Raw genomic sequence first — 47,116 nt, forward strand, 5'->3', positions numbered from 1 at the left:
GGAAGTGGTTTTCTTCACAAGCGCCCAAGCCGCATCGCGCGCCGGTGTCGTTAAACTGCGGGGTGATCCGAAGGAGACCCGCATGACCGAACGCCCGGTTCCCGCCGACATCGTTGCCCGCAGCGCCGCGCTGCGGGCGCAGATCGAGCAGGCCAACTACCGCTACCACGTGCTCGACGACGCGGACATCACCGACGCCGAGTACGACCGCCGGATGCGCGAGCTGGAAGCGCTGGAGGCGGAATGGCCCGAGCTGGCCACCACCGATTCACCGACCCGCAAGGTGGGCGCGCGGGCCAGCGGCGGCTTTGCCGAAGTGCGGCATGCCTTGCCGATGCTTTCGCTGGGCAATGCGTTCGAGCAGGAAGGCGAGAACGAGCGTGAGCGTTTCCGCGAGATTGCCGACTTCGAACGACGGATCGAGCACACGCTCGAGCGCAGGACACCGGTGTTCTCGGTGGAGCCCAAACTCGACGGCCTGGCGATCAGCCTGCGCTACGAGGACGGCGTGTTCGTGCAGGGCGCCACCCGCGGCGACGGCGAGACCGGCGAGGATGTCACCGCGAACCTGCGCACCGTGCGGGCGATCCCGCTGAAGCTGCGCGGTTCCGGCTGGCCTGCCGTGCTGGAAGTGCGCGGCGAAGTGGTCATGCTGCGCAAGGATTTCGAGGCGTTCAACGACTACGCCCGCAAGCACGACGAAAAGCCGCTGGCCAATCCGCGCAACGGCGCGGCCGGTTCGCTGCGCCAGCTCGATCCGGCGATCACCGCGAAGCGGCGCCTCAGTTTCTTCGCCTACGCGATCGGCGTGGTCGAGGGCGGCGAACTGCCGCCGACCCATTCGGCCACCCTGCAACAACTGCGCGAGTGGGGCTTTCCGGTCTCGCCGGAAGTGGATGTGGCGCGCGGCTTCGATGGCCTGATCGCCTATTTCCGCCGCATCGGCGCGAAGCGCGACAGCCTGCCTTACGACATCGACGGCGTGGTCTACAAGCTGGACGACTACGCCGGCCAGCGCGAGATGGGCTTCGTCTCGCGCGCGCCGCGGTGGGCCATCGCGCACAAGTTTCCGGCGCAGGAACAGACCACCCGCCTGCTCGACATCGAGATCCAGATCGGCCGCACCGGCGCCGCCACCCCGCGCGCGCGGATGGAGCCGGTGCAGGTCGGCGGCGTCACCGTGACCTACGCCACCTTGCACAACGCCGACCAGGTGGCGCGCCTGGATGCCCGCGTGGGCGACACCGTGATCGTGCGCCGCGCCGGCGACGTGATTCCCGAAGTGGTGCGCGTGGTGGAAGACCTGCGGCCGCAAGGCACGCAGCCGTGGACCATGCCCACGCGGTGCCCGATCTGCGATTCCGCGCTGATCCGCGAGGAGGGCGCGGCGGCCTGGCGCTGTTCCGGCGGACTGATCTGCGCCGCGCAACGCAAGGAGGCGCTGATCCATTTCGCCTCGCGTCGCGCGATGGACATCGAGGGCCTGGGCGAGCGCTTTGCCGAGGCGCTGGTGGAACTCGACCTGGTGCACACGCCGGCCGACCTGTACGGCATGGACGTGGACGCCTTCGTCGACATGAAGCGGCGCATCGACGAGCGCAAGCCTGCCCCAGCGGAAGCTGGGGGCACCACGCCGGAAACGGTGAAGGCCGGCAAGGTGGCGACGAAGTGGGCGGAGAACCTGGTCGCCGGCATCGCGGCCAGCAAGCACACCACGCTGGCCCGCTTCCTCTACGCGCTGGGCATCATGCACATCGGCGAAAGCACGGCGAAGACCCTGGCCGCGTGGCTGGGTCGACTCGAATTCGTGCGCAGCACGCCGGCACCGCTGCTGCGCGTGCTGCCGGACATCGGCGAAGAAGTGGCCGCATCGATCGCCGGTTTCTTCGCCCAGGACGGCAACCAGCAGGTGGTCGACCAGCTGCTGGCTGCCGGCATCAGCTTCAGCGACGAGGCCGCGCCATCGCCGCTGCTGCGCGAGCGGCTGAATCTTGGCGTGCTGCTCGACATGGCGAAGATCAGCAAGCTCGGCCCCAAGAGCAGCAAGCTGCTCGCCGAACACTTTCCCACCTTGCAGAAACTGCAGGCGGGCGGGGCGGCGCACTGGATCACCGCCGGCGTGCCGCAGATGGCGGCGAGCGGGCTGGAAGCCTTCCTGGCCGATCCGGCGGCCCATGCCGAACTGCAGGGCGCCGAGGCGGCGATGCAGCGCCTGCTGGAGGCGATGCCCGCCGCCGCCGAAGTGACCCAGGCGCCGCTGGCCGGGCAGACCTTCGTGCTCACCGGCAGCCTGGCGTCGCTCAGTCGCGATCAGGCCAGGGATCGGCTCGAAGCGCTCGGTGCCAAGGTGTCCGGTTCGGTGTCGAAGAAGACCAGCGTGGTCGTCGCCGGCGAGGAAGCGGGCTCCAAGCTCGACAAGGCGAAGGAGCTGGGCGTGCCGGTGTGGGACGAGGCGCAGTTGCTTGCCTTGCTCGACGAGCGCGAGCGCGCCCGATGACGATGTCCCCACGCGCCGCGCTGGAACTGCGCGCACGGCTCTACGCGCTGCTGCGCGCGTTCTTCGCCGAGCGCGGTGTGCTGGAAGTGGAAACCCCGATCCTTTCCGCGGCGGGCAATACCGACGCCAACATCGAGAGCTTCAGCAGCACTTTCAGCGGCCACGTCGATGCGGGCGCGCGCGAGCGCTGGTTGCGCACGTCGCCGGAATATCCCTTGAAGCGCTTGCTGGCCGCGGGCATCGGCGACTGCTACGAGCTGGGCCGGGTGTTCCGCAATGGCGAGGCGGGCGGTCGGCACAATCCCGAGTTCACCATGCTGGAGTGGTATCGGGTCGGCTGGGATCACCGGCGGCTGATGAGCGAGACGATCGCGCTGGTGGAAGCGGCGCTGGCGATGAGCGGTCGGCGTGCCGAGGTGGTGGTGACCAGTTACCGGCAGCTGTTCCTCGACGGCCTGGGCATCGATCCCGTCCACGCGTCGATCGACGAACTGCGCGCGCCGCTGGTGGAATTCGGCATCGGCCCGGAGGGGCTGGGGCATGACGACTGGCTCGACCTGCTGATCACCCACAAGCTGCAGCCGATGTTTCCCCGCGATCGCATCACGGTGATCCACGATTACCCGGCGAGCCAGTGCGCGCTGGCGAAGATCCGCCCGGGCGAGCCGCCGCTGGCCGAGCGCTTCGAGCTCTACCTGGGCCGTTACGAACTGGCCAACGGCTACCACGAGCTGAACGATGCGGCCGAACAGCGCGTGCGTTTCGAGCGCGACAACGTCGTGCGTCGCGGGCGCGGCCAGCGTGAGATCCCGCTGGATGAAAACCTGCTGGGCGTACTGGATGCGATGCCTGACTGCGCCGGCGTGGCGCTGGGCGTGGAGCGCCTGCTGATGTGCCTGGCCGACACGGACGCGATTGCCGACGTGCTGGCGTTTCCGTTTTCCGAGGCCTGAGTCGTCGCGAGCCGGCAACCCCGCCGCGTGGCGGGGTTGCCGGTGTTCGTCGCAGTTCTACGGCTGGCTGAAGCGCATCGCCACGGCGCGCCGTTCGAGCAAGCCGACCGCCGGCTGATCCTGCAGGCGCAGGTCGTGCAGTTCGTACGGTGCGCCGATGCCCTGCAGGCTGTGCGGGTCGTAGTGCAGGGTCAGCTGGCCCTTGCCGGCCGGCAGCCAGTTGGCCGACTGGGCGAACGCCGCCGGCACCATCCGGCCGTCGGCACCGCGTCCGTACAGCACGGCCGAGACGGCGTAGCGGCTGGCCGAGACGGCATCCACGCCGAGGCTGATGTCGAGGCCGCGATCGGTGGCGACCGCGGTGCTGGCTAGGCCGCTGAGCCGGGCATCGGGCTGGGCGGCGGCGAACACCGTGGTGGTGTCGCGACGGATCTCGTGCCCGGCGCTGTCGGTGCCTTGCGTGAAGCTGTGCACCTCCCACAGGCCCGGCGTGGTCGGGATGCTGCGCGGACGGACGTCGACGGTGAAGCTGCCGTCGGCCTGGCGACGGAAGCTGAGCGGCGTGGTGCTGCCGTCGGGTGCGCGCAGCAGGCCGCCCACCGAGCTCAGCGGCAAGGCGCGATCGGCGTCACGCAGGACCACCCGTACCTTGACCGCCTCGCCCAGCAGCAGGTCGTCGCGGTTGCCCTGGGCGGTGACGGCGAACGGGCTCTGCGGCTCGAACACATGCACCAGGTAGCGGCCGCGGGCGGAGGCGACCTGCAAGGTGGCCACGCCGCTGCCCAGCTCGGGCTTCAGCCGCATCACCATCGAGGCGGCCGGAACGTCCATGCCGGCGGCGTGCAGCTGGGCGGTGTCGGCGACCTGGCTGCTGGCCGCCGCAGCGCTCAGCGATTGCCGGCCCAGTTGCAGCCGCACGCTGGCCGGGTCCAGCTTGCCGATCGCCTGGTCGCCCGGACTCAATCGGATGATCGCGCCCGGTGCGGTCAGCGGCAGCTTCAGGCCTTGCTGGAGTTCGGTGGCCGACACGTCGCGCCAGTATTCGCGGCTGCTGCGCGAAAACGCTTGCGGCACCGCCTGCAGCGTCGCGTCCTGCGCCAGCGGCCAGCTCACGCTGACCGGCCGGCGCTCGACATGCATGCGCGTTGCGGCGGCGGATGTAGCGGTCAGACGGGTGCCGGCGCTGCGTGCCTGCAGGCTGGGCGGAACCATGTCATCAGCTTGCGCCGGCAACAGTGCGTGGGTGGCGGCCATGGCCGGCGCGGCGGCGAAGATCACCAGCAATGCGCTTGCGAGTATCCCTTTCTTCATGGTGATCATCCCCTGATGTCGTTGGCGAGTATGGACGGCAGGCCGAAGCAGGCACGCCGGCTCTGGTTGTGGTTCAGCACGGAGCCACCGGTGCGCTGCGTGTCGCGGAACCACACGGTGCCGGCCGCCGACGCGCTGGAACATTCGATGAAGCCGTCCGAGCAGCTGCTCAACCAGTTCTGGGTGATCTCCAGCCCCACGCTCTGGGTGTAGCCACCGCAGTAGGCCTGGCTGCTGAACAGTCCCGACACCACGTCCGTGCCCACCACGTCGCGGAACGGCACCGGCAGGCCCGGACGACCGGAGGTGCCCAGCAGGTATTGCTGGTTGTAGGTGGCCATCCAGCCGGTCTGCTGCTGGCGCACGGCGTCGGTCTTGTAGCCGAGCAGCCAGCCCAGCGCCGACTCGAACACGTTGCCGGCCATCACCGCATTGGCCAGCGGCGTGCCGGCGCTGGAGGGCGCGATCGCATCGACCTTGACGATGCGGCTGATGATCGCGGGGTAACGCGCATCCCAGGTCGGGTTCGACAGGATCCAGCGCATCACGTTGCCGCCGTTGGAGTGGGTGATCACCACCAGTCGATCGATGTGGCGGTTCTGGATGAAGCTGGTCAACTGGGTGGCCAGGCAACCCGCGGCGCGGTCGTCCCACATGTACTGGTTGAAGTCGCAATTGACGACCAGCAGGTTGTTGCGGTCGGTCAGGCCGTTGCGCACGCCTTCGACCATGTCCGATTGCCAGTAGTCGTTGTACGCATCGGTCTGGTTGCCGGTGCCGTGGACCAGGGCCACGCCGGTGGTGGCTGCCTGCGCCGCGGCGCAGTTCAGGGCCAGTGCCAACATCAAGGTTGTACGTCGCACGTTGATCTCTCCCCATCAAGGCGGCGGAATGCCGCGGGCGGAGCCAACCGGGGTGCAGCCACAGGTACGCCAAACCCCCTGTGTTGCAGGCAGGTCGACTACAGGTGATGTCCAGGACATCGTCAGGACGTGTCGCCAGATCCCCCTAGACCGTGCGGCACGGTATGGACTCTAGCAGCGCCATACGTGCGCGTCTTGACGCAAGTGCACAACCGCCGCAGCGCCGGTGTGCGCTAAGGTTGCGCGCTTTACGCTTGGGGATGCCTGCGTGGTCGAGATGCCTGCCGTTGCCGCCTTGCCCGATCGCGACCGCCTCGACCGGCGCGACGTGAAGACCCTGCTGCTGGCCGCCTTGGGCGGTGCGCTGGAGTTCTACGACTTCGTGGTGTTCGTGTTCTTCGCGATCCCGCTGAGCCAGTTGTTCTTCCCCCACGACACGGCGCCATGGCTGGCCCAGTTGCAGGTGTTCGGCATCTTTGCCGCAGGTTATCTGGCGCGGCCGCTGGGCGGCATCGTGATGGCGCATTACGGCGACAAGCTGGGGCGCAAGCGCATGTTCACGCTCAGCGTGTTCCTGATGGCGGTGCCCACGCTGGGCATCGGCCTGCTGCCGACCCATGCGCAGATCGGCATGCTGGCGCCGCTGCTGTTGCTGCTGCTGCGCGTGGTGCAGGGCATCGCGGTGGGCGGCGAAGTGCCGGGAGCCTGGGTGTTCGTGGCCGAGCACGTGCCTGCGCGACGGGTGGGCTTCGCCTGCGCCAGCCTCACCTCGGGCCTGACCGTCGGCATCCTGATCGGCTCGCTGGTGGCGGCGACGATCAACAGCCGACTGGCGCCCGCGGCGGTGCTGGACTGGGGCTGGCGCCTGCCGTTCCTGGTCGGCGGCGTATTCGGCTTCTGCGCGGTGTGGCTGCGCCGCTGGCTCAGCGAGACGCCGGTGTTCCAGGCGATGCATGCGCGCAGGGAACTGGCCAGCGGCCTGCCGCTGCGGCTCGTGTTCGAACGGCACCTGCCGGGCGTGGCGCTATCGATGCTGGTGACATGGATGCTTACCGCGGCGATCCTGGTGATCATCCTGATGACGCCGTCGATCGTGCAGTCGGCTTTTCATGTCGCGCCGGCGCGGGCGTTCCTGGGCAACAACCTGGCTTCGTTCGCGCTGGCGCTGGGCTGCCTCGGATACGGCTGGCTGGCCGATCGGTTCGGTTACGCGCGGACGCTGCTGTTCGGCGCGCTCGGCCTGCTGCTGTGCAGCTATGCGCTCTACTTAGACCTGCAGGCCGGTGCCGGGCATTTCCTCGCGCTCTACGCGTTGACCGGACTGGCGGTTGGCGTGGTGGGTGTCGTTCCCGCGCTGATGGTGGCGGCGTTCTCGCCGGCGGTGCGTTTTTCCGGCCTGTCGTTCTCGTACAACATCGCCTATGCGCTGTTCGGCGGCATCACCCCGCCGCTGATCGGCTGGCTGGTGAAGCAGTTCGGCGTGCTGGCGCCGGCGCATTACGTGGCGTTTGCCGCCGTGATCGGGATGATCGTGGCTGCAGGCAGCCGAGGTGACTCCCGCTAGAACTCGAGTTCCTGTGCCGCACACAGATAGTCGACCAGCGGCACGACGCGCTTGAACGCGGCCACCGTCCACGGCAGCAGTTCGTCGGAACAGGCCAGCTCTTCGCCGAGCGGCATGGTGGCGACGAAATCCTTGCGCTTGAGATCGTCGATCAACTCGTGCGTGGGGTCGTAACCGCGCGGCGGGCGGACCAGCGATTCGCCGCCCAGCTGCAGGTGTTCGCGGAACGCCTTGCTCTGCGTGGCACGTTTCCATGCCGCCGGGTTGTCGACCAGGAATTCGCGGATGTGCTTCAACGCGTCCGGTTCCGGATGCCACAGGCCGCCGCCGGCGAAACAGTCGCCCGGCTCGATGTGCAGGTAGAAGCCCGGCGCCTGGATCTCGTGGCGACGTTCATGGGTGAAGCGCGAGCCCTGCCATGATTTGTACGGCAGCTTGTTGTTCGAGTAGCGGGTGTCGCGATAGATGCGGTAGAGCGAGCCGCCGCTCTTGCGGGGATCGGCGCGGTAGTGGCTGCTGATCTTCGCCAGCGGCGCCTGCAGGTCGGTGATCAGTTGCAGGAACGGCTCGCGCACATGGCGCTCGTAGTCGTCCTTGTGCGCGTGGAACCATTCGCGGTTGTTGTTGTTTCCAAGCGAGCGCAGGAAACGGAATGTGGCGGGGGTGAAATAGCTTCTGGACATGGGGATTCGTCGGGAGGGAACAGGGCGGGCACTGCCCGCCATCGTGCTGCGGTCAAGGTGTGCGTCTCAGGTATCGCCGAGGCTGTCGGCCAGCTGTTCGCCCCAGGCCTGCAACTGGTCGAGCAGACCCAGCCTGTCCTGCGCCTGCGGATCGCCGCGCAGCTTGGCGATGCGGGCGAAGTAGTCGTCCAGGGTCAGTCCGGTCAGCGGCGTGTGCCGGGTCAGTCGGGCCTGGCGGAAGCGCTCCCAGCGGAGGCGCTCGTCGGCATCCAGCGTTTCCGGCCAGTTGCGTGCGCGGTAGCGAAACAGCAGTTCCGGGTAACGCGCGTCGCGAAAAGGAAACGGACGGCTGCCCAGTTCCGCCGGCGGCGTGGCGCGCACCTGGGCGAGCAGGCGCTTGTCCGCATCGGGCAGGAAGCCGCCGCCGTACAGCGCCAGTTCGGGGTCTTCGGGCGGCGGCAGTTCGGCGGCGCGCTGGAACACCCGGCGCAGCTTCTCGGGCAGGCCCGCGGCGGCGTGCAGCATGTCGCGGTGGGCCTGGCAGCGGGGAAGGTCGAGCTGCAGCCGCGCCAGGTCCACGCCCTGCAGCACCGACAATGGCGCCAGCGCCGGCGCGTGGTTCGCGCGCACGGTGCGCAGCGGAATCCGCTCGACGCCCTCGGGCAGGTCGGCGCGCGGGGTGAAGATGCGGTCGGCGATCTCGTCCTCGTCCAGCGCCAGCCATGCGGCCGGATCGGTCGCCAGGTCGTACACGATCACCTCGCCGGCACGGCTGGGATGGGCGGCCAGCGGCGCGACCACGGTGAGGCAGTGACGGCTGGCCGGATAGCGCGAGGACACGTGCACCAGCGGCGTCATGTTCACCACGTCGAGCAGTTCGAACACCTTCTGCTTGCGCCGCAGCGCGTAGTGCCAGTCCCACAGCCGCGGCTGGCGCACCCGGATCAGCCGGGCCAGGTCGATCAGCGCGTAGACGTCGGACAGCGCGTCATGGGCACGTTCCTGGTTCAGTCCGTTGGCGCGCGCCAGGTGCTCCAGTTTGAAGCTGGGCGAACCGTCCTCGCGCGTCGGCCAAACGATGCCCTCGGGGCGCAGCGCCTGGCACATGCGCACCAGGTCGATCAGGTCCCAGCGCGAATTGCCGTTCTCCCACTCGCGGCCGTACGGCTCGTGGAAGTTGCGGTAGAGCATCTGGCGGGTGAACTCGTCGTCGAAACGCAGCGAGTTGTAGCCCACGCCACAGGTGCCTGGCCGGGCCAGTTCCTCATGCACGCGAGCCGCGAAGTCGGCCTCGTTGACGCCGTCCAGTTCGGCCTGTTGCGGCGTGATGCCGGTGATCATGCAGGCGTCCGGGTGCGGCGGCATCTCCCGTGGCGGCTTGCCGTAGAACATCACCGGTTCGCCGATGATTTCCAGTGCCATGCTGGTGCGGATGCCGGCGAACTGCAGCGGCCGGTCCCGGCGCGGGTCGGCGCCGGAGGTTTCGTAGTCATGCCAGAAGAAGGTCTGCATCCGGCGATGATCGCATGGCGCCGGGTCTTGCCGGCATGGCGGGGTCGGCAAGGCTGATAAACTCCCCCGCACAAGGAGAACCCATGAGCCAAGCCCACGAAGAAAACCTGATCTGGATCGATCTGGAGATGACCGGCCTCGACACCGACAACGACTCGATTCTGGAGATCGCCACGGTGGTTACCGACAAGGAACTGAACGTGCTGGCCGACGGGCCGGTGTTCGCGATCCGCCACGAGATCGATCAGCTGGAATCGATGGACAGCTGGAATACCAACCAGCACCACAAGTCCGGCCTGTGGCGGCAGGTGCTGATCTCGGAAACCGACCATGCGATGGCCGAGCAGGCCACCGTGGAATTCCTGCGCGCCTGGGTGCCGCCGGGCAAGTCGCCGATGTGCGGCAACTCGATCTGCCAGGATCGCCGCTTCATGCACCGGCAGATGCCGCGGCTGGAGCGCTACTTCCACTACCGCAATCTGGACGTGTCCACGCTGAAGGAACTGGCGCGGCGCTGGGCGCCGGAAATTGCCAAAGGCGTGGGCAAGGAGTCGGCGCATACGGCGCTGTCCGACATCCGCGATTCCATCGCCGAACTGCGCCATTACCGCCGGTTCATGGGCGCGCTGGGCGGCAAGGTCGAGGCCTGACCGGTGCGCCGGTTGCTGCATCTGACGAGGCCATGAGCATGTCGAACGACTTGTTTGCCATGGTGCTGGATTGTGCCGGACGCCCGCTGCGGCTGGATCGTGCCAGGGTGGTCGGCATCCTCAACGTCACCCCTGATTCGTTCTCCGACGGCGGCCTGCATGACAGCGTGGAGGCTGCCGTGGCGCATGGCGTGCGCATGGCGGAGGAGGGCGCCGACATGCTGGACGTCGGCGGCCAGTCGACCCGGCCGGGCGCGGCCGAGGTTTCGCTGGCAGAGGAACTGCAGCGGGTGGTGCCGGTCGTCGAACAACTGAGGGCACACACCTCGCTGCCGATCGCCGTCGACACTTCGCGGGCCGAGGTGATGCGCGCCGCGGTCGCTGCCGGCGCCGGCATGATCAACGACGTCTATGCGCTGCGCCGCGATGGCGCGATGGACGCGGTCGCCGAACTGGGCGTGCCGGTGTGCCTGATGCACATGCAGGGCGAGCCGCGCAGCATGCAGGACGAGCCGCATTACGACGACGTGGTCGGCGAGGTGCATCGGTTCCTCACCGACCGGCTGTTCGCCTGCGAGCTGGCCGGCATCGATCGCCGCAAGGTGCTCGTCGATCCCGGTTTCGGCTTCGGCAAGACGCTGGAACACAACCTGGCCCTGCTGGCGGCGCTGGAACAGTTCGCCAACCTGGGCAGTGGCGTCTACGCCGGCTTGTCGCGCAAGTCGATGATCGGCACGCTGACCGGTCGCAGCGTGCCCGGCGAGCGCCAGGCGGGCTCCGTGGCGGCGGCACTGATCGCCGTTCAGCGCGGAGCGCGCATGGTTCGCGTACATGACGTGGCGGCGACGGTGGACGCGCTGGCGGTATGGCGGGGCGTGCACGCGGTGGACAACGTGCCCCGGCGCAGTGCGCCGCCGGCGGTGCCGCGCTGGCCCGACGACGATTGAATGACGCGCTGGCCAGCCGGCCGCGTTCCCGCAAGACACCCGAGATCCCCACAACGATGAATCAACGCAAATACTTCGGCACCGATGGCATTCGTGGCCTGGTCGGACAATGGCCGATCAGCGCCGATTTCATGCTGCAGCTGGGCCGTGCCGTCGGCAGCGTGCTGGCGCGTGAACGGAAGGATCGTCCCAGAGTGCTGATCGGCAAGGACACCCGCATCTCGGGCTACATGTTCGAATCGGCGCTGGAAGCCGGACTGGTGGCGGCAGGTGCCGACGTGGGCCTGCTGGGTCCGATGCCCACGCCGGCGGTGGCCTACCTGACCCGCTCGATGCGTGCCCAGGCCGGCATCGTGATCAGCGCCTCGCATAACCCGCACCACGACAACGGCATCAAGTTCTTTTCGGCCCATGGCGAGAAGCTGTCCGACGAAGTCGAGCTGGCGATCGAGCAGGAGGTCGACGCGGCGTTCGTCACGGTGGCCTCCGAACGACTCGGCAAGGCCCGCCGCATCGACGACGCGGTGTCCCGCTACGCCGAATACTGCAAGACCACGGTGGCGGAGGACTTCAGCCTGCACGGGCTGAAGCTGGTGCTCGACTGCGCCCATGGCGCGACCTACCAGGTGGCGCCCAAGGTGTTCGCCGAACTGGGCGCCGAGGTGATCGCCATCGGCGACAAGCCGGACGGCTTCAACATCAATCGTGATGTCGGCTCGACCCATCCGCAGGCCTTGCAGCAGGCGGTGCTGGCTCATGGTGCCGATCTCGGCATCGCCTTCGATGGCGACGGCGACCGGGTACAGCTGGTCGACCGCCACGGTGTACTCGCGGACGGCGACGACATCCTCTACGTGCTGGCGCGCAGCTGGCACGCGCATGGTGCGCTGAACGGCCCGGTGGTCGGCACCCTGATGAGCAACTACGGCCTGCAGCTGGCGCTGGCCAGACTCGACGTGCCGCTGATTCGGGCCAACGTCGGCGACCGCTACGTGATGCAGCAGTTGCGTCAGCACGAGGGTGTGCTCGGCGGCGAGACGTCCGGCCACATCCTGTGCCTGGATCGGGCCACCACCGGTGACGGCATCGTCGCCGCGCTGGCCGTGCTGGAGGCGTTGGCGCGTTCGGGCGAGGATTTCGCCACAGCGCGGCAGGGACTGCAGAAGATGCCCCAGGTGATGCTGAACGTGCGCGCCGTGGGCGCCCGTCGTTCGCTCGCCAGCGACGAGGTGAAACAGGCTCTGGCCGAAGTGGAGCAGGTGCTGCAGGGGCGCGGTCGCGTGGTGCTGCGCGCTTCGGGCACCGAGCCGCTGGTGCGGGTCACCGTGGAAGGCGCCGACGCGGCGGAAGTGCAGGAGCTGGCAGAGAAGCTCGCGGCAACGGTAAAATCCGCAGCCGAACGCTCGTGAACCTGTAGCAGCACCGGGTCGCCATGGATTGGCCCGACGTGCCCCGCCCCCTGCGGTGGCGGATCATCCGACCGCACGCCCAACCTGGTGACTGCAGCCATGAAGAATGTTCCAACCCTCGACATCCGCCGTTACGACACCGAGCGCGATGCCTTCGTCGCCGAGCTCGGCGCGGCCTATCGCGAATTCGGTTTCTGCTGCATCAGCGGCCACGGCATTCCCCGCGAACTGATCGATGGGTCGTATGACGTGTTCCAGCGCTTCTTCGCGCTGCCCACCGAAACCAAGATGAAGTACCACCTCGCCGGCAGCGGCGGTGCGCGCGGCTACACGCCGTTCAAGGTGGAGACGGCCAAGGACAGCCAGTACGCCGATCTCAAGGAGTTCTGGCACGTCGGCCGCGAGATTCCGCGCGACTCGAAATTCGCCGACGTGATGCCGCCCAACGTGTGGCCCAGCGAAGTGCCGGACTTCAGGCAGTACGGCTACGGCCTGTACGAGGCGCTGGACCAGCTGGGCACGCGCGTGTTGCGCGCGCTGGCCCTGCACATCGGCGAAGCGGAAAACTTCTTCGAGGACAAGACCGACGTCGGCAACTCGATCCTGCGGCCGATCCACTATCCGCCGATCACCCAGGACAACATTCCCAACGTGCGCGCCGGTGCGCACGAGGACATCAACTTCATCACCCTGCTGGTCGGCGCCAGCGCCGAGGGTCTGGAAGTGCTGAGTCACGGCGAGTGGCTGCCGATCACCACCGAGGGCGACGCGATCGTGGTGAACATCGGCGACATGCTGCAGCGCCTGAGCAACCACGTGTATCCGTCGACCTCGCACAGGGTGGTCAACCCGCAGAACGAGAATGCGCGCAAGCCGCGTTATTCGGTGCCGTTCTTCCTGCACCCCAATCCGGACGTGGTGCTGGACCCGCTGGACTCCTGCATCACGCCGGACAACCCGCGCCGCTACGACACCTCCATCACCTCGCACGAATACCTGCTGCAGCGACTGCGCGAAATCAAGCTGATCTGATCAGCCTGTTTTCCTGCCGCGCGGGAAAGTGTCACGGGCTCACAGCTTCCTTCCCCCGCCCGCGGGGAAGGTGGCCGCATGCCGGATGGGGCAGCGATCCTCACGCCATCCAGAAGAACACCGCCGTCATCCGCTTGGTCGCCAGCTCCTGTCCCCAGTACGCACTGGCGCTATGGATCAGGTTGGCCTTGTAGACCAGCAGCCGGTTGTAGCGATGATCCACCCGCACGTCCTCGACAAAGGCATTCGGTTGCACGAAGCGATTGCCCAGGGCTTCGGCAAGATTCCGATGCGGCGGCATCACGATGTTCCCGCCCAGCTGGCCACCGGGCATGCGCTGGCGAAAGAAGCTGGTGCCGCAATGTGCAGGCACGTCGGGATTCAGATAGAGCACCGCCGCGTAGCGGCACAGATTCGTCGAATCGGTGTGCGGCTTGACGGCACCCTCGACCGAACCGACCACCTGCACGCAGTTGTGGTTGAGCCGCAGGCCGGCCTCGGTCTGCTCGACCCAGAGTTTCTTCGCGCCGGTCAACTCGCATACCCGCGCGTCGAGCGCGGCCAGTTCGTCGTCCAGCAGGGCGGGAATCGCCCGCATCCCCGGCCATACCTCGCCGGTGTACGGATAGCCCATTTCCCAGTCGGTCTTGGCCAGGCAGCGCGCGCGCACTTCGGCGGCATTCGGCAACACGTCGTCGACCACCCAGTAATCGCGGCCTTCGACGGGCTTGCGGTAGGGCAGCGGTCGCATCTGGGTGGGGAACAGTGACATGGTGGGAAGCCGGTGGCGAGCGTGGGTTCAACAACAAGGTACGGCGCGGAGCGTGCCTGCGTAACGCGCTCTACACCTGGGTATTCCGGTAACGCTTCGACTCCCGCGCCGAGAGCCACATGGCCAGTCGATCCGGCATCAGCTGGACGACCCGCTTGATGGTGCGATTCACCCGACCGGGAATGTACACGGCATCACCGCGCTCGACGGCGGCAATGCCCTGGCGCACCACTTCTCCGGCGGTGAGCCACATGAAGCCGGGCAACTTGTCCATCTTGTCGCGAGTGCCGGTGACGTCATGGAATTCGGACCAGGTGAACCCGGGGCACAAGGCGCTGACGTGCACGCCGGCAGCCTGGTTTTCCAGGCATAGCGATTGCGAGAACTTGATGAGATAGGCCTTGCTGGCTGCGTACAAGGTGTGTCCCGCCGGGCCCGGCACATGTCCGGCCAGGGAGGCGACGTTGATGATGCGGCCGTGGCCGCGTTCGCGCATGCCGGGCAGCACCCGCCAGGCCAGTTCGGTGGGCGCGGTCATCAGCACCTGAAGAAAGTCGGCATGGGTATTCCAATCGTTGGCAACGAAGGTGCCCGGCACGCCGTAGCCGGCATTGTTGATCAGCCAGTCCACCTGCAGGCCGCGTTGCTCCAGCGCTTCGAACAGCCGCTGCGGCGCCGCTGGATCGGCAAGGTCGAATGGCAGCACGGTGATGTCGACGGCGTGGGCTGCGCGCAGCTCGACGGCGAGCGCTTCCATCCGTTCGGCCCGGCGCGCGGTGAGCACCAGGTCGTGCCCCAGGGCCGCGAGCTGGCGGGCGAACTCGGCACCAATGCCGGAAGAAGCGCCGGTGATCAGGCTGAGCGGGCGACGGGTCATCGTGCGTGATTCCTGCGGGTGGATCGTCATTCTTGACTGCGCGGGTCGGGCGGCGCCAGTGGCAGGCTCGTTTGCCGTTCCTCCGACCCCTCGGTAAGCTTGCGGTTTGATCGCAGCAGAAGCAGACCATGCGCAAGAAATTCGTCGCCGGCAACTGGAAGATGCACGGCAGTCGCTCGATGGCCAAGGCTCTCGTGGCAGACATCGCCGCCGACATGCCGGGCGATATCGATGTCGCGGTGTTTCCGCCGTTCCCCTACGTGGCCGAGCTGGCCGCGCAGCAGGCCGACTCCGGCTTGCGGGTGGGTGCGCAGGACGTCAGCGCACACGAGGGGCAGGGCGCGTATACCGGCGAAGTGTCGGCCGCGATGCTGGCCGACATCGGTGCGCGATGGGTACTGGTCGGCCACTCGGAACGCCGTCAGTACCACCATGAAAGCGACGAGCTGGTGGCGCACAAATTTGCCGCTGCCCGGGCCGGCGGCCTGACCCCGATCCTGTGCGTGGGTGAAACGCTGGAGCAGCGTGAAGCAGGCGAGACCGAGGCGGTCATCGAGCGCCAGCTGCAGGCCGTGCTCGCGCTCAATGGCGTGGCCAGTTTCGACACCGCGGTCATCGCCTATGAACCGGTCTGGGCGATCGGCACCGGCCGGACCGCGAGCCCGGAGCAGGCGCAGCAGGTGCACGCCTTCATCCGTAGCCAACTGGAAAAGGAAGATGTTATGATTGCCCGTCTGACCCGGCTGCTTTACGGCGGCAGTGTCAAGGCGGCCAATGCCGCTGAATTGTTCGCGCAGGCGGACGTGGATGGGGGGCTGATCGGCGGTGCCTCCCTGACTGCATCCGACTTCCTTGGAATCTGCGCCGCGGCGCATCAGGCGTCACAGGCCCAATAGAAACCTTATGTTCGTCATTTTCAGCGTGTTCTACATTCTGATCGCAGCGGCGATGATCGTGCTGATCCTGCTGCAGAACGGAGCGGGTGCGGACGCCGGTTCCGGTTTCGGCGGTGGTGCCTCGGCCACGGTTTTCGGTGCGCGCGGTTCGTCCACGTTCCTGACCCGTGCCACGAGCGTGCTCGCAGCCCTGTTTTTCCTGCTCAGCCTGGCGATGGGCGTGTATCTGAATGACAACGGCGCACCCAAGGCCAAGGCACAGGATCTTGGCGTGATGTCATCGTTGTCCGAGAAGCCGGCAGCCACCAACGCTGCCCCGGCCAAGCCCGCCGCGGGCTCGGAAATTCCGGCAGCCGTGCCTGCTTCAACCAACAACGCCGTACCGGCAGCTCAGCCGGCGGCAACCCCCGCTCCGACCCAAAGTCAGGGCGAGGTACCGGCAGCCACCGAGCCGCCGGTAAAGCACTAGGCAACACACCTGCCCAGGTGGCGGAACTGGTAGACGCACTACCTTGAGGTGGTAGCGACGCAAGTCGTAGGGGTTCGAGTCCCCTCTTGGGCACCATTACACTGTTTCAGGACGTCCGATAGAGTCCGAAACACACAACGAAACCCGCTATTTCGCGGGTTTTTTTGTGCCTGAGCGTCCGGTCATGTCGGTCCCCAAGACATCCGGCTCAATGCGATCATGACGCAACCACTTTGACCATGGCGATGGCCAGCCCTGCCAAGGCACCTGCGATCTGCGTCCAGCAAACGCAGCCGAGCCGGAACGTCCACATGCTCAGAGGAGGCTCTCCAGCGGCAACAGCTTGAGCATCTGCACTTCGACCCGGCGGCTGGTGGTGACACCCGGGTCGTGGTCGTAGGTCACCGGCTTGCCATGTTCGGTGGCCTGCCATTGCATGACGCCTTGCGCCGAGCCGTCGACTTTCAGCGACAGGTGGTAGGCGTATTCGGGCAACGTGGCGGTGTCGAAGAACTCGGTCACCGCGGCGGCCAGCGGCGGGCAGTCGACGATGATCCCCATTTCGGTATTGAGCAGTTTCGAGCGCGCGTCCATGTTCATCGAGCCGATGAACACCTTCTGTCGATCCACCACGATGGCCTTGGCGTGCAGGCTGACGCCGGACGAGGTGCCACCGGAGGTCGCCGGCTGCGGTGCGCCCGCGGCCGGTTGCAGTTCGAACAGTTGCACGCCGCTTTCCAGCAGCGGGCGGCGATAGCGCGAGTAGCCCGAATACACGATCGGCTCGTCGTTGGAGGCGAGCGAATTGGTCAGCACCTTGACCTTCACGCCGCGCCTGGCCAGCGCTTCCAGGTACGCCGTGCCGCGTTCGCCGGGAATGAAGTAGGGCGAGATCAGCAGCAGTTCGTGCTGCGCGGCATCGGTCATCGCCTCGATGTCCGGACCGATGCGCAATTGCGGCTGGTCGGGACCGGCCTCGATCTTGGACGGCTGGTCAGCCACCAGCGTGGCCGGGCCCCAGAACCAGTTGCCCGGGCGATCGGCGGATGCGCCGTGGGGCAGGTTGTCCAGCGTCGCCTGTGCATAATCCGATTGCGCGAACGCCCGTGCATCGTGGGCCAGCTCGATACGCAGTTTCGCCAGGTCGTAGTGGTCGGCGTGCTTGCCGTGGAACGCCTTGACCGGATAGGCCGCGTCGCAGTTCCAGTATTCGTCGAAGGCGTGCGAGGCCTGGTTCACCACCGGGCCGATCGCGACCAGGTCGAGGTCACGGAAGTTGGTATCTTCGCCAGCGTCGAAGTACGCGTCACCGATATTGCGCCCGCCCACGATCGCCACGTTGCCGTCGGCAATGAACGACTTGTTGTGCATGCGGCGGTTGAGCCGGTGCGTGTCGAGCAGGAACTGGGTGGCCTTGGACAGCAGCGACGGGCTCTTCGTCGCAAACGGATTGAACAGGCGCACTTCGATGTTCGGATGGGTGTCCAGTGCATCGAACAGGTCGATCGCCTGGCTGGCGTTGATGTCGTCCACCAGCAGGCGCACGCGCACGCCGCGATCGGCCGCGGCCAGCAGTCGCTGCGCCATCAGTCGTCCGGTCGCGTCGTTGTCGAAGATGTAGTACTGCAGGTCGAGCGAGCGCTGCGCATGGTCGGCCAGCGCCACCCGGCTCATCAGCGCATTGGTGCTGCGCATCAGCAGGCGGAAGCCGGACTGGTCCCGGTGCCGATCGGCTTCGCCGTGCACGTAGCGCGCAGCGGGCGTGCCCATGGCCGGCGGCAAGGCCGTCGACACCGGCTTGACCACCGGCGCCGGTGGCGAGCAGGCCGCCAGCGCCAGGCCGAGCATCGTCGATCCGACCACCTTGATGAGATGCCGCATGTCCACCTGCCTTTCCGCCGCGGGCCGATGCCGGCTTCCCGGCGATGGTTCGTAACCGGTCTACTGTGCGAAAGGGGCCGTGAATTCCGCGCGACTGGCGCGCTGCGCCGCTGCGGGCCGGCTGCGGGCCATCATGAACAGCGAGCGGAACGACGCGGTTGCCCGCGCCGTTCCGCTCGTTCCGCCGAAGCGCTTACAGGTCGAAGCCGAAGCCTGCACCGGCGCTGGACTCACCGCGACTGAAGCTGGCGCCCAGCGAGAACGAGCCGTGGTCGCCGACGCGCTTGCCATAGCCGATCGATACCGCGCCCTGGCCACCTTGCGCGCCCATGCCGATCGCGAGGCGTCCATTCGGGCCGCTGCCGTTGGATGCATTGACCGCCATCTGGGTCATCGCGGCACCCATCGCACCGACCTGGCTGATGCGCTTGTCGGTCTGCGCAAAGCGCCTGCCGACCTCCTGCTGGTACTGGGTGAAGCTGTCGTTCCAGGTCGCGAACCTGCTGTCGGTGTACGACTTCGAGGAGTTCAGCGTCTGCGCGGCGGTGGTATCGGCATAGGTTTCGGATGTGGCGAGGGTGGCGGCATCGCCGGCATCCATCTGCCGCTTGTTCACCGCGTCCATCGGATCGACACCGTCGGCCATGTTCTTCACCTGGGTGCCATCCGCCCCGGCCAGGGTTGCCGTCGCCTTGGCTGCGTCGTCGTACTCGACTGCCAGCGCACTGCCGCTGCCGGTGCCATCCACGCCCGGTTCCCCCTGCGGACCGGCGGGGCCTTGCGGACCCTGCGGCCCCTGCGGACCGGCCGGACCGGCCGGACCCTGGGAGCCGGAGCCGACTTCGATGTTGTCGATCTGGTCGTGCAGACCGGTGAGTTGCGTGTCCACCGCCGCGAACGCCGAGGCCACATCGCTGAAGCTGCTGCCCTGGACGACGAAGGTCGGCGCGGTGAATACACCGCCGGTGAACGTGGCGCCGCCGCCGAACCAGTCCACGACCGAACGCAACTGCCGCACGTTGACGGCGTCGAAGTCCTCGGCTCCATCGCCCATGTGGGTGATTTGCTGCTCGCTGCCGGCGCTGCCGACGGAGATGGTGTGTTCGCGGTCGGCCACCGCACCAAAGCCGATGGCCGTGCTCTGCGTGGCATTGGCCGTGGCATTGATGCCGAACGCGGCGCTGGCCTCGGCGTTCGCATTGCTGACCAGCCCGAAGGCGACGCTGTTGTCACCGACGGCGTTGTTGAAACGGCCGAAGGCGCTGGCGTAATTGCCGGCCGTGTTCATGTCGCCGAAGGCCATGCCGGACGTGCCGCTGACGGTGTTGTTGATGCCGAAGGCCTGGGCATACATGCCGGTGGCCGTGTTGTTGTTGCCGACGGCCGTACTGAAGTCTGCCGAAGCGGTATTCCTGGTGCCCAGGGCGCTGCTCTGCCTGCCACTTGCGAGATTGTTCACGCCTGCCGCGATGGCATCCGTGCCGGTGGCCCCGTCATTGTTGTAATTGCCGGCGCTGCCATCGGCGGAATTGACGCTGAAGAAGTGCACTGGCGTGCCGCCGCCGCTGACCCCGGCAATGGCCGTGTTCAACTGGCCCAGGTTGACCGCGTCGGTTGCCTCGGTGCCGGCGGCGACATGGATGATCTGGTGTTCCACGCCAATCTGGCCCACGCTGACCGCGTAGTCGCGATCGGCGACGGCCTGGTAGCCGATGGCGGTGCTGCCGATGTTCCGTGCTTCGGACCCGAAGCCGAACGCGCTGGCGTAATCGGCGCCGGCAATATTGCCATTGCCGAACGCGCTGCTGTAGGCGCCATCCGCACGTACGCCGGCACCCACCGCGACGGCACTTTCCCCGACGGCGATCGCGCCCCGGCTGTAGGCGTCGTTGGCGCCATCGCCATCGGTGTCGACGTCGGGCGTGGGCGTGCCTTCGGCGACGAAGAACGTGGACAGCGCCAGGCTACCCCGGCCGGTGGCCGTGCCGTGCGAGCCCAGCACCGTGCTGCTCGCGCCCATGGCGGTATTGGCCTGTCCCATCGCCACGCTCTTGTCGCCGCGCGCCCACACCGCGCCGCCCACGGCGACCGACCAGATTCCGCCGGCGACGGCACCCTCGGTACTGGCCACACAGTCGACGGTCGGACAACCCGGGTTGCCGGCGGCATCCAGATCCAGATCCATTTCGCCATTGCCATTGAAATCGAACCAGCTCGACACCGACAAGCTCCCCATGCCGAAAGCAGAACCGCCGGCACCGAATGCCGTACTGTCGGCTGTCCATGTCGTATTGCGATAGCCGAACACGCTGCTGCGCGGGGCATTGGCCGTGTTGCCGGTGCCGAATGAGCTGCTGGACGCGCCGCCGGCATAGTTGCCGTTGCCGAACGCGCTGCTGTCGGCGCCGTAGGCCTTGTTGTTGTAACCGTAGCCGTTGGCCCTGTCCCCCTGCACTTCGTTGACGATGCCGAAGGCGTTGGCATTCGTGCCCTCGACTTTGCTGTTGAGGCCGAAGACGTTGTTGCCGAGCCCTTCGACATGGTTGCCGCCGCCGAAGGCGTAGTTGCTGGAGCCCAGGACCGCATTGCCGAAGCCGAAGGCGCTGCTGTTCGGCTCAACGCTGTTGCCGACGCCAAAGGCGAGGGCGTCGGCGCCGGCGACGTTGTGGCTGCCGATGGCCATGCTGTTCTGTCCCTCGGCGCTGTTGTCCACGCCGATCGCGACGCTGTAGTTTCCCTTCGCCGCCACGCTGGCGCCCAGCGCGACCGCGCTGCTGCCAGCGGTGTAGGCCGTCTCGCTGGACGACTCATTGATGCCGTCCAGGTCCAGGTCCAGGTCGATGTCTTCGACGCCATTGCCGTTGGCGTCGTACCACCCCGCCAGTGCCGTGCTGCCAGTGCCCGCCGTGGTGGCGCGGAAGCCCAGCGCGCTGCTGGCATTGGCCGTGGCCAGGTTTCGATAGCCCAGGGCGCTGCCATGTTCGCCCTCGACCCGGTTGCTGAAGCCGAACGCGCTGCTCTCCAGCGCGGTGGCCTGGTTGAAGCCGCCGAACGCACTGCTCCATTGCCCCTGGGCGAAATTCCCCACGCCAAAGGCGCTGCCTTCGTATCCGGATGCGATGTTGTAACTGCCGAACGTGCTGCTATCGATCCCGCTGGCCATGTTCGAATGGCCGAAGGCACTCGTGGCGGAGGCGCAGGTTGCGTTGTCGGTGCCGCCCTCGTTTCCCTGGTCGGTCGAGGCTCCGGTCGGATTGCCGGCAGTGTCGACACAAGCCGGATCGGCGGCGAAGGCAGGAGTGGACAGCGCTGCCAACAAGGCCAGCGACAGGATGGAAGCCGCCGGCAGGCGATGGCGACGCGCAATGTGGCGATGCATGGTTTTCCCCTCTGGTGTCCCGGCGGACTGCCGGTCTGATTGATCTATGCGAAACTCCGCCTCGAAAGCGGACACGCTTGGGGAAAAACACCATGCAGGCGACATCACAGCAGCCCGAGGTCACTGTGTTGCTCACCCGTGCCCGCGCGGGAGACAGCGCGGCGCTGGGCCAGGCCTATTCGGCGGTCTACGATGAACTCAAGCGCGCTGCGCGGTCGCAACTTCGGCGCATGCGCGACGACTTCCAGACCACCGCGCTGGTGCACGAGGCCTACCTCAAGCTGGGTGGCGCGCAGATGGCGGCGGCGAACCGCAACCATCTGCTGGCGCTTTCCGCGCGGGCGATGCGGCAAGTGCTGGTGGACAACGCGCGCGCCCGCAAGGCGGACAAGCGCGGCGGCGGACAGGACGCGCTGACCCTGAGCGCCGCGCTGGGCAAGGGCGAACAGGCCGCGGTCGAGGTGCTGGCGCTGGACGAACTGCTGTCGTCCCTGTCCCAGCTCGACGAACGCGCCGCGCAGATCGTCGAATTGCGTTACTTCGGCGGCTATTCCGAGGTCGAGGTCGCCGCGATGCTGGACATCAGCGATCGCACCCTGCGTCGTGACTGGCGCCGGGCGCGCGCCTTCCTGCTGGCGGAAATGCAGGCGTGAGCGAGACGCAGCGGCGCCAGCGTGCGCTGGCCATCTTCGACGAAGTGGCTGACTTGGCCGGGGCAGGGCGCGAGGCCCGCCTGTCCGAATTGTGCGGCGACGACGTCGCCCTCCGCGCCCAGGTGCAGGCATTGCTCGATGCGGACGCCGCGGAAGGCGAACCCTTCGGCGGCGACGCGGCGGCGTGGGGCCATGCGCTTGCCCAGGACGCGGGCGACCCGCCACAGGACCCGGCCATCGGGCGCAGCATCGGCGTCTGGCGCATCGTCGAGGTGATCGGCCACGGCGGCATGGGCGCGGTGTATGCCGTGCAGCGCGACGACGGGGCCTATGCGCAGCAGGCTGCGCTCAAGCTGATCCGCGCCAGCGCCGATTCGACGGTGGCACGCGAACGCTTCCTGCGCGAGCGCCAGATCCTGGCCGGGCTGCGGCATTCAAACATCGCCACCTTGCTGGACGGTGGGATCAGCGCGGGGGGCGAACCCTACTTCGTGATGGAACGCATCGACGGCGCGCCGATCGACTGCTGGTGCGACGCGGGGAATCTCGGCTTGCGCGAACGCGTGGTGTTGTTCCTGCAAGTCCTCGACGCGGTGGGTTATGCGCACCGCAACCTTGTCGTGCATCGCGACCTGAAGCCATCCAACCTGCTGGTGGACGCGGACGGGCGGGTCAAGTTGCTGGACTTCGGCATCGCCAAGCAGCTCGAAGGCGCCGACGCGACCGCGACCCTCGACCGCGCGCTCACTTTCGAATACGCCTCGCCCGAACAACTGCATGACGCGCCGATCACCACGGCCACCGACCTGTGGCAACTGGGCGTGGTACTGCATCGCCTGCTGGCCGGCACGCACCCGTTCGGGCTGACCCGCGACACTCCGGTGGCCAGCCAGCTGCGCCAGCTGGCACGCGAGCCCGAACCGCTCACGCGCGCGGCAGCGAACGCATCCGCCGAACAGGCTGCATTGCGCGGCGGGCTCACTCCCGCCTTGCTGTCGCGTGCGCTGCGCGGCAGCCTGGCCGATATCGTGCAGGCCTGCCTGCGCCGTGATCCGGAAGCCCGTTACGCGTCCGCCGACGCCATGGGACGCGATCTTCGCGCCTGGCTGGACGACCGCCCGATCGCGGCCATGCGTCTGTCGCGCAGTGAACGTGCAAGATTGTGGCTGCGCCGCAATCGCCTGCTGGCCGTATCGATCGCGGCGATAGCCGTCGCCTTGTTTGCCGGAACCGGCGTGGCGCTGTGGCAGGCGCACGTGGCGCGAGTGCAGGCGAACATCGCGCAACGCGAAAGCGCGAACGCGAACGCGGCAATGCAGTTCCTCACCGAGATATTCGCGGCCGCCTCGCCCGAAAAATCGCTGAAGGCGGACGTGAGCGTGCGGCAACTGCTCGACCATGCGCGCACCGAACTGGACCGGCATGGCGGCGTCGATCCCAAGGTGCGGCAACCGGTGCAGCGCATGCTCGGACGCCTCTACTTCTCGCTTGATGACCCCAAGCGGGCGGCGGAAATGCTGCAAGCCGGAACGAAGGGCGCGCAACCGCGCGATCGCACCGATGCGCTGGTGCTGGCCGACGATCTGGTGATCGAATCCCGGGCGCTCGAATCGCTGGAACGATTCCCGGAAACCCTGGCCGCGGCTGACCAGGCGGTCGCGCTGCGCAGGCAGTTCGCCCCGGAAGACGCCGAGCAGCAATTGCGCTCTCTCGCCAACATCACCATCGCCCACGTGCAGAAATATGGCCTTCCTGCCTGCCGCAGGCAGGCCGACGAAGCGCTGGCCCTGGCCATGCGCATGCCAGACCCGCCGGCTGACGTGGTGCTGCACGTGTATGCGCTGATCGCCGCCGGCGCACGCTTCGCCGATGATCGCGCGCGCCTGCTGCAGGCCAGCGACGAGGGCATCGCGTTCGCCGACCGGCGCGGCATGCCGCCGGAGTCCCCGCTGCGCATCGAGCTCATCCGCAACCGGGCGGAGGCGCTGATCCTGCTGGGGCAATATCCACAGGCCGAGGCCGCCGCCCGTCAGGCCATCGCCATGGCGGAAACGACCGGCAGCAGCGGTGATACGCGTACCGGCATCCTGTATTCCGTGTTGTCCCATGCACTGTCCGGCCAGGGACGCTATCGCGAAGCGCTGGCGATGCAGGGACACGTCCAGCAGCACATGCCGCGCAGCGACACCGGACCGCGCAACAATGCCGCCATCGCGAGCAACCTGGCCTCGTTGCAATACGCAGTCGGCGATTACGTCAACGGCCTGGCTTCCGCGCGGCTGGCCATGGCCGAATTGGGCAGGGGGGCCGAGGAAGCCGGTGACCTGCGCCGCCCGCCTGTGGAAGTGAAGTACGCCCAGCAATTGCTGGCAAACGGCCGAACCGCGGACGCGAATGCGGAGCTGGCGGCACTGCTTCAACGCGTGCGTCGATCCGAGGGTGAGGACTCGGAGAACTATGCGCTGGTGCTGGAAGCCATGGTGGAGGCCGCACTGCGATCGGGCGACGCCGCGAACGGCCAGAAACTGCTGGACGAGACCCGCGCGCGCTACACGAAGCGTGGCCTGCCGCCGACCCACGCCAGGTTCGCGCAGTTCCTGCGTTACGACGCCGCGTTCGCGCGCATGCGCGGCGACCTGGTCTCGGCCGAGGCCAGGCAACGCGAAGCGCTGCAGCGGTTGCAGGTGAACGGCAATCCTTTCGACATCGCCGCCGCCCGCGCCGAGCTGGCGCAGATCCGCTTCGAACGTGGTGACAGGGCGGAACCACGCAACTTGCTGGCGCAGGCGCTGCCGGTGCTGCGTGAATCCGTCCTGCCGCAGGAAACCAGCCGCGCCGCGGCGGAAGCACTCGCCAGGAAACTGGCAATGTGACACTCCGCGACGGCAGCGACTTAGCGCGGCCGCTGGAATACCTGGAACGACAAGTCACGATTCCACGGCAACCACGCCGTGATCCACGGGCTGTTGATGATGAATGCCTGGCCTTCGGCGTAGCTGTCGCCGAGCGGGCCTGTCCAGAGCATGCAGCTGCCGCCGCTCGCCTCGACGGTAAAGGCATAGTCACCGGACAGCAGCAGCCGCGGCCGCTCGAATTCGATCATGCGCATGCCTTGCGTGCCGTTGATCGACGCCCACGAATCCAGCGCATAGCCGGGAACGTCCTGCGACATCAGCGCGTGCCCGGACGGCACGCCGTTGCTCAGGCTCTGGATCGTCACGTGGACCACGATGACCTCCGGCGCCGACGTGCAATTGAGCGGCAGCATCAGGTGGGTGACGACGCCGGTCTCGTGCAGGCTGAAGCCCTGGGCGAATTTCTGTTCCGCGACCCCCAGCCGTCCGACGGGGAAAGCACTGGCATTGAGGTCTTGCGCCACCTGCTCCGCCGCCAGTTCCGGCGGCGTCTGCGACAGAACCGGGCCAACGGCAGTGACAAGCAACAGGGTCGCGAGTGAACGGCAGCATTTGCGCATGGGTTTCTCCGTATCGGGAATGAAGAACAACAAGGTTTCCTGCAGGGCGTTCGCATGACTGATGCCTTGCCGCCGGCACCCACGGCCAAAGCGGTTGTCCATGGTGGATCGCGGCCGGCTTCTTCCTGTCTAGCGGGAAATCCTTTCGAAAGCGGACACGACGCTGCCATGTCGGCGCGATGCGCACGGACGTGATGCGGCCCATGCGCCGGGCCGATCGGCCGCAAACCTGCGCCAAGACGTGCCAGCTGCCAGGCGGATCGACCGCGATGACCCGCTGGTGATGGGGCCACCGTGCCTGAAGGCGCGGATCCGCGATCGCGGGAGGGCCCGTGGGGCAGGGGCGGGCGATGCTGCCGCCGGAGCGGCGACGGGAAGTGCCCGCTTCGCAGGCGGGGCGGGTGCGTCAGGCCCGCCGGGCTCCCTCTTCAGCCCCAGCTTGACGCCGGCATGGCACCGGGCGCGAACATGCCCTGCGGCCCGAAGTGGAACATGCGCGAGCGGTCACGTGCGTAGTCGAGGCCCTTGTTCGCCAGCACGGACCGGTTCAGGTCTTCGTACCATCGCTGCACCGTCGTGGCGTCGGTCAGCAGCAGGATTCTCCAGTCGGGGAAAGCGACCGTGATCGGCTCGTCGCCGTGCCAGGCGAATTGCGCCTCCGCGCCATGCTGCACCATGTCGGTGCCGATCAGCTGGTTCAGCGAGACGCGGATGCGTTCGAATTCCATGTTGGTGAGCAGCGGGGTGAAGTTCCTGACGCCGTGGAGCTGGCCTTCGTGGCGCCGGTTGTCGGTCTCGTTGCCGCGGACGATCACGTCCTTGAGGTCGTAGTCACCGTGGATGTAGACCCAGCCCTTGCCGGCATGGTTCAGCTGCAGGCAGCCGTAGTGGCGGGAGGCGGGGTCGACGTCGACACGCCAGCGCCACTCCGCCGAGCAGTGAGCCACGCGACCCACGCCCCAGCTGGCCCAGCTTTCCGGGCGCTGCGGATCACCCGCGGCCGGCATGTTTTCCGCCAGATAATGCATGCCGTCGTGCCAGGCATCCATCGCCTTGTGCAGCTTGGCCGGCTTGTATGCCCCGGGATGCATGCCCGGATGCACCACCAGTCCGGCGATGACGTACTCCTGCCTCACCATGCGGCCACCCACCGAACGCACGACCGCCGGCGGGTTGAGGTCGGCGGTCTTGGCCTTGATCAGGGCCGGCTTGGGATAGTAGCCGGGCACGCAGACGTAGCGCAGCGAATCCTCGTTGGTGTGGCGCACCAGCAGGATGACGTTGCGATCCCGCGCCACCATCAGGAACTTCCGAAGATCAGTGCCCCGCATGCCGATGCCGATACCCATGTCCGCTGCTCCCGTGCCGTATGGATGCCCAAAAGTGTGCTTGCTTCGAGACGCCGTGGCTCCGGCCCGGCCGTTGTCCGGCGTAGAGCCAACAGCGCGCCATGCCGCGCGCGCCAAGGCCCGCAGGGGCCTTTATCCGGAGCCGCCGGGCACTCGCTGCACGCGCTTGCGGTAGGCGTGGACGTTGTCGCCGCGGATGCGCGAGTCACGCGTGCCCTTCACCTCGTCGATCTTCTGTTCCGAGCCGGTCACCGGTTTGGCCACCACGGCCGTCTCGTGTTCGAAGTCGTGTGACTTGTCGGTATTGCGGTAATACCGGTACAGGGTCCAGTACAGGCCCGCTGCCCCGGCCGGCCCCAGTGTCAGCAGCCACAGTCCACTGTCGTCGCTCATGACGAATGCCCCAGGATGAAGAGTGCGATGGCTTCGAGAAAGCCGCCGACGGTGAGCGCAGCCGTGAGCAGCTTCCACTGCTGCACCGGGACGCTGCCCATGGTTTCGCCGGTGCGGCCGTTCACCGCGATGTAGTGCAGCATGCCGCCGTTGGGGCCGGGCTGGTGATAGGAATACAGCCATACCGGCAGGTACATCGACACCCAGCGCGTGCCATGCACGCTGAGCTGTTCCTGCTCCCAGCGCACCCCCCGATCGTAGCGGGCCACCGACTTCTCGACCTGGGCGCGGGCGATCGACAGCAGCTCGTCTTCCAGCTGCGGGCGCAGCTTTTCCACATCCATGTCGCGCTTTTCCGAGGTGATGCCGGTGAGGTAGGACGCGTTCCACTTCACCGCGTTCTTGGTGTCGAACGGAAGGATCGTGTTGATGATGTTGTTGGTATTGGTGCGCGTGTCCAGGTTGCCGCGCCGGGCGGAGGATTCCAGCGGCAGGTCGTCCACAGTGAAATCCACGTGGCGGTCAAGGCTGTAGACATCGGCGTCGTAGTAGGTCTTCTTGTCGCGGGTGTACTCGCGCGTCTTGATCTCGCCCTGGCCGGCGACGCTGGCGCTGACGTTGCCGTCCACGATCATGTAGGGCAGGTAGACGGCGACGACGTTCTCCGGCGTGAACTCTTCCTTGAACGCCTTCAGTGCGAACAACCGCCGCTTGTCGACGAACTGGCGGATGCGCGCGACCGCGTCGTCCTTCCTGATGTGGAAAGGCAGCACTGCATCGGGCACCGCGCCGTTCGGCACCTGCTCGTTGACGCCGAACACGTGGCGGCACCAGTGGCAACGCGCGGTCATCGCGCTGGCGGTATTGACCGTGACCTCGGCGCCGCAGCCGGGGCACTTGAAGGTCATCAGGCTGGCGGTGTCGGCCTTGATGTCGCGCGCGCCGGAAGCGATCACCGTGCCCTGCAACCGGTCGATGCCCTCGCCCAGGCCGAAGGCCTCCTCGACGCCCTCGCCATGCCATTCGTGACGGCAGTACATGCAGATCAGCAGGTCGGTGCCGGGCCGTTGCCGGATCTCGGTCGAGCCGCATTTCGGACAACGGTTGAGGCCGTCCTTGAGCTCGTCGGCGGCCGTGTCGATGGCGGTCGGATCGGGCGCCTGCAACTCGTCGCGGATTGGCGGGGGCAGGGAGGCCGGATCGATCGGAAAGCTGCCGCGTGGCGGCGGCACATCCTGCGGCGAACCGGGGCCGGTAGGCGGCGGCCCCGGTGGCAGCGGGGGAATGGTGGTGTTCATGGTGTGAGCGCCGTTCGCCGCTTACAGGCCGAGGGCCTTGGCCTTTGCCGCGTCGTAATCGGCCTGGGAGATCAGGCCGAGGTCGAGCATCTCCTTGGCCTTCTTCAGCTTGGCGATCGGGTCGTCGGCCGCCGGTGCGGCTGGCGCCACCGGCTGCTGCAAACCACCGATGCCACCCATCATGCCCGACGCCATGCCGATGCCCATCATGCCCGCCGCGCCGCCGTTCTCGCCGGCCGCCTGCATGCCGGCGGCGACGCTGGCCTGCAAGTTGGAATTGCCGCGGGCGCCGGAAAGCGCATCGGCGCGCTGCACCGTCTTCAGCAGTTCGCGGGTGTTCGCGTCGTACTCGATGGAGACGATGGCGGTCTTGACGATGGCCAGGCCGCGATCGGACTTCCACTGGTAGGCGCTTTCCACCGCATCGGACAGGCTCTTGGCGAAGCCCAGCGAATCCTGCTGCAGCTTGGTGATGCGGTGTTCCTTGTTGCCGTCGTTCGAGTACAGGCTGAAAGCCGGGGCGAGCGAACCCACCACCTCGTTGAACAGCTGGCTGGCCGCGGCGTTGTCGATGTCGGTGAAATCGAACACCTTGCCCGGCTGCAGATACGAGGCCGGCACGAAGTTCTTCACGAACAGGATCGGGTCGACGATCTTCAGCGTGTACGAGCCGCGCGTCACCGCGCCGACCTGGGTGTTGAGGAAGGCGTCGTCCCAGTAGATTTCCGATTGCGTGCCGAAGCGGTTGTCCGGCAGCTCCTTCAGCGAGACGAAGAACGCCGCCTGCTGCGAGCCCGGCTGGCCGCCGAACTTGAAGCGCTCCCAGCTCTGCTTGACCAGCGCATCGACGAAGCCGCCGCCGGTGAAGATCGAGGTCGAGTTGAGGTCGTCCGATTTCCACTCGTAGCCGCCCGGCTCGGCGGCGAAGCCGGTGATCTTGCCGTCCTGGAACAGCAGCAGGCCGTAGCCCTCGGGCACGACGATCTTCGAACCGTTGGTGATGATGTTCGACGAACCGTGCGTGTTCGAACCGCGCCCGGCATTGCTGCCCTGAGGCACCGCCGCGAACAGCGCCGCCGTTGACGGCAGGCCGTCCGGAATCGTGTAGAAATCCTTCCACTGATCGGCCAGCGTGCCGCCGATCGATCCCGCCACTGCCTGAAAAAGACCCATGACTTTCCCCTTGGATTCGTGGCCGGGCAGGACACCCGCCATGCCCGCCGAACTATACCCTGCGAGGCGGGGTGCGCGAACTGTCGCACGCGAGGGCGGGTTTGCCGGCCGCGTCGGTACGCCCCGTACTTTTTGCGCTATCCTCGATCGGATTCCGGGGGGAATGGATGTCCATGGAACGCAGACCGACCGTCGCCACCTTCATCTGCACTGCCGCTACGACGGCAGCAAGACAGATGCTGGAGCGACATCACATGCTCGCCGATCGCAACAGGCTTTCCCTGCGAATCCGTTCGTCACCACCGGCTGCTTTTCGCCGGCATCGAAGTCATGAAGCTTGCAGCTTCATGACCTTGCATTTCGATCCCCTCGCACGAGTCGGGAACGAACATGTCGACTACGGGTGACAGGTGACTTCGATTCCACGTTCCCTACCGCGCAGTGCCGCGGGAATGGGGAACTCGACTTGTGCATGTGACAGAAGCATCCGACTCGGGCCCGGTTTTCCGGTGCCTCTTTTGATCGGCCACCAAGGGAGTTGATGGGCATGCCTTCACAACCGGTTATCGACACACTGCTTGCAGCTTATGGCTGGACGGGCAAACCTGCCGCCCACATCGTCAACATGCCTGGCTACCCTCTGGCCGACATTGCCAACAAGACCACCCTTTGGCACAACTTGAACGCCAATCTGTGGCGTTATGCGCGAGCCAACAACTGGGTCTGGATAGATACGGCCGGAAACAACGGCTCGACCTCGCATAGCGGCCCCATCGCTCCGGGCAAGCCCCCGGCGATAGCCGGAGCCGGCACCGGCGGCATACCGTTGCTGGACGGTACCAACCTGGCGAAGTCCTGCAATTGCGGAATCTTCAACACCGTGGCGCGGCAGCTCGCCTGGCACATCCTGGGGTTCAAGGACAACGAGGTGCTGAATGCGTCCACCGACAAGACCTTCGTCACGCTTCCCGGATCATCCACGTTCGACGCGGCCTGGATGGGCAATGTCCGCACAGTGACGCAGGACTTCGCCGCGATCCAGGCGCTGAAATTCACCAATCACTCCTTCAGCAAGGGGCCCGATGGAAACTTTACCGACGCCACCTGCAACGTCCCCAGCTTCGCCAACAAGACCGACATCATGTGGTTCGACCTCAAGCGCGCGAAGAGCACGCTGCTGGTCGAAAACTCGGGCCAGGCCGGCTGGCTGGTGGTTGACACGGTCTATAGCCATCATGGTCAACTGCCGGCCGGAGGCCCGCCTTACTACCTGATTGCCTCCGCGCAGCTGAAGGCAAAGAAGGGATTGTTCCCGCTGGGAGGCCCCGGACTGACACAGGCGGCGATCAACGCCGTGCCGGACCAATGCGCCACCTGCGTCGCATGGCCGAACTGGTGGCTGCTGAGCGCCAACGATCTTCCCGTCGAATTCAAGAACTGGGCGCGCTACTTCCTGCCGATACCGGGATACAGCTCAGGATATTAGGGGCGACATCGGTGACCATGTTGCCGGCCTTGCAGTGGCATTGCATGGTGTGGGCAAGGTGCTGGCGAGGCTGTACGCAAAGCAGGGTCGTGAATTTGATCGAACCCCGTTGTTCACGCGCGGCAGGTCCGTGCCCTGCCGGGCAATCCGGGAAAAATGGGTGACCATGCAGCGTTGGTCGATCACCGCAGCCGTTACCAGCCTTGCAACTACCGGACCCGGCGAAACGCCAGGCAAAAAGTGGCGGCAACCGCATGCCGGGCTGGATAAGGAGTGATGGGATCAGGGAAAGAAATTCATCTGCTTTTGTACGGAACCCGCGCGCTGCCGGATGAGGAGTGTGATTACCAGAGAGCTGACGCAGTAACAAACCTTACAGTGACACAAACAGGGAAAACCAATGCAATTGATACGATGGAGTTTGGCAATGTTGTTGCTGGCTGGCCTGACCGGCTGCCAGTCGTCGTTGATGGTGAAGTCGGGAGGGGCGGATCCCAAGCCCGAGCCGGGCAAGGCTTTGGTAGTGTTCATGCGGCCGTCGTCGCTCGGTGGCGCGATCCAGTCCTCGGTGTACGACACCCGGGATAAGCAGGACAAGTTCATCGGCATCGTCTCCAGCAAGACCAAGATCGCCTATCAGGCCGAACCTGGTGAGCACCTGTTCATGGTGATCGCGGAAAACGCGGACTTCATGGTCGCGCATCTGGACGCCGGGAAGACCTACTACACACTGGTGAGCCCGCGCATTGGAGTGTGGAAGGCGCGTTTCTCACTGCTCCCGATCCACAATCAGGCAGGTGCGAAGTACAGCACGCAGTCGTCCGATTTCCGCGAATGGATGGCCAAGACCGCATGGGTCAGTGTCACGCCCGCCGCCGAAGCGTGGTATCGCGAGCATGCGGCGGACATCACCGAAAAGAAGCTCGACTACATGCGCCGATGGAACACGGCCGATGCCGAGCAGCGGGCTGAATTGACGTTGCCGGCCTCAGACGGCATCTAGCCCCGTCGACGGTCCGCTCGGCGGACTGAGATGAAGAACGGCACCGTATCGCTACGGTGCCGTTCTTTTTTTGGTGTCACGGGACAAGGCGCTTCGCTGTCATGAGGCGACTCCGGCCCCGCCGGAATGACAAACGTCAGAGCGCCTCGAAAATCCCCGCTGCGCCCATGCCGGTACCGATGCACATGGTCACCATGCCGTACTTCTGCTTGCGCCGACGCATGCCGTGTACCAGCGTGGCGATGCGCACTGCACCGGTGGCGCCAAGCGGATGGCCGAGCGCGATGGCGCCGCCCAGCGGGTTGACCTTGCTCGGGTCCAGCTTGAGGTCGCCCATCACCGCCAATGCCTGGGCGGCAAAAGCCTCGTTGAGCTCGATCCAGTCCAGCTGATCCTGGGTGATGCCGGTCTGGGCGAGTGCCTTGGGAATCGCTTCCTTCGGGCCGATGCCCATCACTTCCGGCGGCACGCCGGCGACGGAGAAGCCGACGAAGCGGGCCAGCGGCTGCAGGTTGTATTCCTTGATGGCCTTTTCGCTGGCGAGCATCACGGCGCCGGCACCGTCGGACATCTGGCTGGAGTTGCCGGCGGTGACGGTGCCGCCGAACTGGCCGTTGCGGAACACGGTCTTCAGCTTGGCCAGCACTTCCATCGTGGTGCCGGCGCGCGGGCCTTCGTCGGCGCTGATGGTGCGGCTGTCGGTGACGATCTGGCGGGTGGCGAGGTCGGGGTAGTGATCGTCCAGCGCGAACGGGCTGATCTCGTCGTCGAATTCGCCGGCAGCCTGGGCGGCCAGCGCACGGCGGTGGCTCTCGACGGCGAACGCGTCCTGCTGCTCGCGGCTGACCTTCCACTGCTTGGCCACGTTTTCGGCGGTGATGCCCATGCCGTAGGCGATGCCGATGTTTTCATCCTGGAAGATCGCAGGGTTCATCGCGATCTTGTGGCCCATCATCGGCACCATGCTCATGCTCTCGGTGCCGCCGGCGAGCATCAGGTCGTCCAGGCCCAGGCGGATGCGATCGGCCGCCATCGCCACGGCCTGCAGGCCGGACGAGCAGAAGCGGTTGATGGTGACGCCGGGCACGGTGTGGGGCAGGCCGGCCAGCAGCACGCCGATGCGCGCCACGTTCATGCCTTGCTCGGCCTCGGGCATGGCGCAGCCGATGATGGCGTCGCCGATGCGGTGCGGGTCGATGCCCGGGTATTGCGCCATCACGCTGCGGATCACGTGGGCGAGCATGTCGTCCGGGCGGGTGTTGCGGAATACGCCGCGCGGCGCCTTGCCGACCGGGGTACGGGTGGCGGCGACGATGTAGGCGTCCTGGATTTGTTTGGTCATGACGGAACTCCAAAAGGGTGAGAAAAGAGTGGAGAGGAGTGAGAAGTGAAAGAAAGCCTGGGCTTCGACTCTCACTCCTCACTTCCGCGCGCGCAGCGCGCTCACTAGTTCCTCAAAGGTTTGCCGGTGGTCATGGTGTGGGCGATGCGGGCCTGGGTCTTTTCGGTCTTGGCCAGCTCCACGAAGTGCTTGCGTTCCAGTGCCAGCAACCATTCCTCGTCGACGGTCGAGCCGCGCTCGATCACGCCGCCGCACAAGGTGTCGGCGATGCGCGTGGCGATGTCGATGTCGTGCGGCGAGGCGAAGTAGCCGGCCTGCAGGTTGGCCAGCGAGGCCTTGAACGTGGCGGTGCCGACATCGCCGGCGACCGGGATGGCGTTGGCAGGCAGGGGCGGGCGGTAGCCGGATTCGGCCAGGGCGTTGGCCACCTGCTTGGCCACGTAGAGCAGCTCGTAGGCGTTGAACACGACCACATCGCCGTCGCGCAGCAGGCCCAGGTTCTTCGCCTCGAACGCGCTGGCGGAGACCTTGGCCATCGCCACCGTCTCGAACACCTTCTTCAGCTCCTCGAACGGATCGGCCGGGTTGGCCTTCGCCGCGCGGATCGCCAGCTCATGCAGGCCGCCACCGGCGGGCAGCAGGCCGACGCCGGCCTCGACCAGGCCGATGTAGCTTTCGAGTGCTGCAACCGTCCTGGCGGAATGCATCTGGAATTCGCAGCCACCGCCGAAGGCCATGCCGCGCACGGCGGAAACGACCGGCACCAGCGAGTGCTTGATCGCCATGCTGGTGGCCTGGAAGTTGGTGACCATCTTCTCGAAATCGTCGAACCGGCCTTCCTTCAACAGGCCCAGCGCGCCCTTCAGGTCCGCGCCGGCGGAGAACGGCTCGCCGGTCTGCCAGATCACCACCGCCTTGAGCTTTTCCTCGGCCAGCTTGATCGCGTGCTGGACGCCGTCGAGCACGTGGTCATTGACGGTGTTCATCTTGGTCTTGAACGAGATGATGCCGATGCCGTCGTCGCCCAGCCTCCACAGGCGCACGCCGTCGTTCTCCCACACGGTGGTGCCGGTGTCGAACTTTTCGCCGAGGATCGGATCGGGGAACAGCTGGCGCCGGTACACCGGGTGCTGCGAGCGCGGCTTGTCGGCATTGGCGCTGGCCGAGTACGAACCGTCCTTGCCATGCACGCCCTTGCGGCCGTCGGTGACCCAGGCTGGCAGGGGCGCGTTGCTCATCGCCTTGCCGGCCTTGATGTCGTCGTTGATCCATTCGGCGATCTGCTGCCAGCCGGCGGCCTGCCAGGTCTCGAACGGACCGAGCTTCCAGCCGTAGCCCCAGCGGATGGCGAAGTCGACGTCGCGGGCGGTGTCGGCGATGTCGGCCAGGTGGTAGGCGCTGTAGTGGAACAGGTCGCGGAAGCTGGCCCACAGGAATTGCGCCTGCGGATCAGTGCTGGCGCGCAGCTTGCCGAACTTCTCGGCCGGGTCCTTGATGCCCAGGATCGCGGCCACTTCATCGGACGGCTTCTGCTCGGCCGGGCGGAAGTCCTGCTTCGCCACATCCAGTACGACAATGTCCTTGCCGACCTTCTTGTAGAAGCCGCCGCCGGTCTTCTGGCCCAGCGCGCCCTTGTCGATCAGGCCCTGCAACCACACCGGCGCCTTGAAATACTGGTGCCACGGATCGTCGGGCAGGGTGTCGGCCATGGTCTTGATGACGTGCGCCATGGTGTCCAGGCCGACCACGTCGGCGGTGCGATAGGTGGCGCTCTTCGGGCGACCCAGCGCCGGACCGGTCAGCGCGTCGACGGTGTCGAAGCCGAGCTTGAACTGGTCGGTGTGGTACATCGCCGACAGCATCGAGAACACGCCGATGCGGTTGCCGATGAAGTTGGGGGTGTCCTTGGCGATCACCACGCCCTTGCCGACGGTCGTGACCAGGAAGGCTTCGAGGCCATCCAGCACGTTCTTGTCGGTGAGCCTGGTCGGGATCAGCTCGACCAGGTGCATGTAGCGCGGCGGGTTGAAGAAGTGAACGCCGCAGAAGCGGTGGCGCATTTCCTCGGGCAGCGCCTCGGCCAGCGTGTTGATCGACAGGCCCGAGGTGTTGGAGGCGATGATCGCGGTCTTCGACAGGTGGCCGGCGATCTTCTTGTACAGGTCGAGCTTCCAGTCCATCCGCTCGGCGATCGCCTCGATCACCAGGTCGACGTCCTTCAGATGATCGAGATCGTCGTCGTAGTTGGCCGGGATGATCGAGGCGGCCAGCGCCTTGTCGGCCAGCGGGGCGGGCGACAGCTTGGCCAGGTTGGCGATCGCCTTCAGCGCGATGCCGCTCTTGGGGCCGTCCTTGGCGGGCAGGTCGAACAACACGGTTTCGACGCCGGCATTGGTCAGGTGCGCGGCAATCTGCGCGCCCATGACACCGGCGCCCAGCACGGCGGCCTTGCGGATGCGCAAGCCGGGGGTGGGGGAGGATGCAGCAGTCATTGGCTTCTCCAAACGTGCAAGAGGTGGGACAGGTGAATTCAGGGGTGGCTGAGGCCGGCCACGGCGAAGCGGATCAGGTGCAGGGCGGTCTGTTCGCGATGGGCGTTCTCACTGACATCGCTTTTGCGCTGGATCATGCCGAAGCCGGACATGGCATGAGTCAGCGCGCCGGTCACCAAGTCGATGCGCCAGTACAGCTCCTGCTTGCTCAGCTGCGGCAGCAGGCGGGCGAATTCGGCGGTGAACTGGCGCATGACATGGCCGTAATTGGCGGAAAGGAACTGGCGCAGGGTGTCGTCGTGCTCGGCGAAGGCGCGGGCCAGCACGCGCATGAACAGGGCGCCGCTGTCGTCGTGGGAAAGGTCGAGTGCCGGGCGGATGAAGGCTTCGAGCACGTCTTCCAGGGTGGTCTCGGGCGCGCCGGCGACTTGCGCCAGTGCGGCCAGTCGGCTTTCGTTCAGCGCGTCGAGGCGGCGGCGGAACACCTCCTCGACCAGCTTTTCCTTCGAACCGAAGTGGTAATTGACCGCGGCCAGGTTGACCCCGGCATTGGTGGTCAGCTGGCGCAGCGAGGCGCCTTCGAAGCCGCGCTGGGCAAACAGCAGCTCGGCGGCGCCCAGGATGCGGTCCTTGGTTGAAACGGAGCTGTTCACGGGGAGGATCATCCAGCAGCCAGGGGCCGGTTCAAACGATCGTTTGAGCATACGCGGACAGCTCCGCGGCCGTCAAACGATCGTTTGTTGCAAACGCGCCGCGACTTGCGTATGGGTTAGAATCTGTCACAATTTCGTGAGCTAAATCCTCAATCCCTGACAGATTTGGCCTCAGCCGGCCTCGACTGGCGACCATCCCTTTCCCAATCATCCGTTTTTTCCGGAGCAGACCCGTATGGCGCTGGAGCGCACTCTTTCCATCATCAAGCCCGACGCCGTTGCCAAGAACGTCATCGGCCAGATCTACGCACGCTTCGAACAGGCCGGCCTGAAGATCGTCGCCGCCAAGATGAAGCAGCTGTCGCGCCAGGAAGCCGAAGGCTTCTACGCCGTGCACAGCGAACGCCCGTTCTTCAAGGCGCTGGTCGATTTCATGATCTCCGGCCCGGTGATGATTTCCGCGCTGGAAGGCGAGAACGCCGTGCTGGCCCACCGTGACCTGATGGGCGCGACCAATCCGAAGGAAGCCGCGCCGGGCACGATCCGCGCCGACTTTGCCGAGTCGATCGACGCCAACGCCGTGCATGGTTCCGACGCCGTCGACACCGCCAAGGTGGAGATTGCCTATTTCTTCGCCGCCACCGAAGTTTGCCCGAGGTAAGTCTTGAATCAGGTTGTGACCACTGCTGCGACCCCAAAGGTCAACCTGCTCGATTTCGATCGGCAGGGCCTGCGCGATTTCTTCGTGCAGATCGGCGAGAAGCCGTACCGCGCCGAGCAGGTGATGAAGTGGATCTACCACGACCTGGAAGACAACTTCGAGAACATGACCGACGTGGGCAAGGCGCTGCGCGCCAAGCTCACCGAGGTCTGCTACATCGGTGCACCGAAGACCCTGCTGGACAAGGTCGCCACTGACGGCACGCACAAGTGGCTGCTGGGCATGGACTCGGGCAATGCGATCGAGACGGTCTACATTCCCGAGCCCACCCGCGGCACCTTGTGCGTCTCTTCGCAGATCGGTTGCGCGCTGAACTGCCAGTTCTGCTCGACCGGGGCGCAGGGCTTCAACCGCAACCTGTCGACCGCCGAGATCATCGGCCAGGTCTGGGTCGCGGCGAAATACCTGGGCAACGTGACTCACCAGAACCGTCGCATCACCAACGTGGTGATGATGGGCATGGGCGAGCCGCTGGCCAATTTCGAGAACGTGCTCAAGGCAATGAAGCTGATGCGCGACGACCTGGGCTTCGGCCTGGCCGCCAAGCGCGTCACCTTGTCGACCGCCGGCATGGTGCCGCTGATCGACCAGCTGTCCGACGCCATCGACGTGTCGCTGGCCGTTTCGCTGCATGCGGCCAACGATGATCTGCGCACCGAGCTGATGCCGATCAACAAGCGCTATCCGCTCGCCGAACTGCTGGCTGCCTGCCAGCGCTGGGTCGCGCGCAAGCCGCGCACGTCGATCACCTTCGAATACACCTTGATGAAGGGCATCAACGACCAGCCCGAGCACGTGCGGCAGCTGATCAAGCTGATGCGCAAGCTGCCGACCTGCAAGGTCAATCTGATTCCGTTCAATCCGTTCCCGGGCACCCAGTTCAAGCGTTCGGATGCGAACGACATCCACCAGTTCCAGACCCAGTTGCTCAATGCCGGCGTTTTGACCATGCTGCGGAGGACCCGCGGCGACGACATCGACGCTGCCTGCGGCCAACTGGCCGGGCAGGTCGCCGATCGTACCCGGCGCAGCGCCGACATCAAGAAGCGACAGGAAGAGGGGGCATCGCATGCGGTTTGAGCGGGTAGTGCTGTTCAGCCTTTGGCTGCCACTGGCAGGTTGCGTCACCACGCACAGCGACAGCAGTTCGCTGGGCAAGAGCATGCCGCAGAGCAGCCAGAGTGACCAGGCGACGGAAGCGGCCCGAATCCATACCGAGCTGGCCCAGCGTTACCTCAACTCGGGCGACCTGCAGACGGCCCTGGAAAAAGTGACCAAGGCGCTGCAGTTCGATCCCCGCTACGCGCCGGCCCACACCGTGATCGCGGTGATCTACGAACGCATCAACAGGTTGCCCGAGGCCGAAGAGCATTACCGCAAGGCAGTTGCACTGGAACCGAACAAGGGGGCGCCCAACAACAACCTCGGTGTCTTCCTCTGCCATACCGGCAAGATCGCCGAGGCGGACCAGTATTTCCGCAAGGCGATAGCCGACCCGTTCTACCAGACTCCCGACGTGGCCTTGACCAATGCTGGTGTCTGTCAGCTTCGCGCCCACGACATTGCGGGGGGTGAAGCGAGTTTTCGTGACGCCATCGCAAGAAATCCGGGTAATGCAGAGGCACTCTTCCAGCTTGCAAATACGCTTTACCTGAACAAGGATGCGTTTCGCGCCAGGGCGTTCCTCCAGCGGTTCGATGCGCTGGGCCAGCCGACGGCCGCGTCACTCAAACTGGGGCACGACATCGAAACACGTCTGGGCAATAAGGAAGGCGCCCTCACTTACAGCAAGCGACTGCTGAGCCAGTTCCCGGATTCGGAGCAGGCGCAGGCGCTGAATTCAACGACCCGCCAATGACCTCCATGCAATCCCAGCCGACCGGGCAGAGCTCCGACAAGCCCGAATTGTCCGGTATCAATTTGCCCAACATGGATGTGTCGCCCACAGACCCCCACGCGGTAAGTTTCGGCAGTCGCCTGCATGGGGCGCGTGAATCCCGCGGGCTCGACCTGGAAACCTGTGCCCATACGCTGAAGTTGCCCGCCCGCGTCCTGCGCCAGCTCGAGCGCGACCAGCACGAGGGCATCGATTCCAAGGTCTATCTGGCCAGCTATATCGGCAAGTATGGTCGCTATCTGGGCATCAATGAGGCATCGATCCAGGTGGAACTGGATCGCATCCGCCACGTCGAGACACCACTGGTAGCCACGGGCGGCATCTCGCATTCGCGCTTCCTGCTGGATCGTTACGCCACGGCAGCCACCTACGTCGTGCTGACCGCCGTCATCGTGGTGCCGATGATCTGGCTGGGCGTGCGCGGCACGCTGGATCGGGATCTCACCCACCTCGCCCCGCTCGACGCAGCACCGGTGGCGCAGCTCGATGCGCCCGCGGTCGAGGCCACCAAGACCGACGGACAGACGGTCAACACCCCACCGCCGGTGCAGCAGGTCGTACCGCTGGCGCAGGATCAGCCGCTGCTCGCTTCCATGGCACCGTTTCCCAGCCTGGAGAACAGCAGCCTGACGCCGGCGCGACCGACGCCACCCGTGGCCGATACCGGCGTGGGTGACCACAGCCTCAGCATGACGCTCACCTCGGCGAGCTGGGTGGAAGTGGTGCAGGCGGACGGCACGCGACTGGAATACGGCTTGCTTCCCGCCGGGACCAGCAAGACCTACCACAGCAGCCAGGCGCTGGACGTGCGCATCGGCAACGCCAACGGTGCGCAGGTGGTGATCGACGGCGCTCAGGTCGGTCTCGATGATTTCCGTCGGGCCAACGTGGCTCGTTTCCGCGTGCGGATGCAGGACGGCAAGGCTTCTGCAGCCAGCCTCTGATCGCCATTCCGGGCCGCTTCGGGCGCGCCATTTCGGTTATGCTTGCCCACTGACGTCCACTCGGTCACGAGTGGACGTGACCGGCTTTTCCCTGGATTTATCGCACTGGCCCCTGCACGCGTCCGCGGGCGCGCGGCCTTTTGAATGGTGATTGCATGGCATTTGAAGAATACGACAAGTACGAACAGAGCGAGCTGGTTCAGAAGTGGCTGCGCGAGAATGGCGTTTCGATCATCGTCGGCATCGCGATCGGCCTGGTCGGCATCTTCGGATGGCAGCAGTGGCGCAAGCACCAGGCTGGCAACGAGGCCGAGGCTGCCCAGCTCTATCAGCAGGCGCAGATCGCGCAGGCCTCGGGCAAGACCGATGTCGCCGCGCAGCTGACCGACCAATTGATGAAGGATTACGCCAAGTCGCCGTTTGCCGTGTTCGCCGTCAGCGATCGTGCCAAGCAGCAGGTCGAAGCCAAGCAGCTGGACAAGGCCGAGGCCTCGCTGGAATGGGCCGAGAGCCATGCCACCGAGCCGGCGTTGAAGTCGCTCACGCAGTTGCGCAAGGCCCAGGTGGAAATGGCCGCCGACAACGGCAAGGCAGCGCTGGCCACCCTCGACAAGATTCCCGTGGACAGCTATCAAGGGCTGGCACAGGAACTCCGCGGTGATGTGCTGGTCAAGCTTGGACGCCCGGACGAAGCCCGCAAGGCCTATCAGGCCGCCATGTCGGCACTGGGCGAGGAAGCGCCGCAACGCGGCGCGCTGCAGATGAAAATCGATGATCTGGCTGTGGCCGGGAAGCAGGGTGCATGAAAAGATTTCTGTTGATCACGCTGGCTTCGCTGGCAACCCTCGCCGGTTGCCATTCCTTCAAGAAGGAAAACGTCCAGCCGCCGACGCCGCTGGCCAAGGATTTCAAGTCGACGGTGCAGATCACCCGGCTGTGGAAGACCACGGTCGGTGACGGTGCCCAGGTGAGCGGCGTGCGTTTGCGCCCGGCGGTGGTCGACGGCGTGCTGTATGCCGACAGCACCGACGGGAAAATCGCCGCCATCGACGCCACCAGTGGCAAGACGCTGTGGACGAAGAGCTCGCGCACGCACGGCTGGTTTGGCTGGGGCGACAAGAAGCGCAAGGATGCCCAGTATGCGGGCGGCCCTGCTGTAAGCGGCGACCTGCTCGCGGTCGGTACGCTGGATGGCCACGTTTACGCCATGAGCGCCAAGGACGGCAACCCGCGCTGGGAAGTCGAGGTCAGTGGCGAAGTGATGGCGTCGCCGGTGATCGTGGGCGACATGGTGATGGTGCGCACCGGTGACGGTCGCGTGTATGCGCTGGACGCCGCGGACGGCCATCGTCGCTGGGTCTACGACCAGAGCACGGTGCCGCTGCTGAGTCTGCGTGGCAACGGCACGATGCTGGTGGCCAACGGCGTGGTGTTCTTCGGCAGCGACGACGGCAAGCTGGTGGCCCTGCGCCAGGACAATGGTTCGAAATTGTGGGAGCAGCGTCTGGCCAGCGGCGAAGGCCGCACCGAGATCGACAAGCTGAATGACGCCGACGGTTCGATCCTGCTGGACGGCAGCACGCTCTACGGCGCCGCCTACCATGGCAACCTGACCGCCATCGACGGCCCCAGCGGCCGCCCCCTGTGGTCGCATCCGTTCTCCACGTTCGACTCGCTGGCCAGCAATGCCAGCGCGATCTTCGGCGTGGATGACCAGTCCCAGGTGTGGGCGTTCGATCGCAGCACCGGCACCGACATGTGGAAGAACGCCTCGCTGAAGTATCGCTGGGTCACCGGACCGGCCGTGCAGGGCAACTACGTTGTCGTGGGCGACCTGGAAGGCTACGTGCACTGGTTGCAGACCGGTGACGGCGCCCTGGCTGCCCGTGAGCGGCTGTCGAAGAAGGCGATCCGTGCCCAGCCGGTGGTGGTGGGCGACATCGTTTACGTCGAGGACGTCGAGGGCCACATCGGCGCCTACCGTCTGTCCTCACCCTGATCGCTGGAACGAAGTACTCATCATGTTGCCCGTCGTCGCACTGGTTGGTCGTCCGAATGTCGGTAAATCGACCCTGTTCAATGTGCTGACGCGCAGCCGTGACGCCCTCGTGGCCGACATGCCGGGCGTCACCCGCGATCGCCATTACGGCGTCTGCCGCAGTGGCGATCGGCCCTTCGTGGTGGTCGATACCGGCGGCCTGTCCGGCGTCGAGGACACCATGGACGTGCTGACCGCCAGGCAGGTGCGCCTGGCGATCGAGGAAGCGAACGTTCTGGTCTTCGTGGTCGATGCGCGCGACGGCCTGCTGCCGCAGGATTACGTGATCCTGGGCGAGCTGCGTCGCAGCGGCAAGCCGATCGTCGCGGTGGTCAACAAGACTGACGGCCTCGACGAACAAGCCGTGCTGGCCGAGTTTTCCGCCTTCGGCATCGGTACCACGCTGCCGTTGTCGGCGGCGCACAATCGCGGCACCGATGACCTGATCCGCATCCTGCTGCCGATCCTTCCAGCCGACGAAGAGAGCACCGTCGAAGCCGACAGCGAGGATGGCACCATCCGCGTCGCCATCGTGGGGCGTCCGAATGCCGGCAAGTCGACCCTGATCAATCGCCTGCTCGGCGAAGAACGGCTGATCGTTTCCAACGTCGCCGGCACCACCCGCGATCCGATCCGGGTGCCGCTGGAGCGCGACGGCAAGCGTTATACGCTGATCGACACGGCCGGTATCCGGCGCAAGGCACGGGTCGAGGAAGCGGTCGAGAAATTCAGCGTGATCAAGACGCTGCAGTCGATCGCCGCGGCCCAGGTCGTGGTGGTGATGATCGATGCCCGGGAAAACCTCGCCGACCAGGACCTCACCCTGATCGGTTACGCGATGGACGAGGGCAGGGCGCTGGTCATCGCGATCAACAAGTGGGACGACATGGATCAGTACCAGCGCGACGAATGCCGCCGCGCGCTGGATCGTCGCCTGGTATTCGCCGACTGGGCCAAGCAGGTGCAGATCTCCGCGTTGCATGGCTCGGGCCTGCGTGAGCTGATGCGTGCCGTGGTGCGCGCGCACGCGTCTGCCACCAAGGTGCTGGTGTCGTCCGACCTGACCAAGACGCTGGAAAAGGCCTACGAAAGCTACCAGCCGCCACTGGTCAACGGGCACGCGCCGAAGCTGCGCTTCGCGCATCCGGGCGGCACCAATCCGCCGACCATCGTGATCCACGGCACCCGTACCAAGCACATCGCACCGGCGTACCAGCGCTACCTCGAGAACTTCTTCCGCAAGCGCTACAAGCTCGAGGGCACGCCGATCCGCATCGCGTTCCGCGAGGGCGAAAATCCGTATGCCGGACGCAAGAAAGTGCTGACCAAGGAACAGCAGCACAAGGCCCGCCGCCGCAAGAGCGAGCTGATCAGCCGCACGCGCTGAACGGGTTTCAGTCGAGATCCCGCGGTATCCATCCGTAGACCGCGGCGTCGCGTGCCCGGCCGTCAACCCATAACTTTTGCCGGGCGACCGCCTCGAATTTCGCGCCAAGACTTCTGGCCACGCCGTGGCTGGCCAGGTTGTCGGGCAGGATCACGATCTCGATGCGGACCAACCCCAGTTGCGAGAAGCCGAAGCGGGCCACCCGCCGCGCCGCCGCAACGGCGACACCGCGCCGCTGGCAGGATTCACGCACCCAGTAACCCAGGTTGGCGCTGCGGTGCAGCCGGTTGTGCTGGCTGAGGCCGGTGGCACCCAGCAAGCGACCGGAGTTGGCTTCGAAGACCGGAAACGCGAAATGATCGCCGCTGGCCCAGCCCGTCTGGCAGTGTGCGATCCAGGCCAGGGCATCGTCCAGGCCGTAGTCCGCGCGACACCACGGCAGCCAGGGCCCGACGCTGGCCACGGACTCGTGGGCAGCTTCCACCAGCGCCGGCGCATCTTCCTCCCGCCATGTCCGCAGGTACAGGCGATCGTCGCTCGATCCGGTGATGTCCATGTGCGGCCCGTGTTTGTGTGCATGTGATCCAGCCCGGATAATGCACGACTCCCCAGCCAGGTGACATCCATGAGCGCACGCATACTCGACGGCAAACGCATCGCGCAGGAATTGCTCGAGCGCGTGGGGAAGCGCGTAGCCGAGCGCGTCAAGCAGGGGCTGGCTGCGCCAGGCCTGGCGGTGGTCCTGGTCGGCGCCGATGCCGCCTCGTCGGTCTACGTGCGCAACAAGCGCAAGGCCTGTCACCAGGTCGGCTTCCGTTCCTTCGACCATGACTTGCCGGCGCACACGACCCAGCAGGAGTTGTTCGCGCTGATCGACAGGCTCAACGCCGATCCTGACGTGCACGGCATCCTGGTGCAGTCGCCGTTGCCCGAACATATTGACGAAGACGCACTGGTCGACCGCATCGATCCGGACAAGGACGTGGACGGTTTCCAGGCGATCAACGTGGGGCGCCTGGCCTTGCGTCGCTTCGGTCTGCGTCCATGCACACCGAAAGGCGTGATGACCCTGCTCGGCCACACCGATCGCCCGGTGCGCGGACAGCACGCGGTGGTGATCGGCGTTTCCAACCATGTTGGCCGACCGCTGGCGCTCGAGCTGATGATCGCCGGTTGCACCACCACCTCGTGCCACCGTTTCACGCGCGACCTGGAAGGCTTTGTGCGCCAGGCCGACATCGTGATCGTCGCGGTCGGCAAGCCCGGGCTGGTCAAGGGCGACTGGATCAAGCCCGGCGCGGTGGTCATCGATGTCGGCATCAACCGGCTGGACGATGGACGGCTGGTCGGCGACGTGGAGTTCGCCCCGGCGGCCGAACGCGCCAGCTGGATCACGCCGGTTCCCGGCGGTGTCGGACCGATGACCGTGGCCACGCTGATGGAGAACACGCTGGAAGCCGCCGAGGCTCGTTCGCAGGCTGCGGCAGCGGGCTGAGCCGGTCCGGCAGGCCGGTATTCAGGCCTGCATCTGGCAGGCAACACGTCGGGGCGCGTATAATTCCCTCTTTGCAGCGGGGCTTTTTCATGCGCATTCTCGCCGAGGCACTGACCTACGACGACGTCTACCTTGTTCCGGGCCACTCCATCGTGCTGCCGCGCGACGTGAACACCTCGACGCGGTTTACCCGCGACCTGCGCCTGAACATCCCCATCGTGTCCGCGGCCATGGACACCGTCACCGAAGCCCGACTCGCCATCACCATGGCCCAGAACGGCGGCATCGGCATCATCCACAAGAACATGACCGCCGAGCAGCAGGCGGCCGAAGTTCGCCTGGTCAAGAAGTTCGAAGCCGGCGTGATCCGCAGCCCGATCACCGTCACCCCGGAAACCTCGATTCGCGAAGTGCTGCGGCTGACCCGCGCGCACAACATCTCCGGCGTGCCGGTGGTGGATGGCACGCAGCTGGTCGGCATCGTCACCAGCCGTGACCTGCGCTTCGAGCGCAAGCTCGACGATCCGGTGCGCAACATCATGACGCGCCAGGACAAGCTGGTCACCGTGCGCGAGGGCGCCGGCCAGGACGACGTGCTGCTGTTGCTGCACAAGCACCGCATCGAGAAGGTGCTGGTGGTCAACGACGCGTTCCAGTTACGCGGCCTGATCACCGTCAAGGACATCCAGAAGGCGCGCGACAATCCGCATTCCGCCAAGGACCGCCAGGAAGCCCTGCTGGTCGGCGCGGCGGTCGGCGTTTCAGGTGACACCGAACAGCGGGTGGCCGCCCTGGTCGATGCCGGCGTTGACGTGCTGGTGGTCGACACGGCACATGGCCATTCGCAGGGCGTGATCGATCGCGTGGCGTGGGTCAAGAAGAACTACCCGCAAGTGCAGGTGATCGCCGGCAACATCGTCACCGGTGAAGCAGCCCGCGCATTGCTCGACGTCGGCGTCGATGCAGTCAAGGTCGGGGTGGGTCCCGGCTCGATCTGCACCACGCGGGTGGTCGCCGGCGTGGGCGTGCCGCAGATCACCGCGATCGACATGGTCGCCACCGCGCTGAAGGACGAGATTCCGCTGATTGCCGATGGCGGCATCCGCTATTCCGGAGACATCCCCAAGGCACTGGCCGCCGGCGCGTCCAGCGTGATGCTGGGCTCGATGTTCGCCGGTACCGAGGAATCGCCTGGCGAGGTCGAACTTTTCCAGGGCCGCTCGTACAAGAGCTACCGCGGCATGGGTTCGATCGGCGCGATGCAGCTGGGTTCGAAGGATCGCTACTTCCAGGACGAGGCGGACGCCGACAAGCTGGTGCCCGAAGGCATCGAGGGGCGCGTGCCGTATCGCGGCCCTCTGCGCAACATCATCCATCAGCTGATCGGCGGCCTGCGTGCCTCGATGGGTTACCTGGGGGCGGCCACCGTCGAGGACGTGCGACAGAAGGCGCAGTTCGTGAAGGTCACCTCGGCCGGCGTGACCGAAGCGCATCCGCACGACATCCAGATCACCAAGGAAGCGCCGAACTACCGGCTGAATTCCTGATTTGAGACCCATCCGGAGGTTGGACTCTGTCCAATTCTCCGACCCCTGGCGGACGTCATTCCCGCGAATGCGGGA

The 47,116-nt window shown here is 66.2% G+C and carries 39 protein-coding genes and 1 tRNA gene; 23 read left to right on the plus strand and 17 right to left on the minus strand.

Annotation, left to right across the window (positions count from 1 at the left end; genetic code table 11):
- Positions 1 to 82: 82 nt before the first annotated feature.
- The gene (ligA, locus tag UU7_RS12425; protein ID WP_007808805.1) at positions 83 to 2,497 is read left to right on the plus strand and encodes an NAD-dependent DNA ligase LigA; all 2,415 of its coding nucleotides are present in this window, start codon (positions 83 to 85) and stop codon (positions 2,495 to 2,497) included.
- Complete coding sequence (gene epmA / locus UU7_RS12430) at positions 2,494 to 3,450, plus strand: EF-P lysine aminoacylase EpmA (RefSeq protein WP_007808808.1); 957 nt, start codon at positions 2,494 to 2,496, stop codon at positions 3,448 to 3,450. Before ligA ends, epmA begins: the two co-directional genes overlap by 4 nt.
- A 57-nt stretch (positions 3,451 to 3,507) precedes the next feature.
- Here the strand turns inward: epmA and UU7_RS12435 are convergent, their stop codons facing one another.
- Both UU7_RS12435 and UU7_RS12440 read right to left on the minus strand, forming a co-directional pair.
- Positions 3,508 to 4,761 carry a DUF4785 domain-containing protein gene (locus UU7_RS12435; protein WP_238530946.1) on the minus strand — a complete coding sequence of 418 codons (1,254 nt, stop codon included), beginning with the start codon at positions 4,759 to 4,761 and terminating at the stop codon, positions 3,508 to 3,510.
- 5 nt (positions 4,762 to 4,766) lie between these two features.
- Positions 4,767 to 5,606, minus strand: a complete 840-nt coding sequence (locus UU7_RS12440) for a hypothetical protein (RefSeq protein ID WP_007808812.1) — start codon at positions 5,604 to 5,606, stop codon at positions 4,767 to 4,769.
- A 295-nt stretch (positions 5,607 to 5,901) separates the two neighbouring features.
- Between UU7_RS12440 and UU7_RS12445 the strand changes: the two genes are divergently transcribed.
- Positions 5,902 to 7,188 carry an MFS transporter gene (locus UU7_RS12445; protein WP_007808814.1) on the plus strand — a complete coding sequence of 429 codons (1,287 nt, stop codon included), beginning with the start codon at positions 5,902 to 5,904 and terminating at the stop codon, positions 7,186 to 7,188.
- On the opposite strand, the gene UU7_RS12450 is transcribed toward UU7_RS12445, so the two are convergent.
- Positions 7,185 to 7,871, minus strand: coding sequence for a DUF2461 domain-containing protein (locus UU7_RS12450; RefSeq protein ID WP_007808817.1), 687 nt, complete (start codon positions 7,869 to 7,871; stop codon positions 7,185 to 7,187). The two genes, UU7_RS12445 and UU7_RS12450, sit on opposite strands and share 4 nt — an antisense overlap.
- Before the next feature lie 66 nt (positions 7,872 to 7,937).
- A complete protein-coding gene (gene sbcB, locus UU7_RS12455) occupies positions 7,938 to 9,383 on the minus strand; it encodes an exodeoxyribonuclease I (RefSeq protein WP_007808819.1) in 1,446 nt (481 codons plus the stop codon).
- A gap of 83 nt (positions 9,384 to 9,466) precedes the next feature.
- Here sbcB and orn point away from each other — a divergent pair, with 83 nt between their 5' ends.
- The 4 genes from orn to UU7_RS12475 all read left to right on the plus strand — a co-directional run bounded on the left by orn (position 9,467) and on the right by UU7_RS12475 (position 13,421).
- Positions 9,467 to 10,033 carry an oligoribonuclease gene (gene orn / locus UU7_RS12460; protein WP_007808821.1) on the plus strand — a complete coding sequence of 189 codons (567 nt, stop codon included), beginning with the start codon at positions 9,467 to 9,469 and terminating at the stop codon, positions 10,031 to 10,033.
- A gap of 32 nt (positions 10,034 to 10,065) precedes the next feature.
- The gene (folP, locus tag UU7_RS12465; RefSeq protein WP_007808824.1) at positions 10,066 to 10,980 is read left to right on the plus strand and encodes a dihydropteroate synthase; all 915 of its coding nucleotides are present in this window, start codon (positions 10,066 to 10,068) and stop codon (positions 10,978 to 10,980) included.
- A 56-nt stretch (positions 10,981 to 11,036) separates the two neighbouring features.
- Positions 11,037 to 12,389: a phosphoglucosamine mutase gene (glmM, locus tag UU7_RS12470; RefSeq protein ID WP_007808825.1), complete on the plus strand. Its 1,353-nt coding sequence runs from the start codon at positions 11,037 to 11,039 to the stop codon at positions 12,387 to 12,389.
- Between the two features lie 99 nt (positions 12,390 to 12,488).
- Entirely contained in the window at positions 12,489 to 13,421 is a 933-nt protein-coding gene (locus UU7_RS12475; RefSeq protein ID WP_007808828.1) for an isopenicillin N synthase family dioxygenase, read from the plus strand.
- 100 nt (positions 13,422 to 13,521) lie between these two features.
- On the opposite strand, the gene UU7_RS12480 is transcribed toward UU7_RS12475, so the two are convergent.
- Positions 13,522 to 14,193, minus strand: coding sequence for a DUF6445 family protein (locus tag UU7_RS12480; protein ID WP_007808829.1), 672 nt, complete (start codon positions 14,191 to 14,193; stop codon positions 13,522 to 13,524).
- Between the two features lie 70 nt (positions 14,194 to 14,263).
- The gene (locus tag UU7_RS12485; RefSeq protein WP_007808831.1) at positions 14,264 to 15,070 is read right to left on the minus strand and encodes an SDR family NAD(P)-dependent oxidoreductase; all 807 of its coding nucleotides are present in this window, start codon (positions 15,068 to 15,070) and stop codon (positions 14,264 to 14,266) included.
- Positions 15,071 to 15,198: 128 nt separating this feature from the next.
- Here UU7_RS12485 and tpiA point away from each other — a divergent pair, with 128 nt between their 5' ends.
- The 3 genes from tpiA (at position 15,199) to UU7_RS12500 (ending at position 16,531) form a co-directional block, all read left to right on the plus strand.
- Positions 15,199 to 15,966, plus strand: a complete 768-nt coding sequence (gene tpiA, locus UU7_RS12490; protein ID WP_007808832.1) for a triose-phosphate isomerase — start codon at positions 15,199 to 15,201, stop codon at positions 15,964 to 15,966.
- Between the two features lie 7 nt (positions 15,967 to 15,973).
- Positions 15,974 to 16,435, plus strand: coding sequence for a preprotein translocase subunit SecG (secG, locus tag UU7_RS12495; RefSeq protein WP_007808833.1), 462 nt, complete (start codon positions 15,974 to 15,976; stop codon positions 16,433 to 16,435).
- Positions 16,436 to 16,446: 11 nt separating this feature from the next.
- Positions 16,447 to 16,531: transfer RNA gene (locus UU7_RS12500), tRNA-Leu, on the plus strand.
- A 219-nt stretch (positions 16,532 to 16,750) separates the two neighbouring features.
- Here the strand turns inward: UU7_RS12500 and UU7_RS12505 are convergent.
- Positions 16,751 to 18,316, minus strand: a complete 1,566-nt coding sequence (locus tag UU7_RS12505; protein WP_040673409.1) for a phospholipase D-like domain-containing protein — start codon at positions 18,314 to 18,316, stop codon at positions 16,751 to 16,753.
- Between the two features lie 193 nt (positions 18,317 to 18,509).
- A complete protein-coding gene (locus UU7_RS12510) occupies positions 18,510 to 21,695 on the minus strand; it encodes a YadA-like family protein (RefSeq protein WP_007808835.1) in 3,186 nt (1,061 codons plus the stop codon).
- A gap of 92 nt (positions 21,696 to 21,787) precedes the next feature.
- Between UU7_RS12510 and UU7_RS18675 the strand changes: the two genes are divergently transcribed.
- Complete coding sequence (locus UU7_RS18675) at positions 21,788 to 22,348, plus strand: ECF-type sigma factor (RefSeq protein ID WP_007808836.1); 561 nt, start codon at positions 21,788 to 21,790, stop codon at positions 22,346 to 22,348.
- Positions 22,345 to 25,221: a serine/threonine-protein kinase gene (locus UU7_RS17440; RefSeq protein WP_007808837.1), complete on the plus strand. Its 2,877-nt coding sequence runs from the start codon at positions 22,345 to 22,347 to the stop codon at positions 25,219 to 25,221. The genes UU7_RS18675 and UU7_RS17440 overlap by 4 nt, the downstream gene beginning before the upstream one ends.
- 20 nt (positions 25,222 to 25,241) lie before the next feature.
- Here UU7_RS17440 and UU7_RS12525 read toward each other — a convergent pair whose 3' ends face one another.
- The 5 genes from UU7_RS12525 to UU7_RS12545 all read right to left on the minus strand — a co-directional run bounded on the left by UU7_RS12525 (position 25,242) and on the right by UU7_RS12545 (position 30,036).
- A complete protein-coding gene (locus tag UU7_RS12525; protein WP_007808838.1) occupies positions 25,242 to 25,925 on the minus strand; it encodes a hypothetical protein in 684 nt (227 codons plus the stop codon).
- A gap of 326 nt (positions 25,926 to 26,251) precedes the next feature.
- Positions 26,252 to 27,172 (minus strand): hypothetical protein, encoded by a 921-nt coding sequence (locus tag UU7_RS12530; RefSeq protein WP_007808839.1) that lies wholly within the window; start codon positions 27,170 to 27,172, stop codon positions 26,252 to 26,254.
- Positions 27,173 to 27,304: 132 nt separating this feature from the next.
- Complete coding sequence (locus UU7_RS12535; protein ID WP_007808840.1) at positions 27,305 to 27,565, minus strand: hypothetical protein; 261 nt, start codon at positions 27,563 to 27,565, stop codon at positions 27,305 to 27,307.
- A complete protein-coding gene (locus tag UU7_RS12540; protein WP_007808842.1) occupies positions 27,562 to 28,863 on the minus strand; it encodes a hypothetical protein in 1,302 nt (433 codons plus the stop codon). Before UU7_RS12540 ends, UU7_RS12535 begins: the two co-directional genes overlap by 4 nt.
- 21 nt (positions 28,864 to 28,884) lie before the next feature.
- On the minus strand, positions 28,885 to 30,036 hold the full coding sequence (locus UU7_RS12545; RefSeq protein WP_007808844.1) for an SPFH domain-containing protein: 1,152 nt from the start codon (positions 30,034 to 30,036) through the stop codon (positions 28,885 to 28,887).
- A gap of 547 nt (positions 30,037 to 30,583) precedes the next feature.
- On the opposite strand from UU7_RS12545, the gene UU7_RS12550 reads away from it, so the two are divergent.
- The gene (locus UU7_RS12550; RefSeq protein ID WP_157582233.1) at positions 30,584 to 31,522 is read left to right on the plus strand and encodes a hypothetical protein; all 939 of its coding nucleotides are present in this window, start codon (positions 30,584 to 30,586) and stop codon (positions 31,520 to 31,522) included.
- A gap of 427 nt (positions 31,523 to 31,949) precedes the next feature.
- Positions 31,950 to 32,525 carry a hypothetical protein gene (locus UU7_RS12555; RefSeq protein ID WP_007808850.1) on the plus strand — a complete coding sequence of 192 codons (576 nt, stop codon included), beginning with the start codon at positions 31,950 to 31,952 and terminating at the stop codon, positions 32,523 to 32,525.
- A gap of 136 nt (positions 32,526 to 32,661) precedes the next feature.
- Here the strand turns inward: UU7_RS12555 and UU7_RS12560 are convergent, their stop codons facing one another.
- The 3 genes from UU7_RS12560 to UU7_RS12570 all read right to left on the minus strand — a co-directional run bounded on the left by UU7_RS12560 (position 32,662) and on the right by UU7_RS12570 (position 37,063).
- Positions 32,662 to 33,867 (minus strand): acetyl-CoA C-acyltransferase, encoded by a 1,206-nt coding sequence (locus tag UU7_RS12560; protein ID WP_007808852.1) that lies wholly within the window; start codon positions 33,865 to 33,867, stop codon positions 32,662 to 32,664.
- Between the two features lie 104 nt (positions 33,868 to 33,971).
- Positions 33,972 to 36,359: a 3-hydroxyacyl-CoA dehydrogenase/enoyl-CoA hydratase family protein gene (locus UU7_RS12565; RefSeq protein ID WP_040673414.1), complete on the minus strand. Its 2,388-nt coding sequence runs from the start codon at positions 36,357 to 36,359 to the stop codon at positions 33,972 to 33,974.
- A 38-nt stretch (positions 36,360 to 36,397) separates the two neighbouring features.
- Positions 36,398 to 37,063 (minus strand): TetR/AcrR family transcriptional regulator, encoded by a 666-nt coding sequence (locus UU7_RS12570; protein ID WP_157582236.1) that lies wholly within the window; start codon positions 37,061 to 37,063, stop codon positions 36,398 to 36,400.
- A 184-nt stretch (positions 37,064 to 37,247) separates the two neighbouring features.
- Between UU7_RS12570 and ndk the strand changes: the two genes are divergently transcribed.
- The 7 genes from ndk to der all read left to right on the plus strand — a co-directional run bounded on the left by ndk (position 37,248) and on the right by der (position 43,999).
- Positions 37,248 to 37,673, plus strand: a complete 426-nt coding sequence (gene ndk / locus UU7_RS12575) for a nucleoside-diphosphate kinase (protein WP_007808857.1) — start codon at positions 37,248 to 37,250, stop codon at positions 37,671 to 37,673.
- Between the two features lie 3 nt (positions 37,674 to 37,676).
- Positions 37,677 to 38,813, plus strand: a complete 1,137-nt coding sequence (gene rlmN, locus UU7_RS12580; RefSeq protein WP_040673416.1) for a dual-specificity RNA methyltransferase RlmN — start codon at positions 37,677 to 37,679, stop codon at positions 38,811 to 38,813.
- On the plus strand, positions 38,803 to 39,591 hold the full coding sequence (gene pilW / locus UU7_RS12585) for a type IV pilus biogenesis/stability protein PilW (RefSeq protein WP_007808861.1): 789 nt from the start codon (positions 38,803 to 38,805) through the stop codon (positions 39,589 to 39,591). Before rlmN ends, pilW begins: the two co-directional genes overlap by 11 nt.
- Positions 39,588 to 40,574: a helix-turn-helix domain-containing protein gene (locus UU7_RS12590; RefSeq protein WP_007808862.1), complete on the plus strand. Its 987-nt coding sequence runs from the start codon at positions 39,588 to 39,590 to the stop codon at positions 40,572 to 40,574. The genes pilW and UU7_RS12590 overlap by 4 nt, the downstream gene beginning before the upstream one ends.
- Before the next feature lie 155 nt (positions 40,575 to 40,729).
- The gene (locus tag UU7_RS12595; protein WP_007808863.1) at positions 40,730 to 41,380 is read left to right on the plus strand and encodes a YfgM family protein; all 651 of its coding nucleotides are present in this window, start codon (positions 40,730 to 40,732) and stop codon (positions 41,378 to 41,380) included.
- Complete coding sequence (gene bamB, locus UU7_RS12600) at positions 41,377 to 42,573, plus strand: outer membrane protein assembly factor BamB (protein WP_040673418.1); 1,197 nt, start codon at positions 41,377 to 41,379, stop codon at positions 42,571 to 42,573. The genes UU7_RS12595 and bamB overlap by 4 nt, the downstream gene beginning before the upstream one ends.
- A 22-nt stretch (positions 42,574 to 42,595) precedes the next feature.
- Positions 42,596 to 43,999: a ribosome biogenesis GTPase Der gene (gene der, locus UU7_RS12605; RefSeq protein WP_007808865.1), complete on the plus strand. Its 1,404-nt coding sequence runs from the start codon at positions 42,596 to 42,598 to the stop codon at positions 43,997 to 43,999.
- 7 nt (positions 44,000 to 44,006) lie between these two features.
- Here der and UU7_RS12610 read toward each other — a convergent pair whose 3' ends face one another.
- Positions 44,007 to 44,555 carry a GNAT family N-acetyltransferase gene (locus UU7_RS12610; RefSeq protein ID WP_007808866.1) on the minus strand — a complete coding sequence of 183 codons (549 nt, stop codon included), beginning with the start codon at positions 44,553 to 44,555 and terminating at the stop codon, positions 44,007 to 44,009.
- 69 nt (positions 44,556 to 44,624) lie between these two features.
- Here UU7_RS12610 and folD point away from each other — a divergent pair, with 69 nt between their 5' ends.
- Both folD and guaB read left to right on the plus strand, forming a co-directional pair.
- Positions 44,625 to 45,494, plus strand: a complete 870-nt coding sequence (folD, locus tag UU7_RS12615) for a bifunctional methylenetetrahydrofolate dehydrogenase/methenyltetrahydrofolate cyclohydrolase FolD (protein ID WP_007808867.1) — start codon at positions 44,625 to 44,627, stop codon at positions 45,492 to 45,494.
- Between the two features lie 89 nt (positions 45,495 to 45,583).
- Entirely contained in the window at positions 45,584 to 47,041 is a 1,458-nt protein-coding gene (guaB, locus tag UU7_RS12620) for an IMP dehydrogenase (protein ID WP_007808868.1), read from the plus strand.
- Positions 47,042 to 47,116 lie beyond the last annotated feature (75 nt).

The sequence above is a fragment of the Rhodanobacter spathiphylli B39 genome (genome assembly GCF_000264295.1).
Lineage (GTDB): Bacteria > Pseudomonadota > Gammaproteobacteria > Xanthomonadales > Rhodanobacteraceae > Rhodanobacter > Rhodanobacter spathiphylli.

What these genes read in the sequence shown, in the direction of transcription:
- UU7_RS12560 (WP_007808852.1), bottom strand. Translation starts at nt 33,867, where the DNA reads ATGACCAAACAAATCCAGGACGCCTACATCGTCGCCGCCACCCGTACC.
- orn (WP_007808821.1), top strand. Translation starts at nt 9,467, where the DNA reads ATGAGCCAAGCCCACGAAGAAAACCTGATCTGGATCGATCTGGAGATG.
- UU7_RS12480 (WP_007808829.1), bottom strand. Translation starts at nt 14,193, where the DNA reads ATGTCACTGTTCCCCACCCAGATGCGACCGCTGCCCTACCGCAAGCCC.
- UU7_RS12555 (WP_007808850.1), top strand. Translation starts at nt 31,950, where the DNA reads ATGTTGTTGCTGGCTGGCCTGACCGGCTGCCAGTCGTCGTTGATGGTG.
- UU7_RS12485 (WP_007808831.1), bottom strand. Translation starts at nt 15,070, where the DNA reads ATGACCCGTCGCCCGCTCAGCCTGATCACCGGCGCTTCTTCCGGCATT.
- der (WP_007808865.1), top strand. Translation starts at nt 42,596, where the DNA reads ATGTTGCCCGTCGTCGCACTGGTTGGTCGTCCGAATGTCGGTAAATCG.
- UU7_RS12435 (WP_238530946.1), bottom strand. Translation starts at nt 4,761, where the DNA reads ATGAAGAAAGGGATACTCGCAAGCGCATTGCTGGTGATCTTCGCCGCC.
- UU7_RS12505 (WP_040673409.1), bottom strand. Translation starts at nt 18,316, where the DNA reads ATGCGGCATCTCATCAAGGTGGTCGGATCGACGATGCTCGGCCTGGCG.
- guaB (WP_007808868.1), top strand. Translation starts at nt 45,584, where the DNA reads ATGCGCATTCTCGCCGAGGCACTGACCTACGACGACGTCTACCTTGTT.
- UU7_RS12610 (WP_007808866.1), bottom strand. Translation starts at nt 44,555, where the DNA reads ATGGACATCACCGGATCGAGCGACGATCGCCTGTACCTGCGGACATGG.
- tpiA (WP_007808832.1), top strand. Translation starts at nt 15,199, where the DNA reads ATGCGCAAGAAATTCGTCGCCGGCAACTGGAAGATGCACGGCAGTCGC.
- UU7_RS12445 (WP_007808814.1), top strand. Translation starts at nt 5,902, where the DNA reads ATGCCTGCCGTTGCCGCCTTGCCCGATCGCGACCGCCTCGACCGGCGC.
- UU7_RS12545 (WP_007808844.1), bottom strand. Translation starts at nt 30,036, where the DNA reads ATGGGTCTTTTTCAGGCAGTGGCGGGATCGATCGGCGGCACGCTGGCC.
- UU7_RS12535 (WP_007808840.1), bottom strand. Translation starts at nt 27,565, where the DNA reads ATGAGCGACGACAGTGGACTGTGGCTGCTGACACTGGGGCCGGCCGGG.
- folD (WP_007808867.1), top strand. Translation starts at nt 44,625, where the DNA reads ATGAGCGCACGCATACTCGACGGCAAACGCATCGCGCAGGAATTGCTC.
- ligA (WP_007808805.1), top strand. Translation starts at nt 83, where the DNA reads ATGACCGAACGCCCGGTTCCCGCCGACATCGTTGCCCGCAGCGCCGCG.
- UU7_RS12565 (WP_040673414.1), bottom strand. Translation starts at nt 36,359, where the DNA reads ATGACTGCTGCATCCTCCCCCACCCCCGGCTTGCGCATCCGCAAGGCC.
- pilW (WP_007808861.1), top strand. Translation starts at nt 38,803, where the DNA reads ATGCGGTTTGAGCGGGTAGTGCTGTTCAGCCTTTGGCTGCCACTGGCA.
- UU7_RS12525 (WP_007808838.1), bottom strand. Translation starts at nt 25,925, where the DNA reads ATGGACAACCGCTTTGGCCGTGGGTGCCGGCGGCAAGGCATCAGTCAT.
- UU7_RS12530 (WP_007808839.1), bottom strand. Translation starts at nt 27,172, where the DNA reads ATGGGTATCGGCATCGGCATGCGGGGCACTGATCTTCGGAAGTTCCTG.
- UU7_RS18675 (WP_007808836.1), top strand. Translation starts at nt 21,788, where the DNA reads ATGCAGGCGACATCACAGCAGCCCGAGGTCACTGTGTTGCTCACCCGT.
- ndk (WP_007808857.1), top strand. Translation starts at nt 37,248, where the DNA reads ATGGCGCTGGAGCGCACTCTTTCCATCATCAAGCCCGACGCCGTTGCC.
- glmM (WP_007808825.1), top strand. Translation starts at nt 11,037, where the DNA reads ATGAATCAACGCAAATACTTCGGCACCGATGGCATTCGTGGCCTGGTC.
- UU7_RS12540 (WP_007808842.1), bottom strand. Translation starts at nt 28,863, where the DNA reads ATGAACACCACCATTCCCCCGCTGCCACCGGGGCCGCCGCCTACCGGC.
- UU7_RS12570 (WP_157582236.1), bottom strand. Translation starts at nt 37,063, where the DNA reads ATGCTCAAACGATCGTTTGAACCGGCCCCTGGCTGCTGGATGATCCTC.
- UU7_RS12450 (WP_007808817.1), bottom strand. Translation starts at nt 7,871, where the DNA reads ATGTCCAGAAGCTATTTCACCCCCGCCACATTCCGTTTCCTGCGCTCG.
- UU7_RS12510 (WP_007808835.1), bottom strand. Translation starts at nt 21,695, where the DNA reads ATGCATCGCCACATTGCGCGTCGCCATCGCCTGCCGGCGGCTTCCATC.
- UU7_RS12475 (WP_007808828.1), top strand. Translation starts at nt 12,489, where the DNA reads ATGAAGAATGTTCCAACCCTCGACATCCGCCGTTACGACACCGAGCGC.
- bamB (WP_040673418.1), top strand. Translation starts at nt 41,377, where the DNA reads ATGAAAAGATTTCTGTTGATCACGCTGGCTTCGCTGGCAACCCTCGCC.
- epmA (WP_007808808.1), top strand. Translation starts at nt 2,494, where the DNA reads ATGACGATGTCCCCACGCGCCGCGCTGGAACTGCGCGCACGGCTCTAC.
- folP (WP_007808824.1), top strand. Translation starts at nt 10,066, where the DNA reads ATGAGCATGTCGAACGACTTGTTTGCCATGGTGCTGGATTGTGCCGGA.
- sbcB (WP_007808819.1), bottom strand. Translation starts at nt 9,383, where the DNA reads ATGCAGACCTTCTTCTGGCATGACTACGAAACCTCCGGCGCCGACCCG.
- UU7_RS12595 (WP_007808863.1), top strand. Translation starts at nt 40,730, where the DNA reads ATGGCATTTGAAGAATACGACAAGTACGAACAGAGCGAGCTGGTTCAG.
- UU7_RS12550 (WP_157582233.1), top strand. Translation starts at nt 30,584, where the DNA reads ATGCCTTCACAACCGGTTATCGACACACTGCTTGCAGCTTATGGCTGG.
- secG (WP_007808833.1), top strand. Translation starts at nt 15,974, where the DNA reads ATGTTCGTCATTTTCAGCGTGTTCTACATTCTGATCGCAGCGGCGATG.
- UU7_RS12440 (WP_007808812.1), bottom strand. Translation starts at nt 5,606, where the DNA reads ATGTTGGCACTGGCCCTGAACTGCGCCGCGGCGCAGGCAGCCACCACC.
- UU7_RS12590 (WP_007808862.1), top strand. Translation starts at nt 39,588, where the DNA reads ATGACCTCCATGCAATCCCAGCCGACCGGGCAGAGCTCCGACAAGCCC.